41 protein-coding genes and 1 pseudogene are annotated in these 45,864 nt (G+C 68.1%); 10 read left to right on the forward strand and 32 right to left on the reverse strand.

Going from position 1 to position 45,864, the window contains the following annotated elements; translation table 11 throughout:
• Positions 1-226: 226 nt before the first annotated feature.
• From ACX28W_RS37065 to ACX28W_RS37075, 3 genes are all read right to left on the reverse strand, one after another.
• Positions 227-541, reverse strand: coding sequence for a hypothetical protein (locus tag ACX28W_RS37065; protein WP_459004427.1), 315 nt, complete (start codon positions 539-541; stop codon positions 227-229).
• A 198-nt stretch (positions 542-739) separates the two neighbouring features.
• Positions 740-1,330, reverse strand: coding sequence for a TetR/AcrR family transcriptional regulator (locus tag ACX28W_RS37070; protein WP_459004429.1), 591 nt, complete (start codon positions 1,328-1,330; stop codon positions 740-742).
• A 747-nt stretch (positions 1,331-2,077) separates the two neighbouring features.
• Positions 2,078-2,578: a PaaI family thioesterase gene (locus tag ACX28W_RS37075; protein ID WP_459004431.1), complete on the reverse strand. Its 501-nt coding sequence runs from the start codon at positions 2,576-2,578 to the stop codon at positions 2,078-2,080.
• 104 nt (positions 2,579-2,682) lie between these two features.
• Between ACX28W_RS37075 and ACX28W_RS37080 the strand changes: the two genes are divergently transcribed.
• Together ACX28W_RS37080 and ACX28W_RS37085 are read left to right on the forward strand one after the other, a co-directional pair.
• On the forward strand, positions 2,683-3,153 hold the full coding sequence (locus ACX28W_RS37080) for a winged helix-turn-helix transcriptional regulator (protein ID WP_459004433.1): 471 nt from the start codon (positions 2,683-2,685) through the stop codon (positions 3,151-3,153).
• Positions 3,154-3,361: 208 nt separating this feature from the next.
• The gene (locus ACX28W_RS37085; protein WP_459004434.1) at positions 3,362-4,564 is read left to right on the forward strand and encodes an IS110 family RNA-guided transposase; all 1,203 of its coding nucleotides are present in this window, start codon (positions 3,362-3,364) and stop codon (positions 4,562-4,564) included.
• Positions 4,565-4,766: 202 nt separating this feature from the next.
• Here ACX28W_RS37085 and ACX28W_RS37090 read toward each other — a convergent pair whose 3' ends face one another.
• The 3 genes from ACX28W_RS37090 to ACX28W_RS37100 form a co-directional block, all read right to left on the reverse strand.
• Positions 4,767-5,069: a winged helix-turn-helix transcriptional regulator gene (locus ACX28W_RS37090; protein ID WP_459004476.1), complete on the reverse strand. Its 303-nt coding sequence runs from the start codon at positions 5,067-5,069 to the stop codon at positions 4,767-4,769.
• Positions 5,070-5,436: 367 nt separating this feature from the next.
• Positions 5,437-6,504, reverse strand: a complete 1,068-nt coding sequence (locus tag ACX28W_RS37095) for an alkene reductase (RefSeq protein WP_459004436.1) — start codon at positions 6,502-6,504, stop codon at positions 5,437-5,439.
• 313 nt (positions 6,505-6,817) lie between these two features.
• Entirely contained in the window at positions 6,818-7,609 is a 792-nt protein-coding gene (locus ACX28W_RS37100; RefSeq protein ID WP_459004437.1) for an SDR family NAD(P)-dependent oxidoreductase, read from the reverse strand.
• Between the two features lie 454 nt (positions 7,610-8,063).
• Between ACX28W_RS37100 and ACX28W_RS37105 the strand changes: the two genes are divergently transcribed.
• Positions 8,064-8,642: a TetR/AcrR family transcriptional regulator gene (locus ACX28W_RS37105; protein ID WP_459004438.1), complete on the forward strand. Its 579-nt coding sequence runs from the start codon at positions 8,064-8,066 to the stop codon at positions 8,640-8,642.
• 566 nt (positions 8,643-9,208) lie between these two features.
• Entirely contained in the window at positions 9,209-11,599 is a 2,391-nt protein-coding gene (locus ACX28W_RS37110; RefSeq protein ID WP_459004440.1) for an ATP-binding SpoIIE family protein phosphatase, read from the forward strand.
• Between the two features lie 108 nt (positions 11,600-11,707).
• Here ACX28W_RS37110 and ACX28W_RS37115 read toward each other — a convergent pair whose 3' ends face one another.
• A complete protein-coding gene (locus ACX28W_RS37115; RefSeq protein ID WP_459004478.1) occupies positions 11,708-13,006 on the reverse strand; it encodes a DUF3533 domain-containing protein in 1,299 nt (432 codons plus the stop codon).
• 171 nt (positions 13,007-13,177) lie between these two features.
• Positions 13,178-14,584: an aldehyde dehydrogenase family protein gene (locus ACX28W_RS37120; RefSeq protein ID WP_459004441.1), complete on the reverse strand. Its 1,407-nt coding sequence runs from the start codon at positions 14,582-14,584 to the stop codon at positions 13,178-13,180.
• Positions 14,585-14,735: 151 nt separating this feature from the next.
• Between ACX28W_RS37120 and ACX28W_RS37125 the strand changes: the two genes are divergently transcribed.
• Positions 14,736-15,353, forward strand: a complete 618-nt coding sequence (locus tag ACX28W_RS37125) for a TetR/AcrR family transcriptional regulator (protein ID WP_459004442.1) — start codon at positions 14,736-14,738, stop codon at positions 15,351-15,353.
• Here the strand turns inward: ACX28W_RS37125 and ACX28W_RS37130 are convergent.
• The 10 genes from ACX28W_RS37130 to ACX28W_RS37175 all read right to left on the reverse strand — a co-directional run bounded on the left by ACX28W_RS37130 (position 15,306) and on the right by ACX28W_RS37175 (position 25,191).
• Positions 15,306-16,904 carry an acyl--CoA ligase family protein gene (locus ACX28W_RS37130; protein ID WP_459004444.1) on the reverse strand — a complete coding sequence of 533 codons (1,599 nt, stop codon included), beginning with the start codon at positions 16,902-16,904 and terminating at the stop codon, positions 15,306-15,308. The genes ACX28W_RS37125 and ACX28W_RS37130 overlap by 48 nt on opposite strands.
• Before the next feature lie 116 nt (positions 16,905-17,020).
• On the reverse strand, positions 17,021-18,529 hold the full coding sequence (locus ACX28W_RS37135; protein WP_459004445.1) for a long-chain-fatty-acid--CoA ligase: 1,509 nt from the start codon (positions 18,527-18,529) through the stop codon (positions 17,021-17,023).
• Positions 18,530-18,571: 42 nt separating this feature from the next.
• Complete coding sequence (locus ACX28W_RS37140; protein ID WP_459004446.1) at positions 18,572-19,261, reverse strand: winged helix-turn-helix transcriptional regulator; 690 nt, start codon at positions 19,259-19,261, stop codon at positions 18,572-18,574.
• A 103-nt stretch (positions 19,262-19,364) separates the two neighbouring features.
• The gene (locus tag ACX28W_RS37145; protein WP_459004479.1) at positions 19,365-20,354 is read right to left on the reverse strand and encodes an LLM class flavin-dependent oxidoreductase; all 990 of its coding nucleotides are present in this window, start codon (positions 20,352-20,354) and stop codon (positions 19,365-19,367) included.
• Between the two features lie 53 nt (positions 20,355-20,407).
• Positions 20,408-20,836 (reverse strand): PaaI family thioesterase, encoded by a 429-nt coding sequence (locus ACX28W_RS37150; protein ID WP_459004447.1) that lies wholly within the window; start codon positions 20,834-20,836, stop codon positions 20,408-20,410.
• A 57-nt stretch (positions 20,837-20,893) separates the two neighbouring features.
• Positions 20,894-21,778 carry an MBL fold metallo-hydrolase gene (locus ACX28W_RS37155; RefSeq protein ID WP_459004448.1) on the reverse strand — a complete coding sequence of 295 codons (885 nt, stop codon included), beginning with the start codon at positions 21,776-21,778 and terminating at the stop codon, positions 20,894-20,896.
• Between the two features lie 148 nt (positions 21,779-21,926).
• Entirely contained in the window at positions 21,927-22,763 is an 837-nt protein-coding gene (locus ACX28W_RS37160; RefSeq protein ID WP_459004449.1) for an alpha/beta fold hydrolase, read from the reverse strand.
• Complete coding sequence (locus ACX28W_RS37165; RefSeq protein WP_459004450.1) at positions 22,760-23,665, reverse strand: alpha/beta hydrolase; 906 nt, start codon at positions 23,663-23,665, stop codon at positions 22,760-22,762. Before ACX28W_RS37165 ends, ACX28W_RS37160 begins: the two co-directional genes overlap by 4 nt.
• Positions 23,658-24,146 (reverse strand): DUF6841 family protein, encoded by a 489-nt coding sequence (locus ACX28W_RS37170; protein WP_459004451.1) that lies wholly within the window; start codon positions 24,144-24,146, stop codon positions 23,658-23,660. Before ACX28W_RS37170 ends, ACX28W_RS37165 begins: the two co-directional genes overlap by 8 nt.
• 403 nt (positions 24,147-24,549) lie before the next feature.
• On the reverse strand, positions 24,550-25,191 hold the full coding sequence (locus ACX28W_RS37175; protein WP_459004452.1) for a TetR/AcrR family transcriptional regulator: 642 nt from the start codon (positions 25,189-25,191) through the stop codon (positions 24,550-24,552).
• A gap of 70 nt (positions 25,192-25,261) precedes the next feature.
• On the opposite strand from ACX28W_RS37175, the gene ACX28W_RS37180 reads away from it, so the two are divergent.
• From ACX28W_RS37180 to ACX28W_RS37190, 3 genes are read left to right on the forward strand one after another with little or no spacing between them, the layout of a single operon-like run.
• The gene (locus ACX28W_RS37180; protein ID WP_459004453.1) at positions 25,262-26,455 is read left to right on the forward strand and encodes an acyl-CoA dehydrogenase family protein; all 1,194 of its coding nucleotides are present in this window, start codon (positions 25,262-25,264) and stop codon (positions 26,453-26,455) included.
• Positions 26,452-27,492, forward strand: a complete 1,041-nt coding sequence (locus ACX28W_RS37185) for a phosphotransferase family protein (protein ID WP_459004454.1) — start codon at positions 26,452-26,454, stop codon at positions 27,490-27,492. Before ACX28W_RS37180 ends, ACX28W_RS37185 begins: the two co-directional genes overlap by 4 nt.
• Entirely contained in the window at positions 27,489-28,256 is a 768-nt protein-coding gene (locus tag ACX28W_RS37190; protein WP_459004455.1) for an SDR family NAD(P)-dependent oxidoreductase, read from the forward strand. Before ACX28W_RS37185 ends, ACX28W_RS37190 begins: the two co-directional genes overlap by 4 nt.
• A gap of 209 nt (positions 28,257-28,465) precedes the next feature.
• Here the strand turns inward: ACX28W_RS37190 and ACX28W_RS37195 are convergent, their stop codons facing one another.
• From ACX28W_RS37195 to ACX28W_RS37210, 4 genes are all read right to left on the reverse strand, one after another.
• The gene (locus ACX28W_RS37195) at positions 28,466-30,157 is read right to left on the reverse strand and encodes a GMC family oxidoreductase N-terminal domain-containing protein (RefSeq protein ID WP_459004481.1); all 1,692 of its coding nucleotides are present in this window, start codon (positions 30,155-30,157) and stop codon (positions 28,466-28,468) included.
• A 611-nt stretch (positions 30,158-30,768) separates the two neighbouring features.
• Complete coding sequence (locus ACX28W_RS37200; RefSeq protein ID WP_459004456.1) at positions 30,769-31,500, reverse strand: flavin reductase family protein; 732 nt, start codon at positions 31,498-31,500, stop codon at positions 30,769-30,771.
• A gap of 1,098 nt (positions 31,501-32,598) precedes the next feature.
• A complete protein-coding gene (locus ACX28W_RS37205; protein ID WP_459004457.1) occupies positions 32,599-34,026 on the reverse strand; it encodes a coniferyl aldehyde dehydrogenase in 1,428 nt (475 codons plus the stop codon).
• Between the two features lie 88 nt (positions 34,027-34,114).
• A complete protein-coding gene (locus ACX28W_RS37210; RefSeq protein WP_459004459.1) occupies positions 34,115-34,903 on the reverse strand; it encodes an SDR family NAD(P)-dependent oxidoreductase in 789 nt (262 codons plus the stop codon).
• Between the two features lie 72 nt (positions 34,904-34,975).
• Between ACX28W_RS37210 and ACX28W_RS37215 the strand changes: the two genes are divergently transcribed.
• Entirely contained in the window at positions 34,976-35,590 is a 615-nt protein-coding gene (locus tag ACX28W_RS37215; protein WP_383861560.1) for a TetR/AcrR family transcriptional regulator, read from the forward strand.
• Positions 35,587-36,390: a maleylpyruvate isomerase family mycothiol-dependent enzyme gene (locus tag ACX28W_RS37220; RefSeq protein ID WP_459004460.1), complete on the forward strand. Its 804-nt coding sequence runs from the start codon at positions 35,587-35,589 to the stop codon at positions 36,388-36,390. Before ACX28W_RS37215 ends, ACX28W_RS37220 begins: the two co-directional genes overlap by 4 nt.
• A 377-nt stretch (positions 36,391-36,767) precedes the next feature.
• Here ACX28W_RS37220 and ACX28W_RS37225 read toward each other — a convergent pair whose 3' ends face one another.
• The 10 genes and pseudogenes from ACX28W_RS37225 to ACX28W_RS37270 all read right to left on the reverse strand — a co-directional run bounded on the left by ACX28W_RS37225 (position 36,768) and on the right by ACX28W_RS37270 (position 45,380).
• Positions 36,768-37,211, reverse strand: coding sequence for a class I adenylate-forming enzyme family protein (locus tag ACX28W_RS37225; RefSeq protein WP_459004483.1), 444 nt, complete (start codon positions 37,209-37,211; stop codon positions 36,768-36,770).
• Between the two features lie 45 nt (positions 37,212-37,256).
• Positions 37,257-38,230, reverse strand: a pseudogene (locus tag ACX28W_RS37230) (class I adenylate-forming enzyme family protein); the annotation flags it as partial.
• 118 nt (positions 38,231-38,348) lie between these two features.
• On the reverse strand, positions 38,349-39,563 hold the full coding sequence (locus ACX28W_RS37235) for an AMP-binding protein (RefSeq protein ID WP_459004462.1): 1,215 nt from the start codon (positions 39,561-39,563) through the stop codon (positions 38,349-38,351).
• A gap of 265 nt (positions 39,564-39,828) precedes the next feature.
• Positions 39,829-40,518: a winged helix-turn-helix transcriptional regulator gene (locus ACX28W_RS37240; protein WP_459004463.1), complete on the reverse strand. Its 690-nt coding sequence runs from the start codon at positions 40,516-40,518 to the stop codon at positions 39,829-39,831.
• A 67-nt stretch (positions 40,519-40,585) separates the two neighbouring features.
• Positions 40,586-41,635, reverse strand: coding sequence for an LLM class flavin-dependent oxidoreductase (locus ACX28W_RS37245; protein ID WP_459004465.1), 1,050 nt, complete (start codon positions 41,633-41,635; stop codon positions 40,586-40,588).
• On the reverse strand, positions 41,632-42,045 hold the full coding sequence (locus tag ACX28W_RS37250; RefSeq protein ID WP_459004466.1) for a PaaI family thioesterase: 414 nt from the start codon (positions 42,043-42,045) through the stop codon (positions 41,632-41,634). The genes ACX28W_RS37245 and ACX28W_RS37250 overlap by 4 nt, the downstream gene beginning before the upstream one ends.
• A gap of 52 nt (positions 42,046-42,097) precedes the next feature.
• Positions 42,098-42,982: an MBL fold metallo-hydrolase gene (locus tag ACX28W_RS37255; RefSeq protein WP_459004468.1), complete on the reverse strand. Its 885-nt coding sequence runs from the start codon at positions 42,980-42,982 to the stop codon at positions 42,098-42,100.
• Positions 42,983-43,166: 184 nt separating this feature from the next.
• Positions 43,167-43,973, reverse strand: coding sequence for an alpha/beta fold hydrolase (locus tag ACX28W_RS37260; protein ID WP_459004470.1), 807 nt, complete (start codon positions 43,971-43,973; stop codon positions 43,167-43,169).
• Between the two features lie 20 nt (positions 43,974-43,993).
• Positions 43,994-44,899: an alpha/beta hydrolase gene (locus ACX28W_RS37265; RefSeq protein WP_459004472.1), complete on the reverse strand. Its 906-nt coding sequence runs from the start codon at positions 44,897-44,899 to the stop codon at positions 43,994-43,996.
• Positions 44,892-45,380 (reverse strand): DUF6841 family protein, encoded by a 489-nt coding sequence (locus tag ACX28W_RS37270; RefSeq protein ID WP_459004474.1) that lies wholly within the window; start codon positions 45,378-45,380, stop codon positions 44,892-44,894. The genes ACX28W_RS37265 and ACX28W_RS37270 overlap by 8 nt, the downstream gene beginning before the upstream one ends.
• Positions 45,381-45,864: the final 484 nt, after the last annotated feature.

Here is a 45,864-nt window from a genome sequence, read left to right on the forward strand (position 1 = left end):
CTGTGCCACGTGCTCTCTCCGCCGTTCTGGACTTCGATCCTATGGGGACCGCTGTCCGAGAACTTCGGGGCGCCTCAGGTGTTCCTGATGCCCAGCCTGCGCAAGACCGGTGGCCCAGCTGCCGACCTGCCCCCAGGGGATACTCCGGCCCCCGCCCCAGCCGCCATCTGAGCTTCGCGCCCAGCGCGCCTCGTCCGGCGCGAGCCGTGAAAGTGCCCGTCGCGGTTCAGGGTGCGGGAAATGGAAAGAGGATGCAGGTTCTGGTGGCGTGGGCGAGCAGTCGGTCGGCCTCGTCGATCAACTTGGCCTGTGCGAGAGCTGTTTGGCGTCCCGGTCGAAAGGGTGGCATAGACCCCTCCGTGCCCACTGCCGAGGAGTTGTAGTGCCCCTCGCCCGGCATCAGCGAGAAGACCACGCGGCCTTCTTCCACTTCCTTGAGGGCGAAGTCCAGAGCGGCCACGGTGAACGGTGGGGGCAGGCGTCGCTGGAGCAGGTCGCGCAGCACCTCCACGCCCGAGGTGCGGCCTGCGGTTGCTTCCACAATCGCTGGAGCGTGCCACTCAAGCCGCGCCCTTACCTGACTGTCAATCATGAAGACAGGGACTGAGATGACGGCATGAAGCGGCTTGAGCGGCGACGCAGGAGGTGCTACCCGGTGGCGTCGGCTGGCTCCCAGCTAGAGGAATCTGTCGGCGTCGGACTGCCTCACGCCACAGCCTGAGGTCAGGGATGTGTTGCCTCAGACGCGCTGCCAGGCGTCCAGCAGGGCGAGGGCGTTGCTCACCCCCTGTTCGAGGAGTTCTTTGGCGAGTTGGCTGTCGGTCAAGGCGCGGGCGAGCTGCAGCGTCCCGGCCATCAGGCCGAGGAGACTGAGCGCCTTCACACGTGCGGAGGACGGGGCCTCGGGCGCCATGCGAGCAGCAAGGCCCTCGATGAGGATCAGCACGCTGTCGGTGTACGCCTGCCTGGTTGTGTCGGTGCAGCGCCCGATCTCGTCGAGGAGGGCGGCGTTGGGGCAGCCGTCGCCAAGGCTGTCGCGGTGCTGGGGTGACAGGTATCTGCGCACGATCTGCTCGAGTCCGGCACGGCCAGGCGCGGCCCGCGCGACGACGCTCTCGGCCTGCACCTTCAACTGGTCGGCGATTGCCACGGTGACGAGGTCATCTTTGGACGCGAAGTGAGCGTAGAAGGCACCGTTGGTCAGTCCCGCGTCCTTCATGAGCGTCGAGACCCCGGAGCCGTCGATACCGTCTTGCTTGAACCGGCGGCCCGCCGTTTCGATGATCCGCCGCCTCGTTTCCGACTTGTGCTCTTTTCCGTACCGCACCACCGCACACGCTCCTTCGTCGGCCGGAAGGACCGTTGTCCTTTACCGACTTCGCCAGTGTATGGTATTGCGAACGTAATCCAAAGAGTCGACAGCGGCGCCTGTCGGCCACCTCGTCGATACCGCGCGAACTGTCCACCGAGGAGGTCGCCGCACGGTCGACGACTTCCGCGGCCGCGGCCGCCATACAGCGAACGCCGACGGCGTCGAGATCGACCGCACTGCCGCTCAACCGGCCCGGCGCCACCGCGCCACCGCGCCACCGCGCCACCGCGCCACCGCGCCACCGCGCCAAGGACATCGAAGACGGTCTCGCCCTCCGACGTCATCACCGGCGACCCCATAGTCCTCGCCAACCCCAAAGAGCGCGTAAGCGCCAACGCCCCCTCAACACCCCCATTTTCTACTTCTACGGCGGCGGCACAGCCGGACACACCGTTACCCCACCCACACAGCCTGATGAAGAGCCCTAACGTCCGAGGGGCCACCAACTTCGGGCGCATCAATACGGCTGCGGCGCTCGACGGCCCGGCCACCCGAGGAGTTACGGGCCGCCGCCGACGTGCGCCGCATCTGCACCACCTCGAACCCCGGCGTTCTGCGCCGAGTTCGAGGGAGTTAGGCATCGCCGCACAAACATCGCCCTCCGCAGGTCAACGGTGAGGAGCGATGAGAGGAAGGAGGAGGGATGAGACATCGGTACGTCGGGGGGCGGACCGGATTCTTGTCGACGCCGGTCACCACCGAGGGTCACGCTTGAGAGGTAGGTACCGGGAAGATCAGGCAGCTGCTGGTGGCATGGGCGAGGAGACGGTCTCTCGCGTCGACCAACTGGGCCTGGGCGAGAGCAGTTTGGCGGCCCTTGCTGACTACCGTGCCGATGGCGCGCACCGGGCCCGTGTCCACGGTGATCGGTCGCAGGAACTTCACCGTCAGGTCGAGCGAAGTGGTCGCCATGCCCTGCGGGAGGGTCGACTGGACAGCGCTACTAGCCGCCGAGTCGAGCAGGGTGGCGAAGATGCCGCCGTGAACGCTGCCGATCGGGTTGTAGTGTTCCTCCCCCGGCGTCAGGGAGAAGACCACGCTGCCGGGCTCCACCTCGTCCAGGGCGAAGTCGACGGTGTAGTTGATGGGCGGGCCTGGCAGTCGCCCCGCACGCAACTCGCGCAGGAAGTCGATGCCGGCCATGCGCCCGGCGGCCTGCGCCAGTGCCTCGGGGTCTTCCCATTGATACGTACGCGTTCGCCCCACGGTCCAGCGCCCTTCCCTCTGACTGTCAGCTGACTTTCCCAAGTGAAGCTAGCTTCTGCAAATCTGACTGTCAATAATGAAGTCAGGTCCCATGCGATGGCGGGATGGAGTGGCTCGAGGCGAGCACCGAGAACTGCCCCGTCCAGCGCACGCTCGACGTGATCGGGGAGAAATGGACGCTGCTGATCCTGCGTGACGTCAACGGCGTACGCCGCTTCGACGACTTCCACCGCCACATCGACCTCTCGGAAGCCGTGCTCAGCGACCACCTCCGCAAGCTGACCGCAGCCGGCATCCTCAAGACCGTCCCCTACCGGGAGCCCGGCAGCCGCCCCCGCAACGAATACCGCCTGACCCGCAAGGGCTGGGACCTGTGGCCCGTTCTGATGGCGCTGACCCAGTGGGGCGAGGCATACGCCCTCGGCCCCGAAGGGCCTGTTCTGGACGTCCGCCACACCGACTGCGACGCCCCGGTCCGCGTCGTCGTCGAATGCTCCGCGGACCACTCCGCGCTCGCCCCCGTTATCTTCTTCGCGGTCCTGCAAGAGGACCGCTGGCCTCCGGGCCCGGCATGACTGTTCCCCCCTGTCGAACGGATGACCTGGGGGGTGGTGTCACCGGGCCCGAGAGGCGCCGTTGGAGACGCTGATGAGAGGTCTGACCACCGCCTGGCCTGGCGCAATGCCCGGCATCCCGCGGGCGGCAGGTCTGCATAACGTGGATGCGCGCATACGACGCCAACGCCCTGGCCAGCACCATACGAACCCCGCTCGGGAGGATGGGTTGTACGACATCGACGACGTAGGCGTCTTCCTCGGCTTGGACGTCGGCAAGAGCGCCCACCACGGACACGGCCTCACCCCGGCCGGCAAGAAGGTCTTCGACAAACAACTGCCCAACAGCGAGCCGAAGCTGCGGGCCGTCTTCGACAAGCTGGCCGCGAAGTTCGGCACCGTGCTGGTGATCGTGGACCAGCCCGCCTCGATCGGCGCCCTGCCCCTGACGGTCGCCCGGGACGCCGGCTGCAAGGTCGCCTACCTGCCCGGACTCGCGATGCGGCGGATCGCCGACCTGTATCCCGGCGAGGCGAAGACCGACGCGAAGGACGCCGCGGTGATCGCGGACGCCGCCCGCACCATGCCGCACACCCTGCGCTCACTTGAGCTCACCGACGAGATCACCGCTGAACTGACCGTGCTGGTGGGCTTCGACCAGGACCTGGCAGCCGAGGCCACCCGCACCTCCAACCGGATACGCGGCCTGCTCACCCAGTTCCACCCCAGCCTGGAGCGCGTTCTCGGGCCACGCCTGGACCATCAGGCCGTGACCTGGCTTCTGGAACGCTACGGATCCCCGCAAGCTCTGCGCAAAGCCGGACGCCGCAAGCTGGTTGAGGTGATCCGGCCCAAGGCCCCGCGCATGGCCCAGCGGTTGATCGACGAGGTCTTCGACGCGCTCGACGAGCAGACTGTCGTGGTCCCGGGAACCGGCACTCTCGACGTCGTAATCCCCTCCCTGGCCCGCTCGCTCGCGGCCGTTCACGAACAGCGGCGAGCCCTGGAAGCGCAGATCGGGCAGTTGCTGGAGGCTCACCCTCTTTCCCCGGTCCTGACCTCGATGCCGGGGGTCGCGGTCAGGACCGCCGCCTCGCTGCTGGTCACCGTCGGCGACGGCACCAGCTTCCCCACCGCCGCCCACCTCGCCTCCTACGCCGGCCTCGCCCCGACTACGAAGTCTTCGGGAACCTCGATCCACGGCGAACACGCGCCCAGAGGCGGCAACCGGCAGCTCAAACGGGCGATGTTCCTGTCCGCGTTCGCCGCCCTGCACGATCCCGCCTCCCGCACCTACTACGACAAGTGCCGGGCCCGCGGAAAGACCCACACGCAGGCTCTTCTCCGCCTAGCCCGCCACCGCATCAGCGTGCTGTTCGCGATGCTCCGCGACGGCACCTTCTACGAAGCCAGAACCCCGCGCCTCGCTTGACGAAAGACATAGAGGCCCCCCCCGTGACGTCACCGCCCGGCTGGGAAAGGGCGCCCGCCCCCGGTCCTGAGCCATCGACCTCGCGGTCGCGGTCGTAGGCAGGACAGCGGTCGGACATCAGCCGAGTGCCGTGCACTACGCCGCCGTTACTCCGCAGCGCACTATCGACTTCAGCGCGCCGCCGCACCGCACTCAATGGCGCTCAGGTCGCAGGGTTCAGTGCCTTCGCCGTCCACGCTGTCCTGGCCTTGCGTTCCTGTGCGAAGGCCGCGCTGAGTTCACCCGTCACTTCGTTCATGGTGAAGGGCTTGCCGCACCCTTCGCACACGGTGCCGCTCAGGCCCACCTCGCGACCGCATGCCGTGTGGATCTGATGGACGGCGACTTCTTCCCCGGGCTCTTTGCACCAGGTCTCGCCCCATGCGCGTAGGGCGAGCAGCACCGCGGCGAAGGCTTCGCCCTTGTCGGTGAGGTGGTACTCGTAGCGGCGGGGCCGGAAGCGGATCCGTCACCGTATGGGGCACGGAGTTGCCGAAGGTCTGTGAACATGAGGTGCCCTCAGGTGACTCCGGGGGCTACTGGGGCTCGCTGCGCACCCCTGGGAAGACACCGCCACTCACGGCACGAAGTCCCACCATGGAGATCTGCTGCGCGGCGCGCTGGCTGCCGACCTCATCGCTCTGGCGCTCGCGTGCCCGTACCGCAGCCCGGACCGACGTCGACCAGCCCCTCTCCCCCGACGTGCCCCAGGATCTGACCGACCTGGAAGCGGCGGCCGAGAGCTACGGGTGCGGCTACCACGGACACGTGGCACCTCCCTGCGGCCATTCGGGCACACCGCCTCATCAGGACCGGTATCGCCGGGCAATTTATCAGGCGGTGTGGGTGGGGTAATCGGTGTAGCCGGCCGCGCCGCCGCCGTAGAAGGTGGCGGGATCGGGGGTGTTCAGCGGCGCGCCTGTGCGTACGCGCTCGACCAGGTCGGGGTTGGCGAGTGCCATCGATCCGACGGTGATGACGTCGGCGAGGCCGTCCTCGATGTCCTTGGCGCGGGTGGCAATGTCGGTGCCGCCCCGGTTGAGGAGCAGGGTGGTCGGCCAAAGCTTGCGGAGGGCGTGGAGGAGTTCTTCGTCGCCGGCGTGGCCGGTGTGCAGGTAGGCGAGGTTGAGGGGAGCGAGGGCGTTCAGGAGGTGCGGGTAGAGCTCGTGGGGGTCGTCCTCCACGAGGTCGTTGAGCCCGTAGGGGTTGCCGGGCGAGATCCGGAGGCCGGTGCGGCCGGCGCCGATCTCGTCGGCCACGGCGGTGGCGACTTCGACGGCGAAGCGGATGCGGTTGTCGAGGGAGCCGCCGTACTGGTCGGTGCGCTGGTTGGCGCTGGGAAAGAGGAACTGGTTGACCAGGTAGCCGTTGGCCCCGTGGATCTCGACGCCGTCGGCGCCGGCCGCGATGGCGGCCGCGGCGGCGTGCCGGAAGTCGTCGACCGTCGCGGCGACCTCCTCGGTGGACAGCTCGCGCGGTACCGGCATCTCCTGGAGTCCCGAGAAGGTGAACGTCTGGCCGGTCGGCTTGACCGCGGAGGGGGCGACCGGTTGCCGGTGGTGTGGGGTGTTGTCGGGGTGGGAGATCCGTCCGGTGTGCATGAGCTGGATGACGATGCGTCCGTCGGCCTTGTGTACGGCGTCGGTGACCTTGCGCCAGCCGGCGATGTGCTCCTCGGTGTAGATGCCGGGGGTCACCGGGTAGCCCTGGCCGTCGGCAGAGGGCTGGGTGCCTTCGGTGATGATGAGGGCGTGCGAGGCGCGCTGAGCGTAGTACTCGGCGTTCAGCTCGGTCGGCACGCCGTCCGGGGTGGCCCTGCTGCGGGTCAGGGGGGCCATGGCCAGCCGGTGCGGCAGGGGGATGTCTCCGACGGTGGTCGGGTTCCACAGGGCGTTCAACATGGGTGTCTCCTCAAATCAAGGGTGAGAGAGGACTGCGGGCCGCCGCGGGTGGCGCGTACGCGGTGACCGGCCGGATGGGCCCGATGACCCGCAATCGTGAAGGCAAGCTGCGTGGAGGGGCGGTGGGGCGGACGGGCTTGCCGCGCACATGACCGCCGCCATGCGGTGCTGGGCCCCGGCTGTTTACACAAAGGGGAGGAGGCCGAGTGCGTCGGTCTTCCCTCACGCCGGAGGACGCATCGGTCCTGTGCAGCAGATGCAGCAGCGTCCACGTCCTTGCCACGAAGGGATTCCCGCACGGGGGGAGCTGCGGTCAGCCGCGGTAGCGATCGGCCGGGACCTTCTGGGACAGGTTCGGGACGAGTGCCTGACGCGCCTTCTCGAACGACTCCCAGTCGCTGATATCCGGCAGGGACAGGATGGTGACGGGTTCCCCGGCGTCGAGGCCGGCGAGCGCCGCGTCGACGGCATCGTCCACGTTCATCACGATCTCGTCGGGAAGCGCCGCGAGGTCGACGCCGGAGCCGTCCCAGAGCTCCGTGCGGACAGCGCCCGGCAGCACGGCCTGCACCCTGACGGGGCTCTCGGCGAGTTCCTGCTGCAGGCCCTGGGTGAACGTCAGCACGTAGCTCTTGGTGCCGCTGTAGACGGCGCTGACGGGCAGGATGTTGAGAGCCATGGCAGAGGAGATGTTCACGACGGTGCCGTGCCCGCGGGCCGTCAGACCCGGCAGGACCGCGATGGTCAGCCTGGTCAGCGCTGTCACATTGAGGTTGATCAGCGCCTCGTAGGCCGCCGCGTCGGAGGCTGCCAGCGGCGTGAGCAGCGCACCGCCGGCATTGTTGATCAGTACTTCGATGCTCTCGTCGGTCCGCAGACGTTCCTCGACCACGGAGATCTGCGCCGCGTCGGTGAGGTCGGCGGTGACAACGTCCACCGCGCGGCCGGTGCGGCTGCGGATGTCCGACGCCAGCGTCTCCAGCCGCGCAGCGTTCCGGGCCACCAGGATCAGGTCGTAGCCCCGGTCGGCAAGCCGCTGCGCGTAGGCGCTACCCAGTCCGGCGGACGCACCGGTGACGACAGCGGTCTTGTTCTGCGTGGTCATGGGGGATCTCATTTCTGGCTGGCGAATGAGTAAGGGCCAAAGCGTCGACCTCTCTTTAGATTACGATAGACATCTAACTAGGTCCAGTCACCGCCCGCGGCCGAAGACCGCTCAGTGCGCACACGGGGCCACAAGGTCGGCACCCGGCCAGGTTCGGAAGAAGACTCCTCGGGCGCATGTCGCCGCAGACGGTTTCGCGCAATGCCCTCACGGCGAGCGCGCAGGCACGGCGAACAACACCCCTGCGGAGACCTGCGCGCTGGACGGAGTCCACTTGTTACAACCGCACCCCGGAACAGGGCCGGAAGCCGCTTGCAGTTCGGATGCAGGCACATGAGCTCCTCGCCTTGCGACAGCGAGAAAGAGCCATACGGAGAGAGGGCGGCCGCGGCCGGTCGCCCGGCATTTCGCATATGATAGATGAGCTTTACTATCTAACGCGGGCAGGTGACTGATGAGTCGCGTTTCGCAAGCACAAGCGCTCGAGAACCGCAGGCGCGCGGTCGCCGCGGCCTCCCAGCTCTTCCGGGAGCGCGGCGTGAACGGCATCAGCCTCGCCGATCTGATGAAGTCCATCGGGCTGACCACGGGCGGCTTCTACAAGCAGTTCCCCTCCAAGGAGGCCCTGGTCGCCGAGGCAACCCAAGCCGCGTTCGGGGACCTTGACCTACTCCGGGATTCGTTCGACACGACCCACGGCGACCACGACACCGCACGCGGCGCCCTCATCGACTACTACCTGTCCCCCGAGCACCGCGACCAGCCCGGCACCGGTTGCCCCACCGCGGGATTCGCAGGAGACATGGCGCGCGAGCGCACAGCTGGGGAGGTGCGCGAAACGTACGCAGCCGGAGTCCAGGAATTCGCCTCGTGGATGTCCACCGACACCAACGACGGCCTTCCGATGGTGGCCACGCTGGTCGGCGCGCTCCTGCTCGCCCGAGCCACGGCGGGCACAGAGCTGTCGGAGAAAATCCTGGAGTCGACGCACAAAGCCCTGACCGCACCACCCGGGCTCGACCCGGAATCCTGAACACGGGCTATGCGGCTGGAGCCAACACCACGCGGTCAAGCGGTTGTTGGGCCCGTCAGGGGCTGCGGGGGCTGCGGGCGCACCTGAACTTCGCCGAGGTCGCCGGCAGCCCTTCGGATCACGCCAGCGAGTGGCAGACCGCGGAGGAAGCCGGTATCTCCCGGACGACATGTCGAGCCGTCTACGACACCGTCCTCAAGCCGTAGGCTGGCTGCGCCGCCTGCGGGTCGGACGCCACCATGCTCATCAGCGCTTTCCACCAGCGCCCCACCAGACAGTCGGGGAACTCGTCAGTCCTTCCTCGGTGTCCCGCGCCACCAGCTACCGGGCTCTGCAACGCCTCGCCGACCACTGCCTCGTGGACTGCACCGTTGGAAGGCCTCGGCAACAGCCCTCCAGCCGCTGGTACTGGACCGGCCCCGGAAGCAGCCCAGGGCTGGGCCGACATCGCCCAACGGCACGGCACCACGGGCTCTCAGATGACGACGCCCTTCCGCCTTGCCCTCGGCCGCTTCTCGGACGATCGTGGGTAGTGCCTGTCATGAGGCAGGAGGGCCAGGTACGCCATGCATCGCATCAGCGGGCTGCCCGAGCGACACACCGGTCACCCGGACGAGGCCAACCGCAATGAGTCCGTCACCATAGCCGTCACGGACGGGAACGGATGTGTGGCCTACTGGAGCCGCGAGGCTCAGGAACTTCTGGGGTACACCCCTGCGGAGATCATCGGCAGTCCCCTGGCCGAGCTGTTCGCCACCGACGGGACCACGTTCCTGCATCGCGACGGCAGTCTGCTGGATACAAGAGCCCACCTGAGCCCGCTGCTGGGCGCCACGCAGCAGCAGGGCTTCCTCGTGACGATCGTGCCGTCACCGGCAACGGGGAAACTGCAAGACCTCATGTGGTGGATGCTGGAGCAGCAGTCCCTCTCCCTCTCGATCTACGATCGTGACGGGCGGTTGCTGTGGGCGAACGAGGTCATGCGGCGAGCGGTGGGCCTCGGCCAGAGCGAAGTTCGCGGTCGGCGTATCACCGAGTTCCTTCACGGTTCTGCGTTCGAGGAGGCAGAACGGCGGATCCTTCGGGTCGGCGAGACCGGAAAGCCCGAGTACACCGAACTCTTCGTAGCACTTCCGCATGAGCCCAAGGCACACGCCTGGGCCGTGGATGTCTTCCCTCTCAAGGACGGGAGCGGTCGAGTGCACGCGGTGGGCCTGGTGGGGAACGACTACTCCGAGCAGTACCACAGCCGCGAGCGGATGGCCTTGCTCAACGAGGCCAGGACCCGCATCGGCGCGACTCTGGATGTGACCGGCACCGCCCAGGAGCTCGTCGACGTGACGGTGAGGGTGTCCCGCTTCGCCGACTTCGTCAGCGTCGACCTGCTGGACGAGGTCTTCCATGGTGCACTGCCCGGCCCCGGCCCCCACGCGGGACCCGTCGCGCTGCGACGGGCCGCGCACGGGGGCGACACCCCACTCCCACCCGACGCGGTACTCGGCGTCGGAGTGATCCACACCCATCCGCGGTCGTCTCCGATCGCCCGGTGTCAGGCCACCGGCCGCCCGGTGCTGCACGACATCAAGGATCCCGACATCATTCGGTGGCTTGCCGAGGACGCCGTCCAGGCGGCGTACGCAGCCGCGTTCGGGACGCGCTTCCTGCTCGCGGTGCCCATCCGAGCCCGCGGCGTGATCCTCGGAGCGGCCCTCTTCCTCAGGCATTCGTCCTCCCCCGACCCCTTTGGCCCCGACGACCTGACCGTCATCGAGGACCTTGTGGCCAGGGTTGCGGTCTGTCTGGACAACGCCCGCCGGTTCACCCGCGAGCACGGCATCGCACTGGCGCTCCAGCGGTCCCTGCTGCCTCGCGGGCCAACTGTCCACCCGGCCGTGGAGACAGCGTCCCGTTATGTTCCCGCCGGCGGCAGCGCCGGGGTGGGCGGCGACTGGTTCGACGTGATCCCCCTTCCCGGGGCACGAGTAGGCCTCGTTGTCGGCGACGTCGTAGGGCATGGCATCTCTGCCTCAGCGACCATGGGCCGCCTCCGCACGGCGGTGCGCACCCTCGCCGACATCGACCTTGCACCCGACGAGCTCCTGACTCACCTCGACGACATCGTCACCCACTCCGGGCTCCCGCAAGACATCGATGGCGTCGACGGGACCTCAGAGATCCCCGGTGACATCGGCGCCACCTGCTTGTACGCCGTCTACGACCCCGTCTCCGGCACGTGCTCCCTGGCCCGGGCCGGGCACCCGCCCCCCATCCTGGTCGGACCGGACGGAACGGCCCGTGTCATCGGCATGCCTGCCGACCCTCCCCTTGGGCTGGGCAGCCTGCCCTTCGAGGCGACGGAGCTCACCCTGCCCGGAGGCAGCCTCCTGGCCATGTTCACCGACGGCCTCGTCGAGAGTCGCCATCACGACATCGACGAAGGCACCCGCAGTCTGTGCCAGGCACTCGCCCGACCGGAGCCCTCGCTCGAAGCCCTCTGCGACACCGTCCTCGACATGCAACACCCCGAAGGCGAAGCCGACGACGTCGCCCTCCTGCTGATCCGTGCTCGACCACTCGGCCCGGAGAGTCTGGCCTCCTGGGACCTGCCCAGCGACCCCGCAGCGGTGGCAGAGGCACGTAAACGCGCCTGCGACCGTCTCACCGAGTGGGGGCTTGAGGACGCGGCATTCATCACGGAACTCGTCGTCAGCGAGTTGTTCACCAACGCCATCCGCTACGCCACAGGCCCGATTCGGCTACGACTGATCAAGGACCGGACGCTGACGTGTGAGGTCTCCGACGGCAGCAGCACCAGCCCTCACCTGCGGCGCGCCCGACTGAGCGACGAGGGAGGCCGCGGCCTGCTGCTGGTCGCCCAGCTCACCGAGCGCTGGGGCACTCGGTACACGCCTACGGGCAAGACCATCTGGGCCGAACAGCTCATCCAGGCGACCTGAGCGGTCTCCCTCGGCGGCGCACGACTGCGGAAGCTGATCCGGTCCGTGTCCAGGCTCGGCGGGGTGCAGGCGGTGCCGACTGTCCGCAGCCGCGTCCGACCCGTTCGGCTACGCCCGAACCGCGGCCTGCGCCGGCTTCTCCACCTCGGAGGGAATGCGGTGCAGCCCCTTGCGGTCGTACAGCCGGGTCACGCCGAAGCCGAAGAGGGAAGCTGCCACTAGGCCGAACGCCAGCATGGCCCAGCCCCGGGTCAGGCCCGCGTCACCCTGGGCGTCGTAGTAGAGGATCGAACGGACACCGTCGGTGATCTGCCGCAGCGGCTCGAACTCCGCGAGGAAGCGATAGAACCCGGGCAGCGCCTCTATGGGCATGGTGGCACCGGCCGTCGGCACGGCCATCGCGACGAAGATCAGCGCAACGAGCAGCATGCCGGGCGTGCCGAAGACAGCGAGCAGGGCCAGCCCGCCGATCCCGGCGACCGCGATCGCGCACACCGAGTACAGCCACAGCAGGGGCACGTGGGAGACATCCATCCCCATGCCGACCGCTCCCGCCAGCACCAGGCTGCCCATGGGCACAGAGAGGCCGGCCATGAGGGTGCTGCTGATGGCGAGGGTCTGTACCCGGCTCGCACGGATCAGCGGGCGGTGCTTGCGAAGCGGCCCCATGTCGTTGTGGGTGTAGCCGAGGACGTGGTCCACCTGGCCGCTGATGACGTTGGCGGCAAGCATGCCGCAAACCACGAGGACCAGCGCGTAGTAGAAGGCGGTCATGCCGAGACCACTGTGCGAGTGAAGCGGGTGCCCGTCCTTCACGGTGACGACTGCCGGGTCGGCCAGTAGGAGGCGCTCCGCCGGAGGCAGCTTCGTCTGCTCGGCTCCGGCCTGCGCACTCAGCTCCCTGCCCACCTGACTTGAGGCGTTCTTGGCCGCTTCCGTCGTGGCCGACCGCGCCAGGCTGGAGCCAAGACTTCCGGCGGACTGGTTGGTCACCACCGTCAGCGTCGGGCGAACCGGCTTCTTGTCGGCCGCGGTGCTGATCAGCGTGGTGGTGGAGGAGGAGAAGTCGCCGGGAACGACCAGCGCGCCGAACAGCTTGCCCTGGCCGAGTTCCTTGTTCATCTTCTGCTCGTCCATCACCTTCCAGTCGATCGCGTCTCCACCGGCATTCGATTTCGTGATCGACTCGATTGTCCGCGCCCCCAGGTTGACGTGTTCGCCGCCGACATTCGCGCCCTTGTCTGCGTTGACCAGGCCGACGGGCAACTTGTGAAGGTGGCCGACCGGATCGACGTTGGCACCGATGTAGAGGACCGCGAACAACAAGGCCAAAACGCCCGTGACGACGCCGTTGACGATCCACAGGCCTCGGGCCCGCAATACGCGGAAGGGATGAAACCCATCCATGATGAACTCCAGTTTTCGCAAGGACTTGCCGAGAGGGGGGGCGGACAGCGTCATCTCAGGCCTAGACCTGGCCTCGCACTTCATGAGCAATTCCGGGCATGGCCACGGTCAGATTGCAGGAGGCCGTCGGCGCCATCGCAACGGCTTCGGACCAGCACGTGCTGCAAGCCGTCACGTGATCCGTCGCAGGATGCGGTCCTTGCGGCGGGTGTAGGGCGGATAGGTCACGCCCATGGTGTCCGGAGTGAGCCGCTTGTCGAGGACTGACTTGATGTTGCTGAAGGTGTCCAAGGAGTGTGCGCCGTGGTACTGGCCCATGCCGCTCTCGCCCACGCCGCCGAAGGGGAGACCGGGCACGCCGAGCTGAGCGGTCGGGACGCCGAAGACCAAGCCGCCGGAGGACGTCTCCGCGATCAGCCGCTGCTTGGAGCGCTTGGATGCGGTGAAGGCGTAGAGAGCCAGCGGCTTGTCCCGACCGCTGATGAAAGCAATCGCCGCGTCCAGGTCCGGGACGCAGACGATGGGCAGGATGGGACCGAAGATCTCGTCACGCATCACGGCCGAGTCGGGGTCGACGTCCGCGAGAACGGTGGGGGCGATGTAACGGCTGGGACGGTCGTGGTCGCCGCCGACAACGGTCCGGCCATCGTTGAGCAGACCGGCCAGCCGGTCGAAGTGGCGCTCGTTGATGATGTTGCCGTAGTCGGCGCTCCGGGCCGGATCGGTGCCGTACATCTCCCGGATGGCTGCGGCCAGGTGCGACTCGATGTCGGCGCCCGCCTGTCCGACAGCGAGCACGTAGTCGGGCGCGACGCAGGTCTGGCCGGCGTTCATGAACTTGGCCCAGACGATGCGACGGGCGGCCGTCGCGAGGTCGGCACCGGGTTCGACGACGGCGGGGCTCTTGCCGCCCAACTCCAGGGTGACCGGGGTGAGATGACGGGCCGCGGCAGCCATGACGATGCGTCCCACCGTGCCGTTGCCGGTGTAGAAGATGTGGTCGAACCGCTGTTCCAGCAGGGCGGTCGTCTCGGGTACACCCCCCTCGACGACGGCCACGGCCTCCGGATCCAGGAACCGGGGCAGCCAGTGGGCGAGCGCGGCCGAGGTTGCGGGGGCGACTTCACTGGGCTTGAGGATGACGCAGTTACCGGCGGCCAGTGCGCCGACGAGGGGCGCCAGCGCCAGATTCAGCGGGTAGTTCCAGGGGCTGATGATCAGCACTGTGCCCAGCGGCTCGCGGACGGTCCAGGCCCGGGCCGGCGCGAGCACCAGAGGTACGGAGACCTTGCTCGGGCGCGTCCACCGGTCGAGGTGGCGCAAGGTGTGGTCGATCTCCTTGATGAGGAAGCCGATCTCCATGACGTGCGACTCGGTCGCGTTCTTGCCGAGGTCGGTGTACAGCGCGTCTGCGAACACGTCCTGATGTTCGGCCAGCATCTGCCGCAGCGCGTGCAGCTGCTGCCTCCGCCACGAGAGGGGCTTGGTGCGTCCGGTGTTGAAGGTGGCGCGCAGGCGGGTGACGGTTTGTGCCGCGTGGTCTGTCGTGGAGTCGAGGTCCACGTTGTCGGTAGGCATGCCCCGAAGCATATACGAAACGAAAGCATTTCGTTTCGTATTGATGTACGCTTTCCGGTGTGACCCCTCCCACGCTTCCTGAACTCTTCGAACGACCCGTCCAGCGCTCCGGCCCGCATGTGGCTCGCCGTGTCTCTTCGGGGGATGACCGATGACCGAGTCGGCGGCACGCCGGGGCCGCCCCCGCGATGCCAACCGGGACCGGGCGTTGCTGGATGCGACTCTGGCCGTCCTGGGCGAGAGCGGCTACGGCGGCTTGACCACCGCCGCCGTGGCGGCCCGCGCCGGAGTGTCCACCGCCACCCTCTACCGCCGCTGGCCGTCCAAGGAGTTCCTGGTCGTCGACGCTGCCGCGGCCTACTCCCAGGAGCTCACGGCACCTGCCGACACCGGCACCCTCGAAGGGGATCTGCGTGCCCTGCTCCGCGACAAGGCAGCCTCGATGACCGGGAAGGAGGGAGGGGTGTTGCGGTCCCTGATCGCCGAGGGTGGGCACAACGCCGCCCTGGCCGACGCCCTCACGAAGGCGTTCGTGCTGCCCGTTCGCCTACGTATGGAGGAGATCGTGCAACGTGCGGTGGACCGGGGTGAAATCGCGCCTGTCGAGCACGTCGATCTGCTCGGCGACCTGGTCATCGGTCCCATGATGAGCAGGTTCTTCCTCACCCCGCTGCCGCCGGACGAAGTGGACGCCGGCTCGGCGGCGGAGACGGCCGACCGCCTACTGCCCTTCCTCCTCCGCGCCATCGGAGGCAAGGGGAGCCAGTGAGCCGGCAGCCCGCTCGTTTTCGCGGAGCAGGTACTTCTGGATCTTCCCGGTGGAGGTTCGGGGCAGTTCCCCGAAGACGACCCGCTTGGGCGCCTTGAATCGTGCGATGCGGTCTTTGACGTGGTCGATGATCTCCTGCTCGGTGGCGACCGCATCGGGGCGCAGCACGGTGTACGCGACCGGCACCTCGCCCCAGCGGTCGTCCGGGGCACCGACCACGGCGACTTCGAGGACTGCCGGATGGCTGGCGATGGCCTGCTCGACCTCGATCGAGGTGATGTTCTCTCCACCGGAGATGATGACGTCCTTGCTTCGATCCCTGAGCTCGATGTATCCGTCGGGGTGGCGAACACCGAGGTCGCCGGTCCGGAACCAGCCGTCCGGTGCGGCCGCGGCCGTGGCGGCGGCGTCCTTGAGGTAGCCCAGCATGAGGTTGTTGCCGCGCAACCTGATCTCACCGATCGTGGTGCCGTCTGCGGGTACGTCCACTCCGTTGGCTACCACGCGGGCGGTGAGGCCGACGATGTTGGACACGCCCTGCCGGGCGCGAAGCCGGGACTGTTCCTCGGGGGCGAGGCCATTCCATTCGGGGTGCCAGTCGCACAGCACCGACGGCCCGTACGTTTCGGTGAGCCCGTACAGATGCGTGACATCGAAACGCAGTGCATCCGCGGCGGCGAGCAGGGTGGGGCTCGGTGGCGCCCCGCCGGTCAGGAACCGGATGACGCCGTCCGTGTCGCGCTTGGCCTCCGGGGCGTTCACCACCATGGAGAGCACGGCAGGGGCACCACAGAGGTGTGTGACGTGTTCGTCGTGAATGAGCCGCCAGATCTCGGAAGCCTCCACCTTCGGCAGGCATACGTGTGTGCCGCCGGCGGCGGTCACCGCCCATGGGAAGCACCAGCCGTTGCAGTGGAACATGGGCAGAGTCCAGAGGTAGGCGGACGCTGTGCTCAGCTGAGTGTGCGTGACCATCGCGAGTGCCTGGAGATAGGCGCCACGGTGTTGGTACATGACGCCCTTGGGACGACCAGTCGTTCCGGAGGTGTAGTTGATGGACAGCAGCGCGCCCTCATCGGGCAAGGGGACGGCCGTCGGCGCGGCGGCGGCGAGGAGTTGTTCGTAGGCGCCGTCGTCGCCGGGCCCTGCGCGCACGACCAGGGGCGGATGCGGCATCCCGTCGATCGCCGTGGCCACGAGGTCGTCGAACTGCGGGTCGTGCAGGAGCACCGCGCTCTCCGAGTGCTCGAGGATGTAACGCACCTCGGGAGCGGAGAGTCTGGTGTTGATCGTGACCAGGGGCGCACCGGCCCACGGGGCTCCGTAGTGGGCCTCGAGCATGATGTGCGTATTGGGTGCCAGTACCGCGACCGGGTCACCGTTCGCGAGCGGAGCCAGAACGCCGGCGAGCCGACGGCACCGGTCGTGCAGCTGTGCGTACGTGAAACGCTGGTCTCCGTCGACCACAGCCGTGCGCTCGGCAAACACCGCGGCCGACCGGTCCAGGAAGGACACGGGACTCAATGGCTCGAATGACAGGGCGGGATTCACGGCCTGCTCCGTTCGGTTGGTCGGCGGGATCATGAGCAAGGGCTCGGCCGCGCCCGATGCCTTGCCCTTTGGGGACCGTCGATCTGGCCCGGGGCTCGTAGCAGTTCCAGAGGGAATCAGCGCAGCTGGCTCTTGAGGATCTTGTTCGTGGGGCCCTTCGGGAGCGTCTCGACGAATCGCACGACCCTCGGGTATTTGTAGGCGGCGAGGCGCTGCCTGCAGTAGCCGATGACGTCTTCGGCGCTGATGTCGCTCCCGTCGCGCAGGGCGACCACCGCGACGACTTCCTCCCCGAGCCGGTCGTCGGGTGATCCGATGACGGCGGCCTCTCGGATGTCGGGATGCCCGTAGAGCACGTCCTCGATCTCGCGCGGGTACACGTTGTATCCGCCGCGGATGATCAAGTCTTTGATCCGGTCGACGACGAAGTAGTAGCCGTCGTCGTCCACGTAGCCCAGGTCTCCCGTGCGGAACCAGCCGTCCTGGATGACTTCGGCGGTTTCGGCAGGGCGACGCAAGTAGCCCTTCATCACCGAGTATCCGCGGATGAGGAGTTCGCCGACATGGTCGGCACCCGGCGCAAGCTGGTTGCCGTCGCTGTCCACCACGCGCATCTCGGTCCCCCAGAGAGGCCGGCCCACGGACATGGGCTTGCGTCCGGCCGCTCTGTTGAACGTCACAGCGCTGGCCGTCTCGGTCAGCCCGTAACCCTCCAGCACGGGGATGGCGAATCTCTCCTCGAACCGGGTGACGACATCCGGGGCGATCGGTGAGCCTCCGCTCAGCGCCATACGCATGCTGCTGAGATCACGGTCACGGTCGGGGGTCTCCAGCAGGGCGTGCAGCATGGTGGGCACACCGGCCACGATCGAGACGCGTCTCCGTTCGATGACATCGAGTACGGCAGAGGCTTCGAAACGGGGCACGAGTGCGAGCGAGGCGCCGCGCCGGATCGCGGAGTTCGCGAGCGAGGAGAGGCCGAAAACGTGGAACAGCGGCAAGGCGAGAAGGATGACGTCATCCTGTTTCGCTTCGAACACGTCAGCACTGGCAGTGCAGTTCATGAACAGCTGGAAGTGGGTGAGTTCGGCTCCCTTCGGTTTCCCTGTGGTGCCGCTCGTGTAGAGCAGGACCGCGGTGTCCTCGGGTGCCGTGGCGGCAACTTCCGCTCCACCATGGTCGCGATCCGACAGGAAGTCCGAGAAGAGCCTGCCGTCGTCACCGTCGTGACGTATCCCTGCGGGAATCGTCACGAGTGGAATGCCCGCCTCCTTGGCCCCGAGGACGGCACCGACGGTGAGTTCGTGCGCGAAGAGCACCACCGCACGGGCGTCGTTGAGGAGGAACGCGGTCTCCGTTGCGGTCAGCAGGGGATTGAGGGGCAGCAGGACCATGCCGGCGCGGAGCGTCCCGAAGTAGGCGACCAGGAACTCCGGGACGTTGGGCGACTGAATAGCCACCACATCGCCCCTTGAACAGCCGCTCTCGAGGAGTCCGTTCGCGAAGCGGATCGACTCCGTGTCGAGCCGCTGATAGTCCCACCTGTCATCACCCGCCCAGAGGGCAGGGCTCTGCGGTTGTGCGCGCGTTGCCTCAACAAGCATCGCCGCCAGGTTGAAGCTCATGGCATCTCTCCTTCACGTTCCGGCGGCAGGAGCGCTCGCGCGCTACATCCCCAGGTACACCGGATAACCAAGATCGGAACCGGACAAAAGGTCAAACGCACGCTCGGCCAGTTCGCTGGATCCGACAGTCACCGTCAGGTCGCCCGACTCGACTGCGTCGATCGCCTGGGTGTGGCCGAAGACCACAGCGAGGAACGTGCGCAAACGGCAAGTCACTGCAAGGTCGGGGCGAACTGGCGCCGGACCGCTCTTGGTCCACATTCGGCCCTCGGCGATCTCGACATGAAACGTCTCCCTGCCCACGTGCAGCTCGTAGATCTCCTTGAGGCCGACGAGCTTGTCCGGCGCTGCAAAGGTGGAAACGCTGAGGGCGATCAGGTCCGCGCGGGTGGTCGCCGGATCGATTTCCTCCGACGGCGGGAGCCCAAGGCCCCACCGTCCAAGCTCGATGAGTGGGGCACGGAGCCCCTCGCCTCGCTCGGTGAGCTCATAGACAGCCACACCCGCGGGAGGCGGAAGCGTGCTCCGGCGAGCGACCCCCGCGGCCTCCAGGCTGCGAAGGCGGGCAGTCAGGCGGTTCGGTCCGATGGCCGGGAGTACGTCGAGGAGGTCCTTGAATCGCTTGGGCCCAAGGCACAGCTCGCGCACGATCAAAATCGTCCATCGCTCGCCGAGAAGGTCCATGGAGCGGGCGAGCGGACACATCTGGCCGTATGTTCTTGCGGTTGTCATGAATCTACTGTACGGCTCTATAACTTCTCGCTATACGTTCCGTACACTCCGCTCCTGCCGGACATGGGCAGCTGGGCTTGCGCCATGCGCATGCAAGTCTCGCTCATCGTCGTAGTCCCACCGCGCCGGCGAACGCCTCGAGCTCACGGCGGATGTCGCCGGCGGGTTGGTACATGATCTCGGTGACACCGCTCGCCGCCAGCTGCTGGACCTTGGCCAGGACCTCGTCGGCAGTGCCGGTGAGCGTGACGTGCTCGACCAGCGTGTGGGCCCCGGCGTTCCAGGCAGCCGTGTCGGCGTCGTTCAGATGCAGCAGGTGTCCGTTGTGCACGGCGAGGTGACGTTGGTCATCCGGTGTGGTCTGCAGGACGGCCAGCCACTCCGGCCCTCCGGGCAGCGCCTTGACAGCTTCCTCGCCGCCGAGTTCGTAGGAGACGTGGAAGGCTTGCGCCAGTCCGGGGCCTGCGGCCGTGCGGAGCCGGTCGCTGTTGAGAGCTTCACCGTCATCGAGCACGGACCCGAGGGCCAGGTAGGAGACGTGCGAGAACTCTTTGGCCTGCTCGGGCACGGGCGCTCCGGCCACGAACAGGCCGTCCCCCAGCGACGCGGCTATCTCCATGCCCTTGGGACCGATCGCTCCGATGTAGACCGGAATGGCGTCCGGTGCACTCGGAAGCGACTCATCGGGGTGCAGCATCCGCACCCAGCTGCCCTCCCATTCGACCGTTTCGCCTCTGAGCAGCGCGCGGAATGTCGTGATGTAGCGCGTCATGTACGTCCACGAGGCGGGCATCTGCCCCATGGCCCGTCGGCTGGTGTAACCGGTGCCGAAGGCCACCGCGATCCGTCCGGGGGCCAAACGCTCGAGGGCCGCCGCCCCGCTCGCACTGACCATCGGGTGGCGCAGCGCCGGGACGAGAACGCCGGGACCGAGCCCAATGGAGTGTGTGCGTTCGGCGGCCAGCGCCAGACACATCCACACGTCGGGACTCTGTTGCGGTGTGTCGTACAACCACGCACGCCGGAAGCCGAGTTCCTCGGCGATCTGGACGTGCTGCGGTGTTTCCAGCGTGGTCGCGAACGCTGCCGACACGTCCAAGCCCGCTGCGCTTCGGCCTTGGTTGGCTGCAGGAGAAGTGGAAGTGGTCATAGTTGCTGCCCCAAGGTGCTCGGGAGGCCGGTGGCGGGCACATTGGCCAGGCGCACCTGGCCGCGGGCGATGAGCTTGTCGCTGCTGATGCTGGTGACGGTGACCTGCCACAACTGCTGGCTGCGCCCTTGCTGGACAGGTTCGGCCACCACCTCCACCGTCCCGGAGGTGATCGGTCGGAGGAAGTCCGTACTGTTGGCCACCCCCACGGCGACCTGGTCGCGATCGGCTACCGCGGCCGACGCGCCGACGCTGGCAGCGGATTCCACGGCGGTGGCGTAGACCCCGCCGTGCACCACTCCCCAGGGGGTGTGGTGCTCAGGGCCCAGCTGTATCTCCCCTCGCACCCGAGTGGACGTGACCTCGGTGAAACGCAGACCTACGGCCGCCACGAACGCGCTCCGGAACACGTCGAAGCCTGACATCGAGACTCCGCCCGGGTCAGTGGTTGCATCAGTTGTGTGCTGTGCCATGTGCCGGGCCTACTCGTTCGCGTAATCGTGTCGGCCCGCGGGCGGGACGGGCATCGGGACTTCCAGGAGACCGTGCGCGCCGTACCAGACGGGGCCCACGTTGAGCCGGTCGGGATAGCGGGTGGTGATCTCGTCGAAGAACTGCTGCGGTGTGGGCTTCTCGGCGAGCAGCCGCTGCGCTTCGCGAAGGTATTGGCGGGTCTGGTCGATGATCGCCGGGTCGTCGGGTAGGTCACGGTTCTTGTGCCCGGCCACCACGGCGCGGGGGTTGAGGGACTCGAGGACGTCGAGCGCCGCAAGCCATGACTCGAATCCGCCGCCAGGGGTCTCCAGCAGCATCTGGTGTACGCCGTTGTAGACGACGTCGCCTCCGACGATCAGGCCGATCGAGGGGACGTGGAGCACCGTCGTGTCGTCGGTGTCGGTGTGCCCGACCTCGACCGCCGTGATCTGGTGCCCCTCCAGCTCGAACCCGCCGGCGGGGATCGGCCGGTAGACGAGTGGGGTGTCGGGAATCAGGCCGGGGAAGTCCGCGTCCCAGAACTTCTCGCGCCCTTCGACGTTGCGGCGCATGATCCCGATGGTGCCTTCCGTGGCGTACGGGACGGCGTCGGGAAAGCGCTCCAGGAGCTGGCCGGTGCCGAACCAGTGGTCGCCGTGGCCATGCGTCGCATAGATGTAGGCCAGACGCTTGCCGGAGCGCTCCACCCAGTCGCCGACCTGCTGCGTGTGTTCGCGGGTGAACGGCGGGTCGACCAGCACGGCCTCCCGTTCACCGGTGATCAGCGTCGAGGCCAGCGGAGACGACACGATGCCACTGCCGTCGGGCAACCTCTCGGGTCGGCTGCGCGGGACCCCGTCGCAGACGTACACGTCGTAGCTAAGCTCAGTCATGCCTTTCGTCTCCCTTGTGGTACTTCGAGTTGATATGCCGTAGGAGCGCGTGGCTCATCCGGCAGCGGCACAAGCAGACGGCGCACTGGCGGATCACCGGGGACGCCCGCGAACGCCTCGCCAGCAGGGCCGGTCGCCAGGAGCACGGCTAACCGAGCGGCGCGAGAAACTTCCTGATCAAAACCGCCACCTCAGTGGGCGCTTCGCGGGGAGCCAGGTGTGCGACACGCGGCAACACCTCGAGTTGTGCGCCGGCGATGCGCTCGGCCAGTTCGCCGGAATGGGGTTCTGGCGGCAACGCCCGGTCCTCGGCGCCACCGATCACCAGGGTGGGCGCGGTGATTCTGCCTAGGGCATCGACCACGCTGCTGCGACCAGCCAGCACCGACCGTACGGCGCGCGCCAGTCCTGCCTTGTCGAGTGCGTCGACTGCTTGGGCGAGGTGCGTGGTGAACTCGGGGTTTCGCTTGCGGGAGTGCTCGCTGAGCATTCCGGACACAACCAGCCGGCCCAGTCCGCCCGGGGCGATCCCGGAACGTATGAGAAGGGCGTTCAGGCGGACTGCCAGACGTTCGCGGAGGACCACGCTGCGCGCAGTGGTGTTGGACAGGACCAGCGCGGTGACCCGGTCCGGGGCGGTGATCGCGACCCGCAGCGCGACGATGCCGCCCCACGACAGCCCGAGAAAGGCGGCCCGGTCGACGGCGGCAGCGTCGAGCGTCTGAATGGCGGCGGCGCCGCACTCTTCCATGGTGAACAACCGCGACACCGATTCGCTGCGGCCAGTACCGGGTGGGTCGACCAGCAGGGTCCGTCGGCCCTGAGCGTGCAGGTCGGCAAGCTGTGCGCCCCAGCTGGTCTCACCGTCCATGAACACACTCGGCCACAACAGCGCCACAGGGCCGTCGGCGGGTCCGGCGTCCTGAACGTGGAGCCGGCCCAGCGTGGTCGGCACGAAGAGGCTGCGGGAGGTCGGCGGCGTCACAAGTAACGTCCCCACCATGCGAGGGCAGCACGACTGCCCGGCTCGTAGCCGTCGAAATAGATGCCGTAGTGGTCGATGCCGGGGATGACCTGATAGTCGACGACGCTGCCTGGAATGGTCTCCAGTACTTTCGCCGCGCGGCCGCCGTTGTCGGCGATGGGGAACAGGTCTTCGTCACCGGCATCGATGATCAGGGTGGGGATCCGGAGCCGCTCGACCTGGGCGAGCGGGTCGAAGTGCGCCAACGTGGCCATGTACGGGGTGCCCGCCATGTTCGGCCAGGGATCGACACCCTGGGGAATCGCGGGTGCGTCACCGCGCGCGGTGTCGATCGCACGCTTGCGGGCAAAGTCTGCCACTGGTCCACTCAGCGGGGCGATGGCGGGCACCTGCACCGCCAACGCCTTGACCCGGTCGTCGTTGGCAGCCAGATGCACGGCGACACCGCCGCCGAAGCTGGTGGCCCACAGCCCGATCCGGGCGGGATCGACGTTGGGCTCACCTTCGATGTAGTCCAGGGCCGAGCGCAGGTTCGCCGTCCATGCGACTGGATCCACCAGTTCCCGGATGAACCGCACCCGGGTGAGTGCCTCATTGCTGTCATCGAGGTCGGGGATGTCTCCGACCAGCTGCAGCGGAGATCCGGAGCCGAACCAGCTGCTCTGGGTGAACGTCAGGGTGATCATGCCTGCTGCGGCGAAGAGCGCCGCGTAGCGTTCGGCGGTGAGCTTGCTGCCACCCCACCCGTGACACAACACCACAGCGGGCAGGGTGGCGTCGGGGTCAACGGTCGACGGTCGGTACACGTCCGCGTCGAGCGCGATGCCATTGCTCCACACGGTGACCTGTTGCCGGCCGACCCCGTCGGGCATGACCAGCGGCGGATAGACCTTTTCAGCCATGGCTCGCCTCCTCCAGGGTCGATTCGGCGGGCCAGACCTCAGCGAGCCTGTCCTTGTCCGTCGCCGCCGAGTGGATGCCGACCACACGCCAGCCCCGATCGGACTTGGCGACGCTGAACTGCACCGCCCAGCGCTGGATCTCGGTCTCGTCGGCGCGGCGTCGCGACCAGATCACCTCAATGGCGGCACCAACGGAGTTGTAGACAAGCACACGCCGGTCGGGCACCACGGTGTGGCTGTATCCGGACTCGCGCAGCGGCGCGTAATTGAGGTCCAGGAAGCCGCGCACGCTCTCGTCATCGAGACACCAGAAGGACTGCTCCAGTCCCGTGACGTGCAACGGAGTGCCCCAGTAGTCATGAATGAACTCGGGACCCTCGTCTGACGTGCCCGCAGCCACGGCCACCCATCGCGGCAGATAGTCCTCGAAGAACCATTCGGTCACCTCGGCCCGAGTGGCAGCGATTTGATCATTGGACATTACGACAGATTCCTTCCGAGAAGGATTTCAGCGGTCGATGAATTCGAAATCGAGAGAGGGGGGACCCTCTTCACGCGCCCTGACCGGGGTTGCATCGCGCGAGCACCGCCCGGCGACTGACCCGGAAGTCGACCCTCGGCGGCAGCCCGCCGTTCAGTGGCCGGCACCCAGCGGTCTCTCGGTCGCTCGCTGCGCCAGGACTGAGGCGGCATCGGCGATCGGGAAGCGCCCTTCACCGAGCGACTCCTTCGTCATGACCGAGGACGCTAGCAGCGACTATACGAGATGTATAGCGTCAAGCCCTTATGAGATGTCAGTGACCCGGACACCCGCCTTGAACCTGCCTCCGAAAGTGAGATCACCAGCCGTCACCCACGGCCTACCGGGTGGGCTTCGGGGTGACCTAGCCCTCAGAGCTCGCGCCGGCAAGGCGCAGGGCGAAGTCGCTGTACTGCCAGACGATGGCATCCTCTGCAAGTTCGCCGTCTTCGCGATACCACGCCGCGACTCCCATACCGAGGTCGAGGATGGCGTAGGCAACCAGCCGCGCCGAGGCGACCTTGAAGCACCCCTCGGCCACACCTGCGTTGACGATCTGGCGAAAGCCGGCTTCGTACTCCGCGCGCAAGGCCAGCACACGACCGCGATGCGGCTCGACGAGGCTGCGAATCTCGCGATTGCCGACGAAGGCCTCGAGCCGGTGCCGGGCGTGGTAACGGACGTGCGCCTCGGTGGCGCGGCGAAGGCGTGCCACCGAACCTTCACTGCTGGCGACGGCCGCACGGTGCGCGCTAAGGAGGTCTTCCATCGTGGCGGTCATGATCTGGGCGAGCAGGTCCTGTTTGGACGCGACGTGCTTGTAGAGGCTCGGGCCGCGCATACCCACCGCGGCCCCGATGTCGGCCATCGTGGTCGCCTCGTAGCCGAGGCGCGTGAACAGCTCCAGCGCCGCCGCACGGATGTCGTCGGATCGGCCCATCTTCGCCTCCACATGCAGGGCTAACGGATGATAGCTGAACCCGCTGGCAACTGTGAGCTGCACCATGGGGGATTGCGGGTTGCCAAGCGCTCGCTTAGGGTCCTGGCTAATACTCAGTAGCCGGATGGGATGCGCCATGACAGTCGACCTCACCCAGGATCCCGTCGTCGCGGACCTCGCGCGCCGCACTGCCGACTTCGTCCGCGAGGTGGTGATCCCTGCCGAGGAACAGCACCGTGGCGTCGCGCGCACCGAGAACGTGCGGCTCGGGCTGCAGCGGGCCGCGAAGGATGCCGGCGTGTTCGCGCCGCACGTCGGCGAGGAGTTCGGCGGGCACGGGCTGGACATGCGGGGCAGGGCTGCCGTCTTCGAGGAAGCGGGGTACTCCCTGCTGGGCCCGCTTGCGCTGAACATCGCCGCCCCCGACGAGGGCAACATGCACATGCTCGAAGCCATCGCCACCGCCGAGCAGAAGGACCGGTATCTGCGCCCGCTCGCGGCTGGGGCCATACGGTCGTGCTTCGCGATGACAGAGCCGGCGCCGGGCGCGGGTTCCGACCCCAGTGCGCTGGCGACGCGCGCCGTACGTGTTCGGGGCGGCTGGCGCATCGACGGGCACAAATGGTTCATCACCGGTGCCGACGGCGCGGGGTTCGCCATCTGCATGGCCAGGACGTCGGGTGAACCCGGGGACCAGGGCGGCGCGACCATGTTTTTGGTCGACGCCGACAACCCCGGCATGAAGACGGTCCGGCACATCGAGACGCTCGACGAGAGCCTCTACGGCGGGCACGTCGAGCTGCTCTTCGAGAACTGCGTCGTACCGGACGAAGCGGTGCTCGGCGAAGTCGACCAGGGCTTCCGCTACGCGCAGGTACGGCTGGGGCCCGCGCGGATGACGCATTGCATGCGGTGGCTGGGCATCGCCCGACGCGCGCAGGACATCGCCGTCGGCCGGGCCGCCGACCGCCGGCTGTTCGGCTCACGGCTCGGCGATCTCGGCATGGTGCAGCAGATGATCGCGGACAACGAAATCGACATCGCCGCCGCTCGGGGGCTGATCCTCCAGGCGTCCTGGGAGTTGGATCAGGGGCGTTCGGCCTCGCAGTCCACCTCGATCGCCAAGACCTTCTGCGCCGAAGCGGTGTGGCGGGTGGTGGACCGCGCGCTGCAGATCTGCGGCTCGCTCGGTGTGTCCGGCGACATCCTGCTCGGCCGGTTCCTGCGGGAGGTCCGGCCCTTCCGCATCTACGACGGGCCATCCGAAACCCACCGCTGGGCCATCGCCCGCCGCGTCATGCGCCGCCACACCGAGGCGGCGGCACAGTGAGCTCCGCCCGTCACACCGCAGTGGACGGTCTCGACCTGACGGCACTCGAGCGGTACTTCGACGAGTACGTGCCGGAGTTCCGGGGCCGGCTCACCGCCGAACCCTTGCAGGGCGGCCGGTCGAACCTGACGTACCTGGTCACCGACGGGCGGACACGGTGGGTTCTTCGCCGTCCTCCGCTGGGCGGGCTCACCCCCTCCGCGCACGACATGCGGCGCGAGTACCGGATGGTGGCCGCACTCGCCGACAGTGACGTCCCCGTGGCACGTGCGGTGAGCCTCGCGGACGCCGAGGTGCTCGGCGTGCCCTTCGCGGTGGTCGAGTACGTCGACGGGACGGTGATCCGGACGGTCGAGCAGCTGCACGCACTGCGGGACAGCGATATCACCCGCTGCGCCTACGGCCTGGTCGACGTGCTCGCGCGCCTGCACGCCGTCGATCCGGATGCGGTGGGGCTGACAGGGTTCGGACGCCCGCAGGGCTATCTGGCGCGCCAGGTCCAGCGCTGGTACGACCAGTGGCAACGCGTTCGGACCCGGGAGCTCGGCGACATGGAGCTGCTGCACAAGCGACTCGCCACCGCTTGCCCGGCGGAAAGCGGCGCGTCCATCGTGCACGGCGACTATCGCATCGACAACACCATCCTCGACCCCGCCGACCCGGGCACCATTCGTGCGGTGGTCGACTGGGAGATGGCCACCCTCGGCGACCCCCTCGCCGATCTCGGTCTGCACCTTGTCTACGCCGACCCGTCCTTCGCTCCCGTGCTCAGCGGATCGGCCGCATCGACCAGCGAACGGCTCCCCGCAGCGGCCGACCTCGCCCAGCGCTACGCCGAGGCCAGTGGGCGGGATCTCGGCGAACTCGGCTTCTATCTCTCTTTGGGCTACTTCAAGATCGCCGTCATCGCCGAGGGGATCCACGCCCGCTTCCAGCAGGGGCTGACCCGCGGCACAGGATTCGACACGGTTGGGCAGGCCGTCGCGCCACTGACCGCCGCCGGACTTCGAGCGCTGTCGCACCAGGAGCCGCTATGAGCAACGTCCTTGACCTCTTCCGACTCGACGCCAAGGTTGCCGTGGTCACCGGGGCGAGTTCCGGTCTCGGCGCCGGGTTCGCCCAGGCGCTCGCCGAAGCGGGCGCCGACATCGTCCTTGCCGCCCGCCGCGCCGACCGGCTGGCAGATGTCGCGAAGCAGGTGCACAACACCGGCCGCCGCGCCCTCACGGTGCCCACCGACGTCGCCGATCCGGAGCAGTGCGAGGCGCTGGCCCGGTCGGCAGTCGGCGAGTTCGGCCGCGTCGACATCCTGATCAACAACGCCGGCACAGGCACCGCGGTTCCGGCCCTCAAGGAGAGTCCGGAAGAGTTCCGCCGCGTCATCGACATCAACCTCAACGGCGCCTACTGGGCGGCACAGGCATGCGCCCGCGTCATGGAGCCCGGCTCCAGCATCGTCAACATCGCCAGCGTGCTCGGTCTGATCAAGTCGTACGCCCCACAGGCAGCTTACGCAGCCAGCAAGGCCGGACTCATCGGCCTCACCCGTGATCTCGCCCAGCAATGGACAGGGCGCCGGGGCATCCGGGTCAATGCCATCGCCCCGGGATACTTCGCCAGCGAGATGACCTCCGAGATCCCCCAGGACCAGGTCATGGCGTTCATCCAGCAGACCAGCCCGCTGGGCCGGGTGGGGCTGCAGCGTGAGCTCGACGCCGCGGTCGTCTTCCTCGCGAGCCCCGCCTCGTCCTACATCACCGGCATCACGCTCGCCGTCGACGGCGGTATGTCCGGTCACTGACGGCGGGCGTGCCTGTGCAGCACGACACCCGTAGAACGAAGCTCCCGGCCGACAGACAGTCGGCCGGGAGCTTCTTCGTCCTACGATCGACAACTGCCCACGCGTTCGGTGGCGTCGGGCGAGGCGCCCTCGCGTTGGGCATCACGCCTGCCGATCCTTCAAGAGCGCCATGCCCGGCCCGTTTCCTCGTGTATCAGCAGTGCGACGGCTCAGCCCACGATGGGCAGCCGCAGTGCGGCCGGGGCCTCCGCGGGAACAGCAGGGTCGACCGGAGCAACCGGGTCCAGCCGACGATACGGCTGCGACTGAGCAGGCCGCGGATCGGCCTCACCCTTGTTGGGCCAGAACGAGAAGGCACGCTCCGCCTTGGCCGTGATGGTCAGCGACGGGTTCACCCCGAGGTTCGCGGTCAGCGCTGTTCCGTCCACGATGGACAGTCCCGGGTAGTTGAACACCCGGTGGTACGGGTCGATCACGCCGTCCTCCGACGAGGTCCCGATGGGCGCTCCACCGAAGAAGTGGGCGGTCATCGGCCTGTTGAAGATCTCGCCCCACATCCCGCCCGGGACACCGCCGATGTGCTCGGCGGTGCGCAGGTTCGCCTCGTGCCCGGCTGGGATGAACGTCGGGTTCGGCTCGCCGCGTCCCTGCTTCGAAGTGAATCTGCGGCGCCCGAACAGGCCTCTCCTGGTGTACGTGGTGAGCGAGTTGTCCAGGCTCTGCATCACCAGCAGCATCATCGTCCGCTCGCTCCACCGGTAGCCGTTGAACAACGTCATCGACTTGACCGGCTCTCGCAGGATCGTCAGCAGCATCTGCAGCCACCGCGGCGTGGGCAGCGAGCCGTCCGTGGCGATGGTCTGCATCAGGCTCATCCCGTTGCTGCCCTTGCCGTTGCGCAGCGCCTGGATGTGCGTGTTCTCGTCCGGGTGGATCGACGAGGTGACCGACACACCGCGGGTGAAGTCACGCTCGGGGTCGGCCACGGCCCGGCTCGCACCGATGATCGCCTCCGAGTTCGTGCGCGTCAGTTCCCCCAACGTCGGCGAGAGCTCCGGCAGCACGCCGTTGTCCCGCATGCGGTGCAGCAGCCGTTGCGTACCCCAGGTGCCGGCAGCCAGCACAACCCGGGATGCCGTCAGGTTCCGCCGGGAGCGACGCGACCGCTTGCCCGTCCTGTGCACGTCCACCACGAACGACCCGTCCGGCCTCGGTCGCACCGCGTCCACCGTGGTCAGCGGGATGACCTCCGCGCCGGCGCGCTCCGCGATGTACAGGTAGTTCTTGACGAGGGTGTTCTTCGCGCCGACCCGGCACCCGGTCATGCAGGAGCCGCACTCGGTGCAGCCGGTGCGCCGTGGCCCAGCGCCGCCGAAGAACGGATCGTCGGCGGACTTGCCGGGCTCGCCGAAGTACACCGCCACCGGCGCCGGTTGGTAGGAGTGCGCCACGCCCATGTCAGTCGCGACCGCACGCATCACTTCGTCGCAGGCCGTCACGGTCGGGTTCGTGACCACGCCCAGCATGCGGCTGGCCTGGTCGTAGTAAGGCGCCAGTTCCGACTCCCAGTCGGTGATGTGCGCCCACTGCCGATCCGTGTAGAACGGCTTGGGCGGCCGGTACATCACGTTGGCGTACACGAGCGAACCACCACCGACACCGGCACCCGCCGCCACTATGACGTCCTTGAGCGGGTGGACGCGCTGAATGCCGAAGCAGCCGAGCGCGGGCGCCCATAGAAAGCTCTTGAGATCCCACGACGTCTTGGCGAACTCGTCGTCGGCGAACCGACGCCCCGCCTCGATCACGGCGACCCGATAGCCTTTCTCCGTGAGCCGGAGGGCCGCGACGCTGCCCCCGAAGCCCGATCCGACCACGATCACGTCGTAATCGGCTGCCATCTCGCCGTCGGGCGCACTGCTGTCACTCGCGTTCGTCGATCCGTCTTGGTCGGAGGATCTGCCGGGCAAGGGCTGGGCCATGTGCTGCCTCTTGTCTCTAGCTCAGTCTGGTTCGTCCGCGGTCACTGCGGAAAGCGGGGTACCGAGGAGGCCGTGCGCGCAGTAGCAAGCCGACATCGAGCGGTCCCGGCGGCAGGCGATCATTTCGCCAGAAACCGGCGTGCGGTGTTTGTGGCCACTCGGCCCTTGCCCATCTCGCAACGGCTTCAGGGGTCCGTTCGACGATTGACGGACACCGGGCGAGTCACGTCCTGTGCCCGGCCAATTACGGCAGCAGGCCGGCACCGCATGGAGTCATCGCGACAGGCCTCCGCTCCCAACCCCCGGCGTCGGTACCGACGTTGAGCAGGACATAGCCAATCGGGCGGCGCAGCGCAGCCGTCCTTGTCCTCATGGAGGATTGCGGGAAGCAGCGCGCAGAGCACCCGGCCCTTGCAGTCGCCAATCCGGCGCGCGGTGCCGAGTCCGGGCCGCCCGCCGGAAATCATCAAGGCGACACCCATGGAACCTGGGGACCGCTCACTCAGGGCGAGCAGCCATCGAAGAGTCGATCAGCCGGCGTCGTCTTCTGCGCGCATGACGGATCCGGACGGCGACCACTCCGAGGTTTCGATCATCGAGTAGTCGTCAGGCCGCTTGTCGAGCCGCTCCATCCGACGTCCTTCGAAACGCTCAAGAGTTTCCCTGTCCAGCGGTGGAACGAACGCGTTGTCCACCACCGTGTACTCGGCGGCCAGCCGACCGATGGGAGCAATCGCACCGGTGTCGACCCTTCCGCGTGGCAGATAGAGGTCGTCGCGGACGTAGAACTGCACAACCCGCCCGACCACAAGGTGGTTGACCCCGTCCGGCGCGGGGACGATCATCTCGACCGCGCACTCGAACGCGATCGGCGCGCCCGCAATACGCGGCGGCTTCACGGCAGCACTCGGCACCTTCTCCAGCCCAACCATATCGAACTCGTCCTCGTCGGGTTCGAACTCATTCGCGCTGAGATGCAAAGGCAGCGCCTGCGGCAGCGTGGCCAGGTGAGTCACGAATTCCCCGGTGTCGCGCATATTGACAAAACTGTCCTTGAGCGTGACGCCATCGGACCGGGGCTGGATGGACAATGAGACCATAGGCGGCTTGCGCCCCACCACAGTAAAGAACGAGATCGGTGCCAAATTCCCGACCCCGTCGGTCGACAGAGTGCTGACCCAGGCGATGGGCCGCGGGATGACGCTGCCGATCAGCAACTTGTACGCTGATTCAGCGGTGAGATTCTCGGCGTCGATGTACAACTTAGCGATCCCTTCAGCAACTCGGCCAAACCGCCAAGCTTGACCTCGGCTCCATGAGTGCGATGACTCGAACAATCCCGTTGTTCGTTCACACGATTTCTCTTCTTCGCCACCTTGTGGGCGCACTGCTCAACCACCCGGCAACGGTAGTTGCAGATCGAGTAGAGAAGTCCATTTCGAAAGCCCTGCGGAGGGGACCTCTTCCGCATGTCCTGGGTACCGCAAACGAGCCACGAGCCCTGGGCGGGACACCACGCAGGAGATCAGGGCACGCAGTTCTCCTTCCAAGCAAGGCAGGCCCTCGAGAGACTCCTTCGTTCTCAACGAGAAAGCTAGCAGCGACTATACGAGATGTATAGCCTCGAAGAGATGGTTCGGACCTGACGCTCGCGGCTCGGTAGCGGCGGGTGCCGACTGGAGACCAAGATCGAAAACCGCATGGGCCAGGCGGCGTACCCTCATCCGGCCCGTCTCTTCTCGGCGTCAATCGCCAGGAACCCTTGCAGCAGCGCCCTACAAACCAGGCTCGACACCGTCGCACTGACGGCCGACGCCGAGGGAGGGAAGGCAGCGCGGACTCCGGCGAAGCTGACTTGGCGGGCCCGGACGGTTCCGTGATCTCCACCGACTGCGCTGCGGCGAGAAGAGGGCCACGACAAGGTCACCTTGCCTCGGACTACCGGGTACCAGTCGTCGACGTCGGTCCTCGAGTTCATCGCGTCCGACAAGGCCGGCCACCGCTCCAACGGCACGGGCGGCCCTTGTGCCATTCGCTGCACCCGCCCCGACCAAGAACAGCTTCTGGCGAGGGGAGCAGGACAGCCGCGTCGGCGTGCGCGACCAAAATCAGCAGGAGGAGCTCACCCGCCTCCGCCGACAACTGAGGGGCGACCGGCAAGAGCGCCAACGACTTCAGCAGCAGGTTGATGCCACAGCGACCGTCCTCGTCGCCCTCCTCGCCGAGAACGCCGTCCTGCGCGAACAACTGGCGGGAAAGGCAGGCCACAGGCGTCCTGGGACGCCGGCACCGCCTGGCTGCGGATTACTCGCGGGCCCGTGCTTCGACGCGGGTGAGGCTTTGACGGCGGGAGCCACCGGTTATCGAAGGAAGAAGTTGAGGAGAGCGTCGGTGCGCTTGCTGAAGGGGGCATAGAGGAGGCGGACGGCGTTGAAGCGGCCTTGCACATAGATGCCCTTGGGGTGGCTGAGCGTCCGGAACCCCTCGATCCCGTGGTACTGACCCATCCCGCTGGCGCCGACGCCGCCGAAGGGAAGGTCGTCCTGCCCGACGTGCATGACGGTGCCGTTGACGGTGACGTTGCCGGAGGTCGTGCGGTCGAGGACCTTGCGCCGGTCCGCGTCGTTGCTGCCGAAGTAGTAGAGCGCGAGCGGTCGTGGTCGTGCGTTGACGTAGTCGATGGCCTCGTCGATGTCGCGGTAGGGGAAGATCGGCAGGATGGGGCCGAAGATCTCCTCGTGGGCTATCCGCATCTCGTCGGTGACGCCGAGCACGACGGTCGGTGCGAGGGTGTGCGGGCGGTGGGCGGCCTCGCCCGGCCGGTGGCCAACCTCGATGATCCGTGCCCCACGGCTACGGGCGTCTTCGATCAGGTCGGTGAGGATCGCGTACTGCTTGTCGTTGATGATCGAGGTGTAGTCCTTGCTCGTCGGACCACCGGGGTAGGCGGCCTTCACCAGCCTGTCGTAGCTGTCGACGAAGGTGTCGATCTCGGATTCGTGCACCAGGGCGTAGTCGGGGGCTATGCAGGTCTGCCCGCCGCTGAGGAGTTTGCCGAAGACGATGTCGGACACGGTCCGGTCTTGTACGTGTCCCCTGGCGACGATGGTCGGAGACTTGCCGCCCAGTTCCAGCGTGACGGGGACGAGGTTCTCGCTCGCCGCCTTCATCACGGCTCGTCCGACTTCGGTGCTGCCGGTGAAGACGAGATGGTCGAAGGGCAGGGAGGAGAACGCGGCACCGTCACCGCTGACGATCGTGACCTGCTCCGGTGGGAAGAGCTCGCCCAGTATCGACGCGAGCACGGTGTTCGTCGCCGGGGTGAACTTCGACGGTTTGAGCATGACGCGGTTGCCGGCGGCGATCGCGGTGACGACCGGCATCAGTGACAGGATGACGGGATAGTTCCACGGTGAGATGACCCCGACCACTCCGAGCGGCTGGTACTCGATGCGGTTGGTGCCCCAACGCATGTGCAAGGCGGTGTGGCGGCCGGTCGGGCGCATGAACCGCCGCAGATTGTGCTCCAGGTAGTCGATGCCCTGGACGACGCCGCCGAGCTCCATCATCGCGGTCTCGTGGCGCGAGCGGTTTCCGAAGTCGGTGTTGATCGCCTCCTCGATGGTGCTCCGCCGGGCGATCAGTGCCGCCTTGAACCTGCTCAGATCGCTGCGCCGCGCCGCCAGTGAGGGCGCTCCGTCGCGGCGGTAGGCAGCGCGCTGAACGGCGAGGATGTGGCCGAAGCGCTCCGCGTCCGTGGGCTGTGGGGTGACTTCTGTGATGGTCACGATGGTGGTCCTTTGCTGCTGGTGGGGACGACGGAGGAGCAGTGCCGCCTGGGATGTGGAGCGGGTCGCCGAGAGCGGCGGCCTCTGGTTAGGGGCGGGCCATGCGGCCCATGAACCGGACGATCAGGCGGCGCGGCAGGATCTTGCTGGCGAGGGCGATCGGGCGGCCGTTGGTGATCACCGACGGGGGCGCGGAGCGGCGGTCGAGCGTGTCGAGGGCCGTCTTGACGACGTAGTCGGGGGTGACTCGCTTCGCGCCGTAGTCGGCCGTCTCGCTGCCGGCGGCGTCGTAGAACTCGGTCTTCGTGGCGCCGGGGCACACGGCGAGGACGCGTAGGCCGGTGCCACGGTTTTCCTCCCACAGCGATTCGGTGAAGCTGAGGACGAAGGCCTTGGTGGCGCCGTAGACGCTCAGGTACGGGGTCGGCTGGAAGCCCAGCAGGCTGGCGACGTTGATCAGGATTCCGGTGTCGGCGGAGTTCAGCGGGTCGATGTAGGCGCGGCTGAGGTCGACCAGCGCGCTTACGTTCAGCGCGATCATGCTCTGCAGGCGGTCCGGGTCCTCGTCGGTGAGGGCGTTGTGGGTGCCGAAGCCGGCGTTGTTGACCAGTCCGGTGGCGTGGATGCCGCGGGATTCGAGTTCGGCGCGCAGCGTGCGGCCGGCGTCGGGCTGTCCGAGGTCGCGGGCGACGACGGTCACCGTGACGCCGTGGACGCGGGTGAGTTCGTCGGCCAGGTCCTTGAGCCGGTCCGCGCGGCGGGCGACGAGTACGAGATCCGCGCCGCGACGGGCCAGTTGGCGGGCGAATTCCGCGCCGAGCCCGGAGCTGGCTCCGGTGACGATGACGGTCTGGCGGCGATAGTCGATTTTGCTCACGCCTGCACTCTACGCACACATTTGCACTGAGTGCAAGTAATTGCATCTGGCGAAGAGATGTACCATCGGTGCATGACTCAGAAACCGGCCCCCCTCCGGGAACAGACCCGCTCGGTGGTTCGCGCGCTCCTCGCCCGGACCGCCCTCGAACTGTTCGCGGCCAAGGGGTACGACGACACGACCCTCGATGAGATCGCCGCGGCGGCGGGTGTCTCCAAACGGACCCTGTTCAACTACTTCCGGAGCAAGGAGGACCTCGCGCTCAACGGCCTGTCCGAGCAAGGGGAATTGATAGCCGCGCGGCTCGCCGAGCGCCCGGCCGACGAGGACCCGTGGACGTCGCTGCGTGCGGCGTTCCAGGTGCTCGAGGAGATGGACCTCACCGCCGAGCGCCGACTCGAGATGACCACGCTGCTGTTCGGCAACGAATCCCTGCGCGCCGGCCACGCCGAGAAGCAGGCCCGCTGGCAGGACCTGCTCGCACCGCTGATCGAACCGCGACTGCCCGACTCCGACCACCGCACTCTGCAGGCCCGCGCGATCGCGGCCGCGGCGATCACCTGCCTCCAGGCGGCAACAGAAGAGTGGATGCGCCTGGGCGGGCAGGTCGACACCTTCGACCTCTACGACACGGCCGTACAGGCCATTCGCCGCCCCGCCTCACCACCAGAGAAGACAACGACATGAGCAAGCGCCTGCCCCCCGCCGACCTGCCGAACATGGCCGCCGCCCTGCGCGCCGAACGCGCCGAGATGCTGGACTTCACCAGCAGCCTCACCGACGACGAATGGACCGCGCCCAGCGCCGCAGCCGGATGGCGCATCGCCGACGTCGTCGCCCACATCGGTGCGACGGCGCGGAGCTTCTACACGCCCGCCGGGCTGCGTACGAGCTTCGCCGCCAGCCTCGAACAGGCGAACGAAGACCCCGTCGATCGACGGCGAGACTGGAGCCGTGCCAAGGTCATGGCCGAGTATCAGCGCGCCGGCCGGCGCGCCACCACGCTCCTCGACGTCGTCTGGCGCACACCCGCCGCCCGAGTACGGGCACAGATGGCCGAACTCGGCCGCCACCCCCTGGGTCTGATGATCGGCGGCGCACTCGTCTTCGACCACCACACCCACCTGCGTCACGACATGGCCCCAGCGCTCGGCCGGTCCGTGCCGTCCACCGATGCGGACAGGATGCGCGCGGTCCTGACGTGGATGATCGCCGTACTGAACCATCAGGTCGCGCAGGCACCGGTCGCCGGGCTCGACGCCCGCGTCGCACTGACGCTCACGGGCCCAGGCGGCGGGACCTGGTGGATCGACGAGGCCGGGGGCCTGGCTCCCTCCGACGGCGCCGTCGCCGCGCACGTCACCGCCCCCGCGCTGACCTTCCCCGACTGGGGCACGCAGCGCTCTTCCTGGCGCGACAGCGACGTGACGGTCACCGGCGACGCCGAACTCGCCGCCCGCTTCCTCGACACCGTCAACGTCATCTGACCGGAGCACCAGAGGCCCGCCTCCCAGGCAGCCCCGGACCGCTTGTCCGCCACTTCTGGTGGCGGCGAGTTCCGGCCGGGGTGCCTCGGCTTCGAGCACACTCTTTTGGGAGAGAGCCCGGTCACAGGAATGGGGCGCGCTCCCCGCGCGAGCGGCCGAGGGGAGTCGGCGGCACGCCGGGGACGGCGGACTCACACCGGCCTCTTGGCGGTCCGGGCGGGCGTGTCCACTCTTACCCTCCGTCGCCGCGGCGCTGCTGCCGCCGGAGGAGGTCGACACGACGTCCGCAGCGAAGACGGCCGACCGCCTACAGCCCTGTCTCCTGCGCGCCGTCGGCGACTCATGGCACGGGTGAGCGCCGCCCGCGCAGCTCGCGGTCAGGCACCGGCAGCCGCCGCGGCATGCGCCGCCCGCACCGCGATCTTGTCGATCTTGCCGACCGCGTTCTTGGGGATGGCCTCCACGACGACGTAGGAGGTCGGCCGCTTGTAGCCGCTGAGGCTCTTCGCACAGAGGGCTTCCAGCGCTGCCGGATCGACCGTCAGATCCGGTCGTGGCTGCACATACGCGACGACGACTTCCCCCCATTTCTCATCGGGGACGCCGATCACAGCGGTCTCGAGGACGGACGGGTCACCGGCCAGCACGTCCTCGATCTCCTTGGGGTAGATGTTCTCCCCACCGCGGATGATGATGTCCTTCGAGCGCCCGACCAGCGTCAGGTATCCCTCCGCGTCGAGGTGGCCGATATCGCCCGTGTGCAGCCAGCCGTCGACGACGGTCCGGGTAGTTTCGTCCGGGCGCCCGAGATAGCCGCGCATGATGTTGGCACCCCGGACGAGGATTTCGCCGTTCTGCCCCGGAGCCGCCTCGCTGCCGTTGTCACCGCCGATGCGTATGTCCTGCCCGGGGAAGGGCAGTCCCACGGTCCCGGCGCACCGGCCACGGGGTTGACCGTGCAGGCGCAGGAGGTCTCGGACAGCCCGTACCCCTCGATGAGCGGAAACCCGTACCGGGCCTCGAAGCGAGTCAGCAGCTCGGCGGGCGCCGGCGCCGCGCCGCAGATGCCGTAGCGCACGGACGACGTGTCGGGCCGTACGGCATCCGGCAGGGCCGCCAGCATGTTGTAGATGGTGGGGACGGCGCTGAAGAAGGTGGGGCGCTCGCGCTCGATGACGTCGAAGAAGGTGTGGGGATCGAACCGGTCGGCGATGACGACGGCGGCGCCCACGAGCAGCGGCGTGAGCACGCTGACCACGACGCCGTTGACATGGAAGAGCGGCAGGATCAGCAGGCTCCGGTCGGCCGGCCCCAACTCGAGGGCCTTGCTCGCCATGTCCGTCATGGCGTCGATGTTGGCGTGGTCGAGCATCACGCCCTTGGGCACTCCGGTCGTGCCGCTGGTGTAGATGAGCAGGGCCAGCGCGGAGGGGTCCGTGTCCGGGGTGCGGTCTGTGTCTGCCGTCGCTTCGTACAGGTCGTCGACGGCGAGCGTGACGATGCCGTCATCAGCCCTCGTGCCGTCCTCGACGACGACCAGGCGTGCGCCGGAGTCGGCCAGTTGGCGCGCGACCTCGACGTCGGTCAGCTTCGGGTTGACCGGGGTGACGGTGGCGCCGAGCCGCCAGGACGCGAACAGCAGCAGGACGAACTCGATGCGGTTCGTCAGTTTGAGGGCCACGACGTCGCCGGCCCCGACCCCCAGGTCCTGAAGGTGGCGCGCTGCCGCCCGGACACGGTACAGAAACGATGCGTTGGACAGCGACCGGCGCCCGTCGGAAACCGAGGGTCCCTGCGGGTCGAGTTCGGCGCGGCGGTCGGGCAGCGAGGCGAAGTTCATGGCGGATGTCCCTGTCCTGTGTGGAGTGCGGTCGGGTCGAGGAGTCGAAACAGCCGGCTCCGTCAGCGGGCCGGGCAGGCCGGCGGAGCGGCGCAACAGCCGTCCCGCGGTGTGGGTCTCAGAGGCTTCGGTCGCCAGAAGTGACCCGCTCGCTTTCGCGGAGCAGGTACTTCTGGATCTTGCCGGTGGAGGTGCGGGGCAGTTCACCGAAGACGACCCGCTTGGGCGCCTTGAACCGTGCGATCCGGGATTTGACGTGGTCGATGATGTCCTGCTCGGTGGCGACCGCATCCGGCCGCAGGACGACGTACGCGACGGGCACCTCGCCCCAGCGCTCGTCCGGGGCGCCGACGACGGCGACTTCGAGGACCGCCGGGTGGCTGGCGACGGCCTGCTCGACCTCGATCGAGGTGATGTTCTCGCCGCCGGAGATGATGACGTCCTTGCTGCGGTCCCTGAGCTCGATGTACCCGTCGGGGTGGCGGACGCCGAGATCGCCGGTGCGGAACCAGCCGTCCGGTGCGGCCGCGGCGGTCGCCGCGTCGTCCTTGAAGTACCCCAGCATCAGGTTGTTGCCGCGCAGCCGGATCTCACCGATCGTCGTGCCGTCCGCGGGGACGTCCTTGTCACCGTCGACCACCCGGGCGGTGAGGCCGATGACGTTGGCCACGCCCTGACGCGCACGGAGCCTGGACTGCTCCGCGGCGCCGAGGCCGTTCCATTCGGGGTGCCAGTCGCACAGCACCGCAGGGCCGAACGTCTCGGTCAGTCCGTACAGGTGCGTGACGTGGATACGCAGGTCCTCGGCGGCGGCCAGCAGGGTGGGGCTCGGTGGCGCCCCGCCGGTCAGGAAGCGGATGACGCCCTCCGAGTCGCGGCCCGCCTCCGGGGCGTTCACCACCATCGACAGCACCGCGGGGGCGCCGCACAGATGGGTGATGTGATCGTCGTGGATGTGCCGCCAGATCTCGGAGGCCTCCACCTTGGGCAGGCATACGTGCGTGCCGCCGGCGGCGGTGACCGCCCAGGGGAAGGACCAGCCGTTGCAGTGGAACATCGGCAGCGTCCACAGGTAGGCGGAGGCTGCGCTCAGCTGGGTGTGCGTGACCATCGCGAGTGCCTGGAGATAGGCGCCGCGGTGGTGGTACATGACGCCCTTGGGACGGCCGGTCGTTCCGGAGGTGTAGTTGACCGACAACAGCGCCCGCTCATCGGACAGCGGGACGGCCGTCGGCTCGGCGGCCGCGAGGAGTACGTCGTAAGTGCCGTCGTCGCCCGGGCCCGCGCGCATGATCACGGGTGGGTTCGGCATGCCGTCTGTCGCCGTGGCCACGAGGTCGTCGAACTGCGGGGTGGAACTCGGCGTAGGTGAAGCGCCGGTGTCCGTCGATCACGGCCGTGCGCTCGGGAAACACCGCGGCCGACCGGTCCAGGAACGAGACAGGACTCAGCGGCTCGAATGACAGGACGGGTATCAAGGCTTGCTCCGTTGCACAGCGGGGGTCATGGGGACCGCCCGCGGCCGGTGCCGGACCGCACGGTCCGGCGCGCTCACCGCGGACGCAGCAGTGGGCACCCGCGGAGCGAACCTCTCCCCGCTACATCCCCACGTACACCGGGTAATCGATCTCGGTACCGGACATCAGGTCGAAGGCACGCTCGACCAATTCGTCCGTTCCGACGGCCACTCGCACATCGCCCGACCGAACCGCGTCGGTGACTTGGGTGCCGCCGAAAATCAGCTTGAGGAAGGTCCGCGTACGACAGTGGATCTCAAGGTCGGGGCGAACAGGTGATGGGCCGCTCCTCGTCCACATCCGGCCGTCGGCGATCTCCACATGGAACGTCTCTCTGCCCACGTGCAGCTCGTAGATCTCCTTGAGACCTGCGAGCTTGTCCGGCGTGACAACACTCGAAACACTCAGGGCAATGAGGTCCACCCGGGTCGTCGCCGTGTCGATCTCCGGAGACGGCGGAAGCCCCAGACCCCACCGGCCGAGCGCGATGAGCGGCTCACGGAGTCCTTCGCCCCTCTCGGTGAGCTCGTACACCGCCACCCCGGCGGGCGGCGGAAGCGTGCTCCGGCGAACGACGTCGGCGGCCTCCAGACTGCGAAGACGCGCGGTCAGACGGTTCGGCCCGAGGGCCGGGAGCGTGTCGGCGAGATCCTTGAACCGCTTGGGCCCGAGCAGCAGCTCACGCACGATCAGAAAGGTCCACCGTTCGCCGAGGACGTCCATGGAACGGGCGAGCGGACACATCTGGCCGTATGTTCGTGCAGTCGTCATCCCTCTACCATACGGCTCGATAACTCTTCACTATACGGCTCGCATACCACGCACGTGCGCGCCGGACTCATTGCCGCAGGCCCACCGCGTCGGCGAAGGCTTCGAGCTCACGGCGGATGTCGCCGGCGGGCTGGTACGTGATCTCGGTGACCCCCTGCGCCGCGAGGTCCTTCACCCTGGCGAGGACGTCCCCGGCAGCGCCGGTGAGGGTGTGCCCGACCAGCGTGTTACCCCCGGCGTTCCAGGCGGCGGTATCGGCGTCGTTCAGACGCAGCAGGTGGCCGTGGTGGACCGCGAGGTGGCGTTCGGCCTCCGGTGTCTCCAGCACGACGGCCAGCCATTCCAGCCCGCCGGGCAGCGCCTTGACCGCTTCCTCGCCGCCGAGTTCGTAGGAGATGTGGAACAGCTGCGCCAGCGCCGGGCCCGCCGCAGTGCGCAGTCGCTCACTGCCGAGATCCTCGCCGTCACCGAGCACGGACCCGGTGGTGCCGTAGACGACACTCTCGAACTTCTTCGTCACCTCTTCGGACACACCGTCGATTCCCATGATGAAGACACCGTCCCCGAGTGACTCGGCGATCGCCGTGCCCTTCGGGCCGATCGCCGCGATGTAGACCGGGATGGTGTCCGGCGCGCCCCGCGGGTATTCGGGGGTGTGCAGCATGCGCATCGGGCTGCCCTCCCACTCGACCGTCTCGCCCCTGAGGAGCGCGCGGAAGGCCGTGACGTAGCGGGTCATGTACGCCCACGAGACGGGCTGTTGTCCCATCGCGCGACGGCCCGTGTATCCGGTGCCGAACGCCACCGCGACCCGCCCGGGGGCCAGGCGTTCGAGAGCCGCGGCCCCGCTGGCGTTGACCATCGGGTGGCGCAGTGCCGGTACGAGGACGCCCGGTCCGAGCCCGATGCGGTGGGTGCGTTCGGCGGCCAGCGCCAGGGTCATCCACACGTCGGGGCTCTGCTGCGGTGTGTCGTACAGCCACGCACGCTTGAAGCCGAGTTCCTCGGCGATCCGGATGTGCTCGGGTGTGTGCAGCGTGGTCGCGAACGACGCCGATACGTCCAGGCCGGCGGGACTGCGGCCGTGGGTTGCGGAGGATGAAGAGGAGGTGGTCATGACTGCTTCCCCAGGGTGTTCGGGAGGCCGGTGGCGGGAACGTTGGCCAGCCGCAGCTGGCCGCGGGCGATGAGCTTGCCGTTGTCGACGCTGGTGACGGCCACCTGCCACAGTTGCTGGCTGCGCCCCTGCTGGATCGCTTCGGCCAGCACCTGAACCGTCCCGGCGGTGATCGGCCGGAGGAAGTCGGTGTTGTTGGCCACCCCTACGGCGACCTGGCCGAGATCGGCTATCGCTGCGGACGCGCCGACGGTGGCGGCGGACTCCACGGCGGTGGTGTAGACCCCGCCGTGCACAACTCCCCACGGGGTGTGATGCTCGGGTCCCAGCTGTATCTCGCCCCGCACCCGCGTGCCCGTGACCTCGGTGAAGGCCAGGCCGACGGACTCGACGAATGCGCTGCGGAACACGTCGAAGCCTGCGGGAGAAGTTTCGGTCCTGGGATGTGTCACTGTCTCGCCCCTACTCGTTCGCCTGGTCGAGTTCGCCCTCGGCCACCACGGGCATGGGAACTCCGAGGAGGCCGTGCGCGCCGTACCAGACGGGGCCGATGTTGAGCCGGTCGGGATAGCGGGCGGTGATCTCGTCGAAGAACTGCTGCGGGGTGGGCTTCTCGGCGAGCAGCCGCTGCGCGTCGCGCAGGTACTGGCGAGTCTCGTCGATGATCGCCGGGTCGTCGGGCAGGTCACGGTTCTTGTGGCCGGCCACGACAGAGCGGGGGTTGAGGGAGTCCAGAACGTCGAGGGCGGCCAGCCACGACTCGAATCCGCCGCCCGGGGTCTCCAGCAACATCTGGTGCACGCCGTTGTAGACGACGTCCCCTCCGACGATCAGCCCGATCGATGGGACGTGCAGCACGGTCGTGTCGTCGGTGTCGGTGTGACCGACCTCGACCGCCTCGATCCGGTGTCCCTCCAGCTCGAACCCGTCCGCGGGGACGGTCCGGTAGACGAGCGGGGTGTCCGGAATCAAGCCCGGGAAGTCCGCGTCCCAGAACTGCGCGCGCCCTTCGACGTTGCGGCGCATGATCCCGATGGTGCCCTCGGTGGCGTACGGGATCGCGTCGGGGAAGCGTTCCAGCAGCTGGCCGGTGCCGAACCAGTGGTCGCCGTGGCCATGCGTCGCATAGATGTAGGCCAGACGTTTGCCGGAGCGCTCCACCCAGTCACCGACCGCCTGCGTCTGCTCGCGGGTGAACGGCGGGTCCACCAGCACCGCATCCCGCTCCCCGACGATCAGCGTCGAAGCCAGCGGAGACGACACGATCCCACAACCGCCCGGCAACCGCTCGCGGCGGGCGCGCGGCACCCCGTCACAGACGTACACGTCATAGGTCAACTCAGCCATGCGTGGTGTTCCTTTCGGTGCCGTACGGCGGTGTGCCGTACGAGGGCGGTCAGGCTCGGGAGGCGAGACGGCCGATGGGACGACGTCCGGGCGCCGGTTCCGGCGAGAGCGAGGCATCACCGGACATGCGGCCGACCGTGGCCGGGGCAACGCCGGACGCGGGCCCGACAACTTCTCGGCGGCGCTATCCCAGTGGCGCGAGGAATTCCTTGATCAGGTTCGCCACCTTGGCGGGCTCCTCACGGGGAGACAGGTGGGCGACGCGCGGCAGCACCTCCAGTCGGGCGCCGACGATGCGTTCGGCCAGATCGCCGGAGTGCGGGGCTTGCGGCAGCGCCTTGTCCTCGGCGCCGGCGATCACCAGGGTGGGGGCGGTGATCCGGTGCAGGGCACCGACCACGTCGGTGCGGTCGCCCAGCACCGACCGCGCGGCACGGGCCAGCCCCGCGCGGTCGAGGCTGTCGACCGTCGCGGCGAGTTCGGAGGCCAACCCGGCGTCGTGACGGCGGGAATGGTCGCTGAGCATCCCGGCCACGACCAGCCGGCCCAGGCCACCCGGAATCCCTATCCGGGTGAGAAGGGAGGTCACACGGACCTGGAGGCGTTCGCGCAGGCCCACACCCCGGGCGGTGGTGTTGGACAGGACCAGGGCGGTCACACGGCGTGGCGCGGTGAGCGCGACCCGCAGCGCCACGATGCCGCCCCACGACAGCCCGAAGAAGACCGCCTGGTCGACGCCTGCGTCGTCGAGCACCCGCAGAGCGGCCTCACCGCACTCCTCCATGGTGAAGCGCCGCGAGGCCGGCGCGCTGCCGCCGGTGCCCGGGGGGTCGACCAGCAGTGTCCGCCATCCGAGAGCGTGCAGGCCGTCGAGCTGTGCGCCCCAGCTGGTGTCGCCGTCGCTGTAGAGGCTCGGCCACAGCAGAGCCACGGGGCCGTCGGCGGGGCCGGCGTCCTGCACGTGAAGCGGACCCAGGGTGGTGGTGGGCACGGTGAGCGCGTGTGGTGTTTTCACAGGTGCCGCTTCCACCAGTCGAGGGCGGCCCGGCTGCCGGGCTCGTAGCCGTCGAAGTAGATGCCGTAGTGGTCGATGCCGGGGATGACCTGGTAGTCGACGACGCCGTCGGGAGTGTTCTTGATAATTTCCGCCGCGCGGGCCCCGTTGTCGGCGATGGGGTACATCTCCTCGTCGCCGGCGTCGATGATCAGTGTGGGAATGCGCAGCCGGTCGACGTGGGCGAGCGGGCTGAAGTGCGACAGCATCGCCAGGTGCGGCGTTCCCGCCATGTTCGGCCACGGATCGATGCCCTGGGGAATCGGGTCCGTGTCGCCGCGGGCGGTGTCGATCGCGCGCTTGCGGGCGAGTTGTGCGAGGGGGCCGCCCAGTGGGGCGATGGCGGCCACCTGTACGGCCAGCGCCTTCACGCGGGGGTTGTTGGCGGCCTGGTGCACGGCGATGCCTCCGCCGAGGCTGGTGCCCCACAGTCCGATGCGGGCGGGGTCGACGCCCGGCTCGCCTTCGATGTAGTCCAGGGCCGCGCGCGCGTTCGCCGCCCAGGCGAACGGGTCCACCAGCTCGCGGATGAACCGCACGTCGGCGCGCGCCACGTTGCCGTCATCGGGGTCAGGGGCGTCGCCGACCAGGTGCAGCGGGGATCCCGAGTCGTACCAGCTGCCCTGGGTGAAGGTCAGGGTGATCATGCCGGCGGAGGCGAACAGTGCCGCGTAGCGTTCCGCGGTGAGTTTGCTGCCGCCCCAGCCGTGACACAGCACGACGGCGGGGAGGGCCGCGTCGGGCGCGAGGTTCGTCGGTCGGTACACATCCGCGTCGAGCGCGATGCCGTCGCTCCACACCGTGACCTTCTGCCGGCCGACGCCCTCGGGCATGACCAGCGGCGGATAGACCTTCTCAGCCATGGTTCGCCTCTTCCAGGGCGGGTCCGGCGGGCCAGACGTCGGCGAGCCTGTCCTTGTCCGTGGCCACCGTGTGGATTCCGACCACACGCCAGCCCTTGTCGGACTTGGCCACGCTGAAGTGCACCGCCCAACGCTCGATCTCGCTCTCGTCGGCACGGCGTCGCGACCAGATCACCTCGATCGTGGCACCGACGGTGTTGTAGACGGACACCCGCCGGTCCGGCACCGCGGTATGGCTGTATCCCGCCTCCCGCAGAGGCGCGTAATTCATCTCCAGGAAAGCGAGCACGCTCGCGTCGTCGAGGCACCAGAACGACTGGTCCAGGGCGGTGACGTGCAACGGGGTGCCCCAGAAGTCGAGGACGAACTCGTGCCCCTCGTCGGACGTGCCCGCGGCCACGGCGACCCAGCGCGGCAGGTAGTCCTCGAAGAACCAGTGCGTCACCTCGGCACGAGTGGCCTCGGTCTGACTGTCAGGCATGTCACGGATTCCTTTCGCAAAGGATTTCAGCAGCCGTCCAGTCGCGCCCAGACAGGGGAACGCGCTTCGGGCGCCATTGATCGCGGGGCGAGGGGACGACGCTTCCCCGCCTCACGGACCTGCATCAGCTGCGCGGCGACCTCGCGAACGAGGTCTTCGACGTCAGCCGCGTGACCGTCGGGTCGGGCGGCTCAGGATGGACGGCCACGCGCGGGCAGCATGGACGGCCAGACCTTCGGACCGGCTCGGGTTCGACCGGCGGGACCAACTCCGCAGCGACTGGCCGCCGTTCCGGCGACCGGTGCTCATGCGGCTCACGAGCACCTGCTGCTGGACCGATGCCGTGTGCGCTTCATGCGACCACGGAACGCAGCCCACCGTATGACTCCTTCGCCATGGCCGAAGACGCTACTGAACTTGAATTTGTGATGTCGGTCAGTCGTTCATGGCCAGGCCGGTGCCAGCAAGGCAGCCATCGACCACA

The organism is Streptomyces sp. SD15 (genome assembly GCF_054462255.1).

Bases quoted from the DNA above. Each gene is read 5' to 3' on its own strand.
- ACX28W_RS37080 (WP_459004433.1), top strand. From the start codon at position 2,683: ATGGAGTGGCTCGAGGCGAGCACCGAGAACTGCCCCGTCCAGCGCACG.
- ACX28W_RS37095 (WP_459004436.1), bottom strand. From the start codon at position 6,504: ATGTTGAACGCCCTGTGGAACCCGACCACCGTCGGAGACATCCCCCTG.
- ACX28W_RS37100 (WP_459004437.1), bottom strand. From the start codon at position 7,609: ATGACCACGCAGAACAAGACCGCTGTCGTCACCGGTGCGTCCGCCGGA.
- ACX28W_RS37105 (WP_459004438.1), top strand. From the start codon at position 8,064: ATGAGTCGCGTTTCGCAAGCACAAGCGCTCGAGAACCGCAGGCGCGCG.
- ACX28W_RS37110 (WP_459004440.1), top strand. From the start codon at position 9,209: ATGCATCGCATCAGCGGGCTGCCCGAGCGACACACCGGTCACCCGGAC.
- ACX28W_RS37115 (WP_459004478.1), bottom strand. From the start codon at position 13,006: ATGGATGGGTTTCATCCCTTCCGCGTATTGCGGGCCCGAGGCCTGTGG.
- ACX28W_RS37120 (WP_459004441.1), bottom strand. From the start codon at position 14,584: ATGCCTACCGACAACGTGGACCTCGACTCCACGACAGACCACGCGGCA.
- ACX28W_RS37125 (WP_459004442.1), top strand. From the start codon at position 14,736: ATGACCGAGTCGGCGGCACGCCGGGGCCGCCCCCGCGATGCCAACCGG.
- ACX28W_RS37135 (WP_459004445.1), bottom strand. From the start codon at position 18,529: ATGAGCTTCAACCTGGCGGCGATGCTTGTTGAGGCAACGCGCGCACAA.
- ACX28W_RS37140 (WP_459004446.1), bottom strand. From the start codon at position 19,261: ATGACAACCGCAAGAACATACGGCCAGATGTGTCCGCTCGCCCGCTCC.
- ACX28W_RS37150 (WP_459004447.1), bottom strand. From the start codon at position 20,836: ATGTCAGGCTTCGACGTGTTCCGGAGCGCGTTCGTGGCGGCCGTAGGT.
- ACX28W_RS37155 (WP_459004448.1), bottom strand. From the start codon at position 21,778: ATGACTGAGCTTAGCTACGACGTGTACGTCTGCGACGGGGTCCCGCGC.
- ACX28W_RS37165 (WP_459004450.1), bottom strand. From the start codon at position 23,665: ATGGCTGAAAAGGTCTATCCGCCGCTGGTCATGCCCGACGGGGTCGGC.
- ACX28W_RS37170 (WP_459004451.1), bottom strand. From the start codon at position 24,146: ATGTCCAATGATCAAATCGCTGCCACTCGGGCCGAGGTGACCGAATGG.
- ACX28W_RS37175 (WP_459004452.1), bottom strand. From the start codon at position 25,191: ATGGTGCAGCTCACAGTTGCCAGCGGGTTCAGCTATCATCCGTTAGCC.
- ACX28W_RS37180 (WP_459004453.1), top strand. From the start codon at position 25,262: ATGACAGTCGACCTCACCCAGGATCCCGTCGTCGCGGACCTCGCGCGC.
- ACX28W_RS37190 (WP_459004455.1), top strand. From the start codon at position 27,489: ATGAGCAACGTCCTTGACCTCTTCCGACTCGACGCCAAGGTTGCCGTG.
- ACX28W_RS37195 (WP_459004481.1), bottom strand. From the start codon at position 30,157: ATGGCAGCCGATTACGACGTGATCGTGGTCGGATCGGGCTTCGGGGGC.
- ACX28W_RS37215 (WP_383861560.1), top strand. From the start codon at position 34,976: ATGACTCAGAAACCGGCCCCCCTCCGGGAACAGACCCGCTCGGTGGTT.
- ACX28W_RS37220 (WP_459004460.1), top strand. From the start codon at position 35,587: ATGAGCAAGCGCCTGCCCCCCGCCGACCTGCCGAACATGGCCGCCGCC.
- ACX28W_RS37225 (WP_459004483.1), bottom strand. From the start codon at position 37,211: ATGCGCGGCTATCTCGGGCGCCCGGACGAAACTACCCGGACCGTCGTC.
- ACX28W_RS37240 (WP_459004463.1), bottom strand. From the start codon at position 40,518: ATGACGACTGCACGAACATACGGCCAGATGTGTCCGCTCGCCCGTTCC.
- ACX28W_RS37245 (WP_459004465.1), bottom strand. From the start codon at position 41,635: ATGACCACCTCCTCTTCATCCTCCGCAACCCACGGCCGCAGTCCCGCC.
- ACX28W_RS37255 (WP_459004468.1), bottom strand. From the start codon at position 42,982: ATGGCTGAGTTGACCTATGACGTGTACGTCTGTGACGGGGTGCCGCGC.
- ACX28W_RS37265 (WP_459004472.1), bottom strand. From the start codon at position 44,899: ATGGCTGAGAAGGTCTATCCGCCGCTGGTCATGCCCGAGGGCGTCGGC.
- ACX28W_RS37270 (WP_459004474.1), bottom strand. From the start codon at position 45,380: ATGCCTGACAGTCAGACCGAGGCCACTCGTGCCGAGGTGACGCACTGG.